The sequence below is a fragment of the Delftia tsuruhatensis NBRC 16741 genome (assembly GCF_001571325.1).
GTDB classification, from domain to species: Bacteria; Pseudomonadota; Gammaproteobacteria; order Burkholderiales; family Burkholderiaceae_C; genus Comamonas; species Comamonas tsuruhatensis.
Map to the genome: position 1 here is coordinate 1 of NZ_BCTO01000009.1, position 56,103 is coordinate 56,103.

Genomic DNA, 56,103 nt, shown 5'->3' on the forward strand with positions numbered 1-56,103 from the left:
GGAAGGCGCAAAGCGCCTCAGGGGGTGTTTTCACCCGCCACATGGCGGCGAAGATGCTCCAGGGCTTCCTCGACCTGATCCACCAGCACCAGGCACAGGTCGCCGGGCGTCAGCCGCGCCAGCGCGTGGTCGATGGCGTTGAACTCGCCCTGGATCTGGGTCACGTAGCCGGTGCGCGGTGCGCCTTGCAGGCCTTGCTGCAGCAGGGCCAGGACTTCACCGTCGGCGCGGCCGCGCTGGCAGGCATCCTGGTAGAGGATGACGTCGTCGAAGGCGCGGCCCAGAATCTGGGTCTGCTCGGTGATGTCCTGGTCGCGGCGGTCGCCCGCGCCGCTGATGACCACGCTGCGGCGCTGGGCCGGCATGGCATCCACGGCCTGCACCAGGGCGCGGATGGCGTCGGGGTTGTGGCCGTAGTCGGCGATCAGCGTGGCGCCACGGTAGTCCATGACGTTGAAGCGTCCGGGGGCGTTGTCGCTGTCGTTGACGAAGCCGGCCAGCCCGCGGCGGATGGTCTGCCACGGCAGGCCCACGCCCCAGGCGGCGGCGATGGCGGCCATGACGTTCTCCACCTGGAAGGTGATGGTGCCGTTGCGCGTGATGGGGATCTCGCGCAGGGCGATGGTCTCGCGCCACGAACTTTCGGCCGCAACGATGCTGTCGCCGTCCACGTAGACCACGCGGTTGCCCTGGGCGCGGTGCGTGGCCATCACGGGGTGGTGGCGGTCGGCCGCGAAATAGATGACCTTGCCCGGCGAGGTGGAGGCCATGGCGGCCACCAGCGGGTCGGCGGCGTTGAGCACGGCATAGCCGTCGGCGGCCACGTTCTGCACGATGACGCGCTTGAGCACGGCCACGTCTTCCACCGTGGTGATGTAGTTCAGGCCCAGGTGGTCGCCCGCGCCCACGTTGGTGACCACGGCCACCTGGCAGCGGTCGAAGCCCAGGCCTTCGCGCAGGATGCCGCCGCGCGCGCATTCGAGCACGGCCGCATCGGTCTCGGGGTGGGCCAGGGCGTTGCGCGCGCTGCGCGGGCCCGAGCAGTCGCCGCTGTCGATCTGGCGGCCGTTGACGTAGACGCCGTCGGTATTGGTCATGGCCGTGCGCCAGCCATGCGAGGTGAACAGGTGGGCGATCAGGCGCGTGGTCGTGGTCTTGCCATTGGTGCCGGTGACGGCCACCAGCGGGATGCGGCCATCCTGGCCGGGTGCGAACAGCTCATCGACCATGGGCACGCCCACGTTGCGGGGCTTGCCGAAGGACGGCGCCAGGTGCATGCGCAGGCCCGGTGCGGCGTTGACTTCGACGATGCCGCCGTTTTGCTCCTCCAGCGGGCGCAGCATGGTCTCGCAGACCACGTCCACGCCGCAGATGTGCAGGCCGATGGTCTGGGCGGCCTCGACGGCGCGCGCGGCGATGTCGGGGTGCACGTCGTCCGTCACATCGGTGGCGCTGCCGCCCGTGGACAGGTTGGCGTTGTTGCGCAGCACCACGCGCTGGCCCTGGGCCGGCACGGATTCGGGCGTGAGCCCTTCTGTGGCGATGCGCGCGATGGCGATGTCGTCCAGGCGGATCTTGGTCAGCGCCGTGCCGTGGCCCGAGCCGCGGCGCGGGTCCTGGTTGACCAGCTCGACCAGTTCGCGGATGGTGTGCTGGCCGTCGCCCAGCACCTGGGGCGGCTCGCGGCGCGCAGCGGCCACCAGCTGGCCGCCGACCACCAGCAGGCGGAAGTCGTGGCCCGGCAGGAAGCGTTCGACCATGATGTCGTCGCCGAATTCCGAGGCGGTGGCAAAGGCGGCCTTGAGCTGCTCGTGCGTGGTGATGTTGACCACCACGCCCTTGCCCTGGTTGCCGTCCTGGGGCTTGACCACCACGGGCAGTCCCACTTCCTGGGCCACGAGCCAGGCTTCTTCCACGTCCTTGACGGGGCGGCCCAGCGGCACGGGCACGCCGGCGGCGTGCAGCAGGCGCTTGGTCAGGTCCTTGTCCTGGGCGATGGACTCGGCCACGGCGCTGGTCTGGTCCAGCTCGGCGGCCTGGATGCGGCGCGCCTTGGAGCCCCAGCCCAGTTGCACCAGCGAGCCCGAGGTCAGGCGGCGGATGGGAATGCCGCGCGCCACGGCCGCATCGACGATGGAGCCTGTGGAGGGGCCGATGCGCTCGTCCTCGTCGAGTTCACGCAGCTCGGCCACCACCTTGTCGGCGTCGAAGGGCGTGTCGGCCAGTGCCGACTGCAGCAGCGCACCGGCCTGTTCCATGGCCAGGCGGCCCACAGATTCCTCGGTGTACTCCACCACCACCTGGTAGGTGCCGGCTTCCACGGTCTCGTGCGTGCGGCTGAAGGTCACGGGGCAGCCGGCCTGGGCCTGCAGCGACAGGGCCGCCACTTCCAGCACATGGGCCAGCGACAGGCGCTGGTCTGCACCGTGCGGCTGCAGCGTGCCGATCTTGGGAAAGCGCGCGCGCAGCCGGTCCTCGAACCCTGCCAGGGCCGAGTAGTCACAGTCGCCGGGCTCGCATTGCACGATGGCTTCGATGGCGGTGCTGCGGGTCCAGAGATTGGGGCCGCGCAGGGCTCGGATGCGGGTGATCTGCATAGTGTCTTCTTTCGGAGGGCAGGCCCGCGTCGCCGGGCCTGCCTGCATGTCATCGTGTGGTCGGGCTCAGGCGGCGGCGGTGGAAACCGCAGCGGCGGCCGGCGTGTAGTCGAAGGTCTTGATGCCGGCGACGATGAGGTCGGGGGCAATGTCCATGGACCACGCCGCGGCAATGGCAGCGAGCAGGGCCGGCGTGTCCGGGCGCAGGCCGCCGGGCAGGCTCAGCGCGTCCAGCGTGCCCAGCACGCGCTCGGCGGCGCCCGTGGCCAGGATCACCTGGTTGCCGCGCACGAAGACGGCACGGCCTTCGCTCTCGCAACGGTGGGCCGCTACCACGGGGCTGTCTGCCTGCATCGAATAGAACAGCACCTCGCCGTCGCACAGGCGGGCCAGGTCGGCCACCTGTTCGATGTCGGCATTGAGCACGCCCGCGCCTTCGTCCAGCACCACGTCGATCTGGGTGCGCATCACGCGCGTCATCTGCGACTGCTCGTGCACGTCATGGTCGGGCAACTGCTCGAAGCCGTCCATGTCGGTGACCACGCCGACCAGGCAACGGTCGTAGGCCAGGCCTTCCTCCAGGATGGAGCGGGCCGTGGTCTGGATGACGGCGGCCTGGGCCAGGCGGTTGGTCAGCAGGCGGTGGGCGCCGGCCCAGTTGGCGGTATTGGTCTTCTGGGTCTGGCGGTTGGACAGGAACATGCCTTCGCTGCTGGCCACGCCCGTGAGCTTGCCCGACAACTGCAGCAGCCAGCCCACCAGGCGGGCCGTGAAACCGTTGTTGCGCGTGCCGGCAATGCCGACCAGGGGGATGCGGCCGGCGCCCGTGCCCTCTTCGGTGCGCGGGAACAGGTGGTCGGCGATGGCCATGCCCACGGGGCGCGGCGCGCCGCTGGTGGGCTTCAGATGCATCAGCAGGCCGGGGCCGGCGTTGACTTCGAGGATGGCGCCGCCCTGCTCCTTCATGGGGCGCGAGACGTCCTGCAGGATCATGTCCATGCCCGCGATGTCCAGGCCCACGATCTTGGCGGCCAGCGTGGCCATGTAGGCCACTTCGGGATGGACTTCGTCGGTGCAGTCGATGGCCATGTTGCCGTTGCGCTGCAGCAGCACGCTGGTGCCCTGGGCAGGAATGGTGTCGGGCGTGACGTTCTGGCGCTTGAGTTCCAGCTTCACGGCCGGGGCTTCGAGGTTGATCCAGTCCAGCGGGTATTCCTGCTCGGGGCCGCGACGCGGGTCCTGGTTGACCACGGCGACCAGTTCGCGAACCGTGGACTTGCCATTGCCGGCCACGCTCACGGTCTCGCCACGGCAGGCGGCAACCACCTTGCCGCCCACCACCAGGATGCGGTGCTCGGTGCCGTCGATGAAGCGTTCGACGATGACGTCCGAGCCTTCGGGCTGGGCCAGCGCGAAGGCGGCCTTGATGTCGGCCTCGTCGCGCAGGTCCAGCGTCACGCCGCGTGCGTGGTTGCCGTCCGAGGGCTTGACGGTGACGGGAAAGCCGATGTCCTGCGCCACTTCCCAGGCTTCCTCGGGGCTGTGGACGATCTGGCCTTCGGGCACGGGCACGCCGCAGGCGGCCAGCAGGCGCTTGGTGAAGTCCTTGTCCTGGGCAATGCCCTCGGCGATGGCACTGGTCTGGTCGCTCTCGGCGGTCCAGATGCGGCGCTGCGCGGCGCCATAGCCCAGTTGCACGAGGTTGCCGTCATTGAGGCGGATGTGGGGGATGCGGCGCTCGCCGGCCGCATCGACGATGCAGCCCGTGCTCGGGCCCAGGTAGCGGTCGTTGATCTCGGTCTTGATGGCCTTGATGGCGGCCTTCAGGTCGAAGGGCTCGTCATTGATGGCGGCCATGATCAGCCTGTGGCCATGGGCCAGGGCCGTGCGCGCCACGGTTTCCTCGGGGCAGCGGAAGACCATGCGGTACACGCCGCGCTGCGAGATCTCGCGGGTCTGGCCGAACTCGGCAGGCATGCCCGCCAGGTTCAGCAGCTCGATGATGATGTGCTCCAGCACGTGGCCGCACCAGGTGCCGCCTTCCAGGCGCTGGATGAAGCCGCCGCGCTCGCCCACGCCGCAGTGGTGCTCGACCAGGTCGGGCAGCCAGGCCGTCAGGCGCTCGTTGAAACCGGGAAGCTTGTTCGAGGGATAGTCCTCCAGCTCGCCCAGATCCAGCCAGACCTCCAGCACGGGACGGTAGGTCCAGACGCTGGGTCCACGCAGGTAGGTGGTGCGCAAGAGTTGGATGTCTTTGAATTTCGCCATGTCGGTCAACGGGTAAGCGTGAACGACGACCCGGATTCGGATCGCCGGAGAATGGGAGAGGATTGTGCGCCCAGAAAACCCATGCGCAGTGTTGTCAGCCTAAACCAGGGTTGGCGCGTTGAGCAGGGTATGCCGTGCAACGCGCGGGATATCCACCGGGGAGCTGCGGTTGCCCGCATGACACCAGGAGCCGCCAGGGGCGGGAAAAACAACTCAACATGCAAGAACACCATTCTGTGGACGTTTCGGCCTTCCTTGCCAGCCCCCGCGGGGCTGAGCTGCGAGCCAGGCTCGCTTCCAATGAAAACGTGCTGGCCCTCGCCACGGTTGACCTGACCCTGGATATGCGCTTCGGCGAAGGCTGGGTTGTCCTGACCAACCAGCGCCTCATCGCCTGTGATCCTGCGGATCAGCGATGGAGTGAGTGGATACTCTCTGTCGATCAGAATTTGCGTACGCTGGACCACGGCGGCGTGGGCAACCTCGAATTGCATGGTCCTGCGGCTCGGCTGGCGCTGTGGCGCTTCACCTTGCGCCACCAGGCGGGCGTATTGCGCCTGCTGCAACAGTTCGATCACCAGCGTGAGCGCATGGCGCGTGGCGAGGACTTCGACGGGCCCGAGGACGATGTGCCCCGCTGCCCGGCCTGCCAGACCGAGCTGCCGCCCGAGGCCGACGAATGCCCGGCCTGCGCGCGCCAGCAGGGTCCGCAGACCTCCACCTGGGTGCTGCTGCGCCTGTGGCGCTTTGCCCATCCCTACCGGCACCAGCTGCTGCTGGGCTTTTTGCTGACCCTGGCCTCCACGGGCGCCACCCTGGTGGCGCCCTACCTGACGATTCCCATCGTGGACAAGATCCTGATCCCGTTCCAGAACGGGCAGCAGATCGACAGCAGCCTGGTGGTCTTCTACCTGAGCGGCCTGCTTGCGGCGGCGCTGGTGGCCTGGGGCCTGGGCTGGGCGCGCACCTTCGTGCTGGCCAAGGTCTCCGAGCGCATTGGCTCGGACCTGCGCACGACCACCTACAACCACCTGCTGACGCTGTCGCTGGACTACTACGGCAGCAAACGCACGGGCGACCTGATGGCGCGCATCGGGGCGGAAACAGATCGCATCAATTTGTTTCTATCCTTGAACGCGCTGGATTTCGCCACCGATGTGCTGATGATCGTGATGACCTCGGTCATCCTGTTCTCCATCAATCCATGGCTGGCCCTGGTCACCCTGGTGCCGCTGCCCTTCATCGCCTGGATGATCCACCTGGTGCGTGACCGCCTGCGCACGGGCTTCGAGAAGATCGACCGCGTCTGGTCCGAGGTGACCAATGTGCTGGCCGACACCATTCCCGGCATCCGTGTGGTCAAGGCCTTCGCCCAGGAAAAGCGCGAGGCCGACCGCTTCGCCCAGGCCAATCTGGTCAACCTGCAGGCCAACGACAAGGTCAACAAGACCTGGTCGCTGTTCACGCCCACGGTGACGCTGCTGACCGAGATCGGCCTGCTGGTGGTCTGGGGCTTCGGCATCTGGCTGGTGGCGGGCGGCCAGATCACGGTCGGTATCCTGACGGCCTTCATCGCCTACATCGGCCGCTTCTACAGCCGCCTGGATTCGATGAGCCGCATCGTCTCGGTCACACAGAAGGCGGCAGCCGGCGCCAAGCGCATCTTCGACATCCTGGACCACGTGAGCAACGTGCCCGACCCGGTCAACCCGGTCAAGCTGCCGCGCGTGCAGGGTGCCATCACGCTGGACAACCTGACCTTCCGCTACGGCAGCCGCGCCGTCATCAAGAACCTGGATCTGCAGATTCGCCCGGGTGAAATGATCGGCCTGGTCGGCCACAGCGGCTCGGGCAAGAGCACCCTGGTCAACCTGATCAGCCGCTTCTACGACGTGAGCGAAGGCTCCATCCAGCTCGACGGCGTGGATATCCGCCGGCTCAAGGTGTCGGACTTCCGCAGCAACATCGGCCTGGTGCTGCAGGAGCCCTTCCTGTTCTTCGGCACCATTGCCGAGAACATCGCCTACGGCAAGCCCGACGCCACGCGCGAGGAAATCGTGGCGGCCGCGCGTGCGGCCCATGCCCATGAATTCATCCTGCGCCTGCCGCACGGCTATGACTCCCTGGTCGGCGAACGCGGCCAGGGCCTGTCGGGCGGCGAGCGCCAGCGCATCTCCATCGCGCGCGCGCTGCTGATCGACCCGCGCATCCTGATCCTGGACGAGGCCACTTCTGCCGTGGACACCGAGACCGAGAAGGAAATCCAGAAGGCGCTGGACAACCTGGTGCAGGGCCGCACGACGATTGCCATTGCCCACCGCCTGTCCACGCTGCGCAAGGCAGACCGCCTGGTGGTCATGGACCGGGGCGAGATCGTGGAAGTGGGTCCGCACGACGAACTGATGGAAAAGCAGGGCGCCTACTGGCGCCTGTACCAGGCCCAGGCGCGGCGCGCCGAAGAGGATGCCCAGGCCGCAGGCCTGACCCTGGTCGCAACCACCATCGAGGAATAAGCCATGTCCACTGCCCAACATTGCGCCGCCGGCGCCGATCTGAGCCGCGTACGCGTGGAGCGCAACGCCCATGGCCGCCTGGTGCTGATCCTGGCCGACGGCACGCGCCATGAATCCGTGGTGCCCGTGCGCGCCTTTCCCATTGCCGCGCCGCTGCAAGGCCTGTCCCTGGTCTGTGCCGATGGCAAGGAGGCGCTGTGGGTGGACCACATGGACCACCTGCCCGCGCAGGCCCGCACGCTGATCGAGCAGGATCTGGCCGTGCGCGAGTTCGTGCCCGTCATCCAGCGCATCCGCAAGGTGTCCAGCTATTCCACGCCCAGCACCTGGGACCTGGAGACCGACCGCGGTCCCGCGCAGCTCGTGCTCAAGGCCGAGGAGGATATCCGCCGCCTGTCGGGCCGCACGCACCTGATGATCACCAGCCAGGACGGCGTGCAGTTCAGCGTGCCCGACAGCACGGCGCTGGACCGTGCCTCGCGCAAGATGCTGGAGCGTTTCCTCTAGCGCCTGGTCAGGGTGGTTTCGGGGTTTACCCTTGGTTTGAGGCAGGCCTGGGCGTCTTTCAAAAAAAAGCGCTTCAGTTCTTTCAGGTTCTGTCGATGATGAGGCGACGGCGGGAAATTCCCGCCCACAGCACACATCCAGCAAGAGGGTCGAGCCATGCCAATTCCACCTGTTGACCGATCGCCCATACCGTGGCGCCCGCAAAGCGCCGATCTGTACTCCACCGGCGCGTCGGGAGCGGTGCCCGTGCGTCCCGTGAACGCTGCCAATCCTGTCGAATCCACGGACCGCATCGGCGAAGGCCGTGTGATTCGCGATCCTGAAAAACCGTCCGTGGTGGACCAGGAAAACCGCGACTGGACGCTGGCCGAGGAGATCAAGCAGAAGGAAGAGGTCGAGGAGCCGCCCAAGGAGCCGATTTCCAAGCAGCTCATCGAGTTCATCCAGTCCATGTGGCGCGCCAGCGCCATGGCCGTGGAGCAGGCCCAAGAGGTCAGCAAGGCCGATGACGTGGCCCGCAACAAGCTGCAGGTGCGCGAGGAGCCGTTGACCTATTCGGAACCCAAGGTCAAGCGTACCGGCGGACTTTGAGTGTCAGTGGCTGAATGCGCAGGCTCAGTCCTTTGAGCCTTCGCCTTCCTTCGTGTCCCTGGCAGCGGACACGGCTGCGGCATGCTCGGCGGCCTTTGCCTCTTCGGCCTGCGCCTTGGCCTTCGCCTTGTCGCGCTCGGCGCGGTACTTGACGGCAAAGGCCTGCACCTCCGCATAGGAGACGTAGCCGTCCTTGTCGGTGTCGGCCTCGTCGAAGGCCGCCGCCAGGCGCGGGAACAGCGCCACTTCGGCACGGCTGAGCTTGCCGTCCTTGTTGAAGTCCAGCATCTTGAATTCGCGCTGGGCCTTGATTTCCCCCTTGGTCAATGGCGCCGGGCTGGCCGAGGCCTGTCCGGTGGACGCCTTGTCGGCCGTCTCGGCCGCCTGCGCGCGCGCGGCGGGCAGCATGAAGGCGCTGGTCAGCAGGACGGCAGCGGTGGCCTGCAGCACAGGCGGCCGGCGCAGCAGGGCGGAGCGGTTCATGAGGGGAAAATGCATGGCACCTATTTGGGCATGGAACCGGTGTCTGCAAGCCAGGGCTGTGCGCCCTTTGCAATTGTTTACTTCAGCGGATCGGCGTCCGGATTGGAGATGCCGCTGTTCACATGGCCTGCGGGCACATGGCGGGCCGCCGAGCTGACATGGCCCGATTGGTCGTCGAAGAAGAAATCCGGCTCGAACTCGCGCAGGAAGGGGCCTTTTTCCAGGCCGCCGAGGAACATGGCCTCGTCCACGGTGATTCCCCAATCGAGCAATGTGCGGATGGCGCGCTCGTGCGCCGGTGCGCTGCGCGCCGTCACCAGGGCCGTGCGAATGCGCATGGTCTGGGACGAGTCCGCCTGCTGCTGAAGCCGGTGAAGGGCTTGCAGCAGGGGTTTGAACGGCCCTTCTCCCAGGGGCGTGGCGGCATGGGAGACCTCATGGCGCAGAAAGGCCGGCAGCCCGCCTTGCTGGTAGATGCGCTCGGCCTCGTCGGAAAACAGCACGGCATCGCCGTCGAAGGCAATGCGCACTTCCTGCGGGTAGCGGTCGCCTGCGGGCGTGGAGTCGACCATCACGCGCGCCGCGGGAAAGCCGATGGACAGGGCCTTGCGCACATCGACCTCGTTGGCCGAGAGGAACAGGTGGGCGCCCAGCGGCCGCAGGTAGGAAAACGGATCGCGCCCGCGCGTGAACACGCCGCGCTCTATGTGCATGTCGGCCGCCTTGGCCGAGGCGAACACGCGCATGCCGCTGGCCGGGTCGTTGCGCGAGAGCATCATCACCTCCACGCGCTGCACTTCGGGCGTATTGAAGGCCAGCAGCTTGCGCACCAGCGGGAAGGCGATGCCCGGGCGTGCCGGCTGGTGCACCAGGTCCAGCTGGCGGCGCATGTAGGCCTGCTCGTCGCCCGCATCGAACAGCCGGTTCTCTTCCTCGAAGTCGAACAGTGCGCGCGATGAGATGGCAACGACCAGCTTGTCTTGCAGGGTCACGGGCATGGCTTGGCGCTTGTCGCTATTTGACGAACTGGTTGAGCTGGATGATGGGCATGAGCACGGCCAGCACGATCAGGGCCACGACCATGCCCATGGCCACGATCAGCAGCGGCTCCAGGATGGTGGCCAGGTGCATGGCGCGGCGCTGCACCTCGGTGGACAGCTGGTTGGCCGCGCGCTGCAGCATCACGGGCAGCTGGCCGGTCTGCTCGCCCAGGCGGGCAAACATGGAGATCAGGCCCGGGAAGCGCTTTTTCTGCGCCAGGGCCGAGGCCAGCGGCGCGCCCTCGCGCACCAGGGCCAGCGCGTCCATGGCGTCGGCACGCAGCGCGCGGTTGCCCAGCGTTTCGGCGGCGGCCTGCAACGCCTTGAGAATGGGCACGCCCGCGCCCGCCAGCATGGCCAGCGTGCCGGCAAAGCGTGCCGCGTTGTAGTTGCGCGCCAGCCGGCCGATCAGCGGCAGGCGCAGCCACCAGGCGTCGAAGCGCTCGCGCAGCACGGGATTCTTCATGGACAGCCGGAAGCCCACGGCGCCCAGCACCAGGGCGACCAGCGCGGCCCAGCCATAGCTGCGCACAAAGTCGCTGAGCGCCAGCATGGCCACGGTGAGCCAGGGCAGGGCGCGCTTGGTGCCCGCGAACACGCTGGCCACCTGGGGCACCACGTAGCTGACCAGGAACAGCACGATGACGATGGCCACCAGGGTCACGATGGCCGGGTACAGGGCTGCGCCAATAAGCTTGGACTGCAGGGCCTGGCGCGATTCCAGGTCGTCGGCCAGCCGCTCCAGCACCGGGCCCAGGCTGCCGCTGGCCTCGCCGGCGCCGATCACGGCGCAGTAGATGTCGGAGAATTCGCGCGGATGCTGGGCCAGTGCGCGGGCAAAGGTGGAGCCTGCGTTGACCTCGGCGCGCAGCGCGGCCACGAGGTGGTGCTGGCGCGGGTCGTCGGCTTCTTCGGACAGCGCGGCCAGGGCGCGCTCTATGGGCAGGCCTGACCCGACCAGCCCCGCCATCTGGCGCGTCCACACGGTGAGCCCTGTGGAGCCAAGGACGGGGCGGGTCAGCCAGCGCGAGGCGCCACCCTGCGGGCCGGACGCGGAACCCGAGGCCACGATCTCCACGGCCATGGGCACCAGGGCCTGGGCGCGCAGCTGGCTGCGCGCGGCGCGCGCGTTGTCGGCTTCGATCGTGCCCTTGCGGGTCTGACCTTGGGCATCCAGGGCTTCGAAGGAAAAGGCAGGCATGCGCGGCGGGAGTCGGGAGGGGCTGGGGAAGGATGGCGTTCAGGAAACGCCAGGCGGCGATCCAACCCCCGATGGTAGCCGCTGCCGGTGACGGCTGGATGGCGAGGCCGTCTCGGGCCTCGCCCCCAGGTCCCGGAGGTGCCTATGCCGGCTGGGCGGCCAGGTCCGCTTCGTTGAGCTGGATGGAGCGCAGCGAGGCCGGGCGTTCCATCAGCGGCTGGCCGTAGTCGCTGAACTCGGGCAGCGCGGGCAGCAGCTTCATCATCGTCCCCCAGCGCAGGTAGCTGGCCATGAGCACGTCGGCGGCGGTGAACTGGTCGCCGCACAGGTAGCGCCTGCCGGCCACGGCCTGGCGCAGCGTCTGCACCACGTCGTCATAGCGGCCATAGCCGGCGGACATGGCCTGGTCGGCCGTCTGCTGCTCCAGGTGGCCCTGGCTCTTGGCTGTCATCAAGGCGTCGACGGGGCCGGCCAGGAAGAACATCCAGCGGTGGTAGACGCCGCGCAGCGGGCTGTCCACGGCCGGCGCGAGCCTTCGTTCGGGGAAGATGTCGGCCAGATAGGCAAGGATGGCGGCCTGTTCGGTGATCACGGTCTCGCCGTGCACCAGCGCGGGGACCTTGCCCATGGGGTTGATGGCCAGGTAGTCGGCAGCCTTCATGGTGCTGCCGAATTCCAGCCGCACGGGCTCATAGCGGGCGCCGCATTCCTCCAGCATCCAGCGCGCGATGACGGCGCGCGAGCGGGGGTGGAAGTAAAAGCGCAGAGGCTTGATCGAGTCGTTCATGAAGGCTCCCAGTGGTTTGAATGCATGGCGAGAAGGCCATGGGAGCGACTGTAGGAGGCCATGCTGACAGTTTTTGTCAGCAGTGGTGTCAGCGGACCGTGTAGCCCAGTTGCCGCGACCAGCGTTCGATCAGGCCGCTGCGGTGGTCGGGATACCGTTCCTGCAGATCGGTGACGGAGCGCACGCGGTCGGCGCGGAAATGGCGGAAGTCCTGGCGCAGTTCGCACCAGGCCGCAAGAATGCGCCGCTGATCGAAGAAAGCCATGGCAAAAGGCCAGATCTGGCGCTCGGTCGGCTGGCCCTTCTCATCCGTGTAGTGCAGCAGCACCCGGTGCTGGCGCCGTATCGCCAGGCGCAGCGCGGTCTGCCAAGGCTCGGTCACGGATTCGTGGCAGATGGGCGGCACCAGCAGGCCGCTGGTGTCCACCTCGATGCGCAGCTCCAGCGGCAGCGCGCTGCGTATGCGGTCCAGCGCGGCGATGGCGGCCTGGGCGAGCTCGGGGTCGGCCTGGCGGCTGGCCCAGCGCGCGCCCAGCAGCAGGGCTTCCAGCTCATCGGGCGTGAACATCAGCGGCGGCAGCAGAAAGCCGGGCCGCATCTCGTAGCCCACGCCCGGGTCGCCCGCAATCGCGGCACCCTGTTCGCGCAGGGTGGCGATGTCGCGGTAGAGGGTGCGCAGGCTCACGTCCAGCTGCCGGGCCAGCACCGGCCCGGCCTGGGGCAGGCGCGCGCGGCGCAGCAGGTCGATCAGCTGCAGCAGCCGGGCGGAGCGGCTCATGCCTTCAGCGGCCCATGACGCCGGCCGTGATCTCCAGCGAGCGCAGGCGCAGGTCGCGGTCATACACGTCGCTGACCAGGATCAGCTCGTCGGCCTCGGTGTCGGCCTGCAGCTTCTGCAGGCGCGTGCGCACCTTGTCCGGGCCGCCGATGGAGGCCACGGCCAGGAAGTCGCCGATGGCGCGGCGCTCCTGCTCGCCGAGCTGGGCCGCATAGTTCTCGATGGGGCGCGGCAGCAGTCCGCGCCGGCCCGTGATGATGCCCAGCACGCGCTGGTAGGTGCTGCTGGCCAGGTACTCGGCCTCGTCATCGGTGGGCGCGGCGATCACGGGTGCGCCGACGATCACGTAGGGCTTGGCCAGTTGGGCCGACGGCTTGAACAGGCTGCGGTACAGCTGTACGGCCTGGTAGAGCATGCGCGGCGCGAAGTGCGAGGCAAAGGCGTAGGGCAGGCCCAGATGGGCTGCGAGCTGGGCCGAGAACAGGCTGGAGCCCAGCAGCCAGATCGGCACGTTGGTGCCCGCGCCGGGCGTGGCCACCAGCTTTTGATCCGGCGTGGCCGGGCCCAGCAGGCGCTGCAGCTCCATCACGTCGCGCGGGAAGTCTTCCTCGGTCTCGACGCGGTCGCGGCGCAGGGCGCGCATGGTGGCGCCATCGGTGCCGGGCGCACGGCCCAGGCCCAGGTCGATGCGGCCCGGATACAGCTCGGCCAGCGTGCCGAAGGCTTCGGCCACCACCAGCGGGGCATGGTTGGGCAGCATGATGCCGCCCGAGCCCACGCGGATCTTCGAGGTGCCGCCTGCAATGTGGCCGATCAGCACGGCCGTGGCCGAGCTGGCGATGCCGGGCATGTTGTGGTGCTCGGCCAGCCAGTAGCGCTCGAATCCCAGTGCCTCGGCCTTGCGGGCCGTGGCCAGCGCGATGTCCAGGGCCTCGGCGACGGTGCCGCCTTCGCGCACGGCCACGAGGTCGAGCATGGACAGACGGACTTCATTGAATGATGTCATGGCAGGTTCCAACTTCCAGTTCACGGTGGGTGGGGGCGGCGCGGGCCTTGCCGCGCCAGGGCATTCCTGGTGCGCGTTCGCGCACTCAGTTTCTTCTGGACATTTCCCGCGCGCAGGTGATGCCCAGCACCACGCACCAGACCAGGGGGAGGATGGCTGCCGCCAGATGGTTCTCGCCCTGCTGGATGGCCAGCCAGGACAGCGGCAGAGCCACCAGCGCCGACAGACGGATGACACGGCGCAGCTGGCTGGTGGACAGCCGGAACTTGAACCACCACAGGGCGATGTAGCTGATCAGGCTCAGCGTGGCGACCCACAGGAACAGGTCGCCGCCATAGGGAGCGCTCCAGGCGCGTAGGGATTCCAACATGCCGACCATTGTGGCAAACAGGGATGCCCCGTGCTGCGCAGGGTCGGGCGTGGTCGCCTGCGCCTAGTCGCGCGTGACGCGCAGCACTTCCTCGGGCGTGGTGATGCCCTCGCGCACCAGGCGCTCGCCATCGTCGCGCATCAGGCGCATGCCCGCGGCCAGCGCGGTGTCGCGGATCTCGGCCTCGCTGGCCTGGCGGTGGATCTGCGCGCGGATGGTGTCGTCCACCACCAGCATCTCGAAGATGCCGGTGCGCCCCCGGTAGCCGCTGGGCTCGGTGGTGTCGATCTTGCGCACCAGGCGCTGGGCCAGCACACCCAGCAGGGAGGACGACAGCAGGAAGGGTTCCACCCCCATGTCGATCAGGCGCGTGACGGCGCTGGAGGCATCGTTGGTGTGCAGCGTGGCCAGCACCAGGTGGCCGGTCAGCGAGGCCTGGATGGCGATCTGCGCGGTCTCGAAGTCGCGGATTTCGCCGATCATGATCACATCCGGGTCCTGGCGCAGGATGGCGCGCAGGGCCTTGGCGAAGGTCAGGTCGATCTTGGCGTTGACCTGGGTCTGCCCCACGCCGGCCAGCTCGTACTCGATGGGGTCCTCCACCGTCATGATGTTGCTGTGGCTGGCGTCCATGCGCGACAGTGCCGCATACAGCGTGGTGGTCTTGCCCGAGCCCGTGGGGCCGGTGACCAGCACGATGCCGTGCGGCTGGGCCGTCAGGTGGGTGAATCGCCTCAGCGTCTCGCCCTGCATGCCCACGGCCTCCAGGCTGAGCTTGCTCTCGCTCTTGTCCAGCAGGCGCAGCACGGCGCGCTCGCCGTGGGCGCTGGGCAGGGTGGAGACGCGCACGTCGATGGCGCGCGTGCCCAGGCGCAGGCTGATGCGGCCGTCCTGGGGCAGGCGCTTTTCGGCGATGTCCAGGTCGGCCATGATCTTCAGTCGCGAGATCAGCGCTGCATGCAGTGCGCGGTTGGGCTGCACGACTTCGCGCAGGTCGCCGTCCACGCGAAAGCGCACGCTGGAATGGCGCTCGTAGGGCTCGATGTGGATGTCGCTGGCGCCGTCGCGCGCGGCCTGCGTGAGCAGGGCGTTGAGCATGCGGATGATGGGCGCGTCGTCGGCCGTCTCCAGCAGGTCCTCGACCGCAGGCAGCTCCTGCATCATGCGCGAGAGGTCGGCGTCGGACTCGACCTCGCTGACCACCAGGGCAGCGCTGGACTCGCCCTGCGAGTAGGCGGCGCTGATGCGGTGGGCCAGCGTGCCCGCGTCCAGCATCTGCCAGCGCTGCACCGCATGCCTGCGCTGGACTTCGGACAGGGCCTGCCAGTCGGGCGAGGGGCCGTGCCAGAGCAGGGGCTCGTGGCCGTCGTCCTCGATCAGCAGCTGGCTGGTGCGCGCAAACGCATAGGGCAGGGGATAGCGCATGGGGCCTTCCTGCCTCAGAGCGCGCCGGGCGCGGCCGGCACGGGGGCGGGCGCGGCGGGCTGCGGCTGGGTGAAGTCGATCAGCTCGGGCCTGGCGCCCGGCACGTTGACGATGGCGGCCGGGTTGGTGAACGAGCCGGGGTCCGGCTGCGGCGTCAGCGTGGGCAGCACGGGCGCGGCATTGACCGAGCGCAGCAGGGCGCTGGGCTCGGGCTGCAGGCTCTGTTGCTGCGCGCGGATGGCTTCGTAGCGCTCGGAAGAGACCTGGTTGGTCGCAGTCGCATCGCGCATCACCACGGGGCGCAGGAAGACCATCAGGTTGGTCTTGTTGCGCTTGCGGTTGGTGTTGCGGAACAGGTTGCCCACGACGGGAATGTCGCCCAGCAGAGGCACCCGGTCCTCGGCCTGGGAGTAGTTGTCGTCGATCAGGCCGCCGAGCACGACGATGTTGCCGTCCTCGACCAGCACGTTGGACTCGATGGAGCGCTTGTTGGTGGTCAGGCCGTTGGTGTCCTTGCGCGTGGACTCGTCCACCGAGGAGACTTCCTGGAACACGGCCAGCTTCACCGTGCCGTTCTCGTTGATCTGCGGGCGCACGCGCAGCATCAGGCCCACGTCCTTGCGCTCCACGGTGGTGAAGGGGTTGACCGTGCCGCCCGTGGAGTTGCTGGCGTACGAGCCCGTGACCATGGGCACGTTCTGGCCCACGATGATGCGCGCCTCCTCGTTGTCCAGCGTCATCAGGTTGGGCGTGGACAGGATGTTGGCGTCACCGCTGTTTTGCAGGAAGTTGGCCAGAAAGCCCAGCGTGTCCTTGCCGTTGACGCGCTGCGTGAAGCCGAGGTTGGTGCCTCTCAGGCTGGACAACGTGTCTCCCGTGATGGCGCTGCCGTCGAGGCCTCCATCCTTGACCAGGCCGAGCAGGTTCAGGATGTTGGCGCCCGCCACATTGGAGTTCGTGCCCAGGGTGCCGATCACGCGGCCGTTGTTGCTGAGCATGGCCTGCCACTGGATGCCGAACTGGGCCAGCCGGTTGTCCTTGATTTCGACGATCAGGCTTTCGATCAGCACCTGGGCGCGGCGGCCGTCGAGCTTGTCGATCACGGCGCGCAGTTGGCGGTAGACGGGCGGCGGTGCCGTGATGATCAGCGAGTTGGTCGAAGGATCGGCCTGGATCATGCCGCCCGTGGAGGGCTGCTGGGCCACGCCCAGCGCGCCGCCCCCGCCGCCGCTGCCCAGGCCCGAGGACGAGCCCATGCCCATGGATGCCGTGCCGCTGGAGTCGCGCGAGACCACGGGCTGCGAGGTGGGGATGGAGGACATGCCGCCGCCCTGCGGCAGGGTGCCGCCCGCACCGGGCTGGCCGCTGGCCGTGCCGGCGGCCGTGGCCTGGGCGCCGATGGCGGCGCGCAAGGTGGCGGCCAGCGCCACGGCGTCGGCGTTCTTGAGATAGACCACGTGGATGTTGCCCTGGTCGCCGCCGCCGTTCATGGCGGGCTGGTCCAGCCGCGCGATCAGCGAGCGCACCTGGGCCAGGCGTGCCGGGTTGGCCGCGCGCAGCACGATGGAGTTGCTGCGCGGCTCGGCCATCAGCGAGGTCTTGAAGGCGTTGTCGCTCTGTCCCGGAATATTGGCGCCGCCTGCGGTCACCGTGAGGCCGCCGGGGCTGGCCGTGCCGCCTTCGATCAGGCGCGAGACCAGGGCCACCATGTCGGTGGCCACGGCATGGCGCAGCGGGATGATTTCGACATCGGTGGCGTTGGATACGTCCATGGTCGCCACGATGCGCGAGATGCGCTGCAGGTTGTCTGCGTAGTCGGTGATGACCAGCGAGTTGTTGCCCGGGTTGACGTTGATGGTGTTGTTGGGGCTGATCAGGGGGCGCAGCACGGGCACCAGGTTGGCCGCGTTCTCGTAGTTGAGCTTGAAGATCTGGGTGACGATCTGGCTGCCGGTGCTGCTGCGGCCCGCGCCCACGGCCACCTCGCTGGCCTGCAGCTTGGCGTCGGCTTCGGGGATGACCTTGTACAGGCCGGCCGATTCGACGATGGTGAAGCCCTGCAGGCGCAACGCGGCCAGGAACTGCTGGTAGGCGGTGGCGGGCGGCACGGGCTTGTCGGTCAGCAGCGTGATCTGGCCCTTGACGCGGGGGTCGACCACCACGTTGCGGTTGGTGATGGCGCCGATGGCACGCGAGACGGCCTCGATGTCGGCACCCGAGAAATTCAGCGTCACAGGCTCGCCCGGACGCAGGCTGGGCGTGGCGCCGGCCGGTGCATTGGTCTGCTGGGCCTGGGCGGTGCCAGCGGTGCAGGCCAGCATGGCGCTGACGGCCAGCGTGTGCAGGGTGTTGCGCCAGAACGGGGTCGTGTGCTGCTGAGTCATGGATCAACCAAAGGAAATGATGGACCGGGGCCCCTGGCGCCGTCCCAGAATGTTGAGCAAGTTGGACAGCGCGGTTTCGCGCTCGGGGCTGGCCGAGGCCTCGCCCTGGAAGTGCAGCCGCTGGCCTACCCATTGGCCCTGGCCGCTCAGGCGCAGGTCGCCGGTCAGGGTACTGAGCTGCAGCTGCGGACTGTCGCCCCCGAGGATGTCGAGCCGGTAGCTGCCCAGCGGGCGCAGAGGGGACAGCCGCGAGGATACGGCCAGCGCCTCCAGCCGCGTGCTGCCGTCGCTGCGCCAGCGCCCCGATTGCCACAGCAATTGCAGTTGCAGGGCCTGCGTGGCCAGCCGCAGCTGGCCTTGCAGGTCCACCGTGTTCCAGGGCGTGCCCAGGCCGGACAGCAGCGAGGCGGGCCAGCGCGTGTCGCTGTCGTGCACCACGGCGCTCAGGCCCTGCCAGCGCGGCAGCAGGTCCAGCACCACGGGCGTGGGTGTGCAGCATTCGCTGCGCAGCTGAATGCGGGCACCGTCCAGGCGCGGGCGCAGCGTCCATTCCAGCCGCGTGGGCAGGGCCGTGCGGTCGCGGCTGCCGGCGCCTCCGGTGAAGGCCAGGGAGGCCGAGCCGTTCCACAGCGTGCCGCGCGGTTGCAGCAGCAGTACCTGGCCCTGTGTGGCGGAATCCACGCCGCGTGCCAGCCAGGCGGCGGGTGCCCAGACGACGGTGGTGGCCACCAGGCCGCACAGGGCGCCTGCCAGCGCCCAGCCGCGCGGTGAGCGCAGGACAGGCTGGGAGCGGGGCTGGCGGCGCATGCTCAAGGTGCCCGCGACGGATCGACAGGCAGGTCCAGCACCAGGCTGCCATCCCAGCGCACGGCATCGGCAGCGCCTGCGGCGCTTGCAGATGCACTGCGGGCCAGCTTCATCTCGGCGGGAACGGCGTGCGTGTTGCTGCGGACCTGGGCCAGCCAGCGCGCCAGCGCGGCGGCGGGTGCGGCCTTGAGCGTGATCTGTGCGCGGTCGCCCATCCAGTTCAATTGGGCGGAGGCGCCCAGTTCGGCGGACAGCGAGCTTTGCAGCAGCGCCTTGGCATCGCCGACCACGGGGCGTGCGTTGCCGCGCAGCTGCTCGGCCTCGGCCTGCAGCAGCTGCATCTGGCGCAACTGGCGGTCGGCCTGGGCATGGCGTTCGGGCGCGGTGCGCAGGCTGTGCAGGGCGGGGGCCAGGGCCACCCACCACAGCAGGGCCAGTGCCACCACGCCACCGGCCAGCAGGGTCATGTTCTGTTCACGCGGCGCCAGAGCATTCCAGCGCGCGCGCAGGGGTGCCAGGCTTTGGCGGGATGCGCGCATGTTCATGGCCGGGCCTCCTGGGCAAGCAGCAGGTCGGCGCCGTCACGCTGCAGTCGCAGGCCGCTTGCGGCCAGATGTTGTTGTGCCTGCTCCAGTGCCTCGGCCTCCAGCGAGACGCCCTTGAGGCGCAGCTGCCGGTCCTGGTAGTCCATGGCCTGCGGCAACTGGCCGGCAGGCAGGGCCCGGGATGCGGCGGCCAGCAGGGGTTCCAGGTCGCCCTGCGTCAGCGCGCCGGCGCTCTGGCGCAGCGTGGCGACTTCGCGCTGCATTTGAACGGGCGCATCGACGATGACGGGAACGCGCGGAAAGCTGGTGGCCAGCGTGGAGCGCACCTGGACCTGCTTGGCCGCGATGGCGCGGTTTTCGGTCCAGGCCCAGGCATTGAGGCCCACCACCTGGGCCAGCAGTGCGAGCGCGGCACCCCAGCGCGCGGCCTTCCATTGCGGCGCGCGCAGAAAGCTCTGCCAGCCGTCGAGCATGCGTCGGCGGGTGCGGCTGCCGCCGCCCAGGTCGAGGTCGAACTGCGCCAGGTCCCAGTTTTGTGCGCGGGCCGCCAGGCCGCGCTGGGCGTCCGTCAGCAGGCTGACGGGGCGCTGCAGGGCCTCGGCGGCGCGGGCCAGCGCCGGGTCCGCCTGGATCGGGGTGTCGGGGGGCAGGGCCTGCAGCAGGGCGGCCAGCATGGCGGGGTCGGCACTGTCGGTGCGCAGCGGCAGGCAGGCCAGCGAGTCCATGCCTTGCGGGGCCGTGCTCAGGCCGGTGGCCAGCAGCCAGGCCGATTCAGGCGTGCCCACGGCCCACAGCTGGGGCGTGGACTGGGGCGGGCATTCGGGCACGATGCGGCCCACGGGCCGGCCTGCGGACTCCAGGGCCTGCAGATGGGCATGGAGCCAGGCCTTGTCGCAGGCGGCAACCCAGCAGGGCTCGCCCGCGCGTGCCTGAGGCTGCAGCGCCAGATGCAGTTGGGAGGGGTCGTCGAGCAGGCGCTCTTCCAGCAGCCCGTCGAGCACGGCACGCAGGCGCACATGTCCACGCCGGCTCCCCGTAGGCACGCCATGGGGGAGGCTGACCAGATGCCAGGACAAGGCCTGGTGCGGCACCACGGCAACCGTCTGGCCGGTGCGGCCAGGATCGGGCAGCAGGCCTGCTGCGGCGTGGCCATGCCGGTCGGCGCGCAGGCCGTCGCTGCTGAGTGCGTAGGCGTATTCGCCAGCGGGGCCCGCAGGCAGATGAAGAATCAAGGTGCTCATGGACGGAAGCGGGCATTGTAGGGGCCGAGTGTGACAGGCATCTGTCACGGCGCGGGAGCTTCGGGCAATCCCCAGTCCCCCCTCTCGCGCCAGATGGTAGTGACTGTCATGTTGTTGCGCCGCAACATGGAGCGTTCGCTGGCCACGATCTCGCCCAGGCGCATGCGGCCACGCGCCTCGAAGAAGCTGGTGGCGACCGACAGGTTCTGTCCCTCGAATTTCTGCGGCAGGCCCAGCGCGTTGGAGGCATCGGCCAGGCTGCGCAGCGGGCGCGATGCGCGCAGCTGCACCAGCTGGCTGGCCTGGGACCAGGTCAGGTCCTCCACGCTGGCCCAGATGACTTCGGCGCTGGCGGTGTTGAGGTTGACGGGCGTGTTCTCGGGCAGCAGGGTGATGTAGGGCTCCAGGCGCGAGACGACCTCGGGCGGCAATCCCAGCCAGCCGAACTGGCTCAGCGTGCGCGGCATCAGGAACTGCGCGCCCTCGCCGGCGGTGGCCGCTGCGCGCAGGGCCTGGACGATCTGGGCGGCATAGGCAGGGGGCAGGTTCAGGCGTTCCAGCAGGCGTGCCAGCGGGCGCAGGGTTTCGGGCTTGTCGGGCGCGCCCAGCAGGTTGCGCAGGTTCAGGCGCGACTGCAGGTCGATGATCTGGCCTGAGAGAAAGGCGTCCTGCATGTCGGCCATGCCGTCATCGACCTGGCTGACGTTGTTCTGCGCCGCCAGGAAGGTGGACAGGCGCGCCTCCTGCAGCGGCACGGCCCAGGGTTCGGCCAGGTGGTCCACCTGCAGGCTGGTGCGCGCATCCTCGGCCAGCACCACGCGCGACCAGTCCAGCGCACCCAGCAAAATCCAGGCGGCCTGCATGCGGTTGCGCTCGGCGGTCTCGACCTCCACGCTGCGCCACTGCTGCCACAGCGCGGTGGCGGCAAAGGTGGCGACCAGCGTGACCGTGAGCATGGCGGCCAGCAGGGCCACGCCGCGATGGCGGCGGCGGACGGGCAGGGTGCGGGGTGCGCGCATCATGATCGGCTGTTGGATCGCAGGGGGTTGACCCAGTCCATGGTGACGCGGCCGGGGACGGCGCTGTCGGGCGGCAGGGTCAGTTCGACGCGTATGCCGTCAGGAATCGTGGGCAGCTGTGCGCTGCTGTTGGTGCCGCCGGATGGTGGATTGGGCGTGCCCGTGCCGTTGTCCGAGCCGCTGGACTGCGGGTTGCTCCAGGCGTTGTCGCGGTAGTAGTACAGGCGCCACTGGTCCAGGGGCAGCAGCACGGTTTCGCGGCGGCGCTGGTCGTCCGAAGGATTGCGTCCCCATTGCGCCCCCTGGTTCCAGGCCTCGCGCCACTGGGCGCGCGTGCGCAGCGGTGGCGACTGCCAGCGCAGCCACTGGTCGCGTCCGGCTGTCTGGCGGCGGGCCCAGGCCACGACCACGGCGCCATCGTCCACGGCGGCACTGCTCTTGCGGGTCATGCGCAGCACCTGGCCATCCCAGTCGATGACCTGGGCGTGCTCCAGCGGCATCAGTGCTTCGAGGTCGGCATTCCACTGGGCGATCACGGTCTGCAGCACGATCTGCTGCTCGTTGCGCGCGCGAATGGTCTCCTGCGAGCGCACCATGCTGTCCAGTCCGCGCCAGCTCACCAGGGCCAGCAGGGCCATGACGGCGATGGCCACCATCAGCTCCACCAGGGTGAAGCCTTGCGTGCGGGAGAAAGGGCGCAAACGCATCTAGAAGCGGCCCACGATGGTCGATACCCGCAGCACCGGATGCTCGGCCGTGACGACCAGGGCATCCACGCGGCGGAAGCTGGGGTTGGGCGTGGGGCGCACGCTGAGCTGGACCTGCAGCTGCCGGCTGCCCTGCTCGCAAGTGAAGCTGTTGTCGCCCACGGGCGGCATCTGGCGCGACAGGCGCAGGCGCACCAGTTCGTTTTGCGCGCACAGCTGGGCCAGCAGCACCTCGGACTGGCGCTCGGCATTGCGAGTCAGGGCCGATGTGGCCTGCAGGCCTGCCATCAGGGCAATGCCCACGATGCCCAGGGCCACCAGGACCTCGATCAGCGTGAAGCCGTGCGGCAGGCGCCTTGGCGCGCCGTGCCTGCGGCGTGGTCCGTGGATGCCTGTCATGGCAGGGATTGCACGGCAAAGGGCCGCAGTCCATCCGTGGCCACGCGCAGCGGCGGGCTGTTGGAGTCGCGCAGCGTCAGCGTGACGGACTGGGGGGGAATCAGTGGCTCGGGGCCGAGGATCAGCGGCGTCGCCGGCTGTGCCTGCACCCCGGGCTGCAGCCATTGCGAAGGCAATTGCGCGCTGGCCGGCAGGCCCTCGAAGCGAAAGCCCTGCGGCATGGGCCGCCAGCGCACGGGCACGCCGTTGGCTCGTGCCTGTGCGCGGGCCGATTCCAGCAGTGCGGCCAAGCGCTCGGCCTCGCGTTCCAGCTGGGCCTGCCCGCTGTCGCGCAGAGACAGGCTTGCGCCGGCAGCGGCAATCGCCATGATGCTGATGACCACCAGCAGTTCCAGCAGGGTGAAGCCGCGCGAAGGAGTGGTCAGGGTGGGCGCAACCGTCTGGTGGGGCATGAGAGCAGGCAGGCCCGCCGGGAGTGCGGGCCTGTGGTGCGGTGCAGCGCGGCGCTTGCGGGCCATCGCCCGGGCCATCGACTTACTGCCAGCTGCCGATGTCGGCATCCTTGCCCTCTCCGCCGGCCTGGCCGTCGGCACCGAAGGACATGATGTCGATGGGGCCCTTGATGCCCGGATTCAGGTACTGGTACGGGCGGCCCCAGGGATCGTTGGGCAGCTTTTCCAGATAGGGCTTCCAGTTGTTGGGCAGCGGTCCGCTCGTGGGACGGATGATCAGCGCCTGCAGGCCCTGCTCGGCCGTGGGATAGCGCTGGTTGTCGAGGCGGTAGAGCTTGAGCGCCTGGGAGATGTTGGTGATGTCGGTGCGTGCAGCCGTGACGCGGGCATCGTCGGCGCGGTCCAGCACGTTGGGCACGATCAGGGCCGCCAGCACGCCGATGATGACCAGGACCACCATCAGCTCGATCAGCGTGAAGCCGCGCTGGACGGCGGTGCGCAGGGCAGGCAGCGGACGGCGGGGAAGGCTGGTCATGGAACGGTGCAGCAAATTGGACATATCGCTCCATCATAATCGCGCGATGGTGACACTTTCATTGAACCGGGGCCAGGCCCGGACCTGGCACGTCAAGGCGGCCACATTCGTGCTCTGGCTGCTGGCGGCCGGCATCGTGGCTTTCTGGGCCATGCGCCTGGGCAATGGCGGCGCGGGGGCGCCCGTGCCACCGGCTCCCCCCGAGGCACTGCAGGTCGATGCGCCCGCGCTGGCGCAGGCCCTGGGGGGCGTGGCCGCTGCTCAGGGTGTTGCTGTGCCCGTTGCGGCGCCTGTGGTCTCGCGCTATGCGCTGGTGGGTGTGCTGGCCGGTCGCGACAGCGGCGGCGGCGCGGCGGTCATCGCCGTGGGCAACCAGCCGGCCAAGCCGTTTCGCGTGGGGCGTGCCGTGGAAGAGGGCGTGGTGCTGCAGTCGGTTTCGGGCCGCGAGGCGCGCCTGGGCCCCAGCGTCGATGGCCCCGCCTCCATCACGCTGCAGCTGTCCCTGCCCGACAAGCGCTGAGTCCGGTCAGTGCGGCGGCTGCAGTTCCAATACCAGCCAGCCGCCAAAGTCAGGCGCCGGCAGCGTCCACTGGGCCGCCTGAGGCAGGGCGTTGCCTTCACGCATCAGCCATTGCACGCAGCGCGCCACGCCGGCATGGGTGATCCAGACGATGTCGCGCCCGGCGCCGTCGTCCTTCGAGTACATCCTTGCCTGCTGCAAGGCCTCGTCCACCCTGCGCAGCATGGCGGCCAGGGACTCTCCCCGGCCCGGCGCGTGCCCGGCAAGGTCTGCCGCCCAGGCATCGATGGCGCTGCGGTCCAGCGCATCCCATGGCTGGCCTTCCCACTCGCCGAAGTCCATCTCCAGCAGGCGGCTGTCCGCCGCCGATGCCAGGCCGGGCCGCAGTGCCTGCAGGGCCTGTGCCAATTGATGGCATCGGCGCAGTGGCGAATGCGCCAGCAGACAATCCGCAGGCAGGGCGAGGTGCAGGGCCTGCGCTGCATCGGCCGTGGCCTGGGCGTCGGCCTCCATGTCGAGCCGGCCATAGCAGGTGCCGGGCTCCACCAGGGGGCGGGCATGGCGTACCAGCCAAAGGCGCGGCGTTGGGAGAGCGTTCATTGCATGCGCATCAGCACAGCGGCGGCGCCCAGCAGCATGGCCAGTTCACAGACCTGCTGGGCGGCGCCCAGGCAATCGCCCGTCATGCCGCCCAGGCGACGGCGCAGCCAGCGCACCATGGCGGCCGTGACCATGGCGCCGGGCAGGACCAGGCCGATGACGAGCGGCAGGCCCGCCAGCCACGCCGGCAGCGCCAGGGCGGGCAGGCACCAGAGGATTGCCGCGACCAGGCCCCTGGCAGCCAATGGCCGACCCGCGGCGTACAAGGCCTTGGAGTGGGCGGCCTGGCCCACATAGGGAAGGCATTGCATGAGGGCCAGCGGCGCCATGCGCGACAGCACATGGATGCTGCACAGCAGCAAGGCCGCCCATTGCACGTGGATGTCGACCAGCAGCGCGACCAGGGATAGCTTGGCCAGCAGTGCCATCACCAGGGCCATGGCGCCGTAGGCTCCCAGGCGCGAATCCTTCATGATTTCCAGCGCGCGCTCGGGCGGGACAAAGCCGCCCAGGCCGTCGGCCACATCGGCCAATCCGTCTTCATGCAGTCCCCCGGTCAGCCACAGCGTGGCCACGGTGGAGAGAACGGCAGCCACCAGAGGCATCCAGGGGCTGGGTGCCAGCAGCCAGCCTGCGGCCAGCAGCCACGCCGCGCCCCAGGCGCCGACCAGCCAGCCCACGCCCGGCAGATGGGCCACGCTGGCGTGCTGCATTGCCGGACTCCAGCCGGCCCAGGCCGCAAGCCGCCCGGTGACCGGAATGCGGCTGAAGAACTGCAGGGCCAGCAGGAAATGGCGTATGGGCTGCATGTCTGGACAGCCGAGGCGGGGCCTACTTCAGGAAGAGCTGGTAGGCAGGGTTGCCGGTCTCCTCGACCCAGGGGTAGCCCAGATTGCTCAGGAAGGCGTCGAATTTCTTGCCATCCTTGGCAGGCACCTGCATGCCGACCAGGATGCGGCCGTAGTCGGCGCCCTGGTTGCGGTAGTGGAACAGCGAGATGTTCCAGGTCGGCGCCATCAGGCTGAGGAACTTGAACAGTGCGCCGGGGCGCTCGGGGAAGACGAAGCGCAGCAGGCGCTCCTCCTGGGCCAGCGGCGAATGGCCGCCGACCATGTGGCGCAGATGCTCCTTGGCCATGTCGTCGAAGGTCAGGTCCAGCGCCTCGAAGCCCTGCTTCTCGAAGTTCCTGGCGATCTTCTCGGACTCGCCGCGCGCTGCCGTGGTCAGGCCCACGAAGACATGGGCCTTGTTCTCGTGGCTGATGCGGTAGTTGAACTCGGTCACGTTGCGCGGGCCGCCAGGCAGCTTGCCCACGACTTCGCAAAAGCGCTTGAAGCTGCCGCGTTCCTCGGGGATGGTCACGGCAAAAAGCGCCTCGCGCTCCTCGCCCACCTCGGCACGCTCGGCCACGAAGCGCAGCCGGTCGAAGTTCATGTTGGCGCCGCACAGGATGGCGGCATAGGTCTCGCCCCTGGTCTTGTTCTTCGCGACGTACTGCTTGATCGCCGCCACGGCCAGGGCGCCGGACGGCTCGACGATGGAGCGCGTGTCCACGAAGATGTCCTTGATCGCGGCGCAGACGGCATCGGTATCGACCACCACGTAGTCGTCCACCAGGCCCTGGGCGATGCGGAAGGTCTCCTCGCCCACCAGCTTGACGGCCGTGCCGTCGGCGAACAGGCCCACATCGGCCAGCTCCACGCGGTGGCCGGCGCGCACGGACTGCAGCATGGCGTCCGAATCCTTGGTGTGCACGCCGATCACCTTCACGTCGGGGCGCACGGCCTTGATGTAGTTGGCCACGCCCGAGATCAGGCCGCCGCCGCCGATGGCGACAAATACGGCATCCAGGCGCGGGCTGCCCAGCTTTTGCAGCTGGCTCAGCATTTCCATGGCAATCGTGCCCTGGCCGGCGATCACATAGGGATCGTCGAAGGGGTGCACAAAGGTCAGGCCCTTTTCCTTTTGCAGCCTGACGGCGTGCTTGTAGGCGTCGGAATAGCTTTCCCCGGCCAGTTCCACCTCGCCGCCCAGCGCCTGTACCGCATCGATCTTGACCTGCGGCGTGGTGGTGGGCATCACGATCACGGCGCGGCAACCGAGCTTGCGTGCGCCCAGCGCCACGCCTTGCGCATGGTTGCCGGCCGAGGCGCAGATCACGCCCTTTTCCAGCTGCTCGGCGGACAGGTGTGCCATCTTGTTGTAGGCGCCTCGCAGCTTGAAACTGAACACTGGCTGCTGGTCCTCGCGCTTGAGCAGCACCTTGTTGTGCAGGCGGCGGCTCAGCGCCTTGGCGGGCTCCAGGTCCGACTCCACGGCCACGTCGTACACGCGCGCGGTAAGGATCTTGGTCAGGTAGTCGGCAGGGGTCAGGGGGTGGTTCATCGTCGGCGAAAGGCTGGAGAGCAGCAGGCCGGGAGGCGGCCCGTCGGTGTCAGGCGGCCATCATAGGCGCTTGTGACTCATGCTGCAGTGCAGCGTCCAGGCTGGGCCAGGGACGACAAAGGCAAAAAAAAGCCCCAGGCTGTAAAGCCGGGGGCTGAATCCACCAATAGAGGAGGTGGAGGAGACAACTGGTGCGATGCAGGGTGAAGTTGGTTCACAATCTGCAGTCCATCTGGAGGGGTGTCCGGGTTAACCCTTCAGATAACGCTTGGGTGCATTGTATGCACGGCAGGTGCTGCGTTGCAACAAAATCAGGGTTTTTGTGTAGTTGATGCAAAATAGCAACAGTTTTTTGAGGACGCAACAATGGAATGCACAGTGAGTTGGACAGGCGGCACGACCGGCATGCGCTCGGGCATGGGCTTCGTGGCGGAAACGGGCAGCGGCCATGTGGTCAATATGGACGGGGCGCCGGATGCGGCCAATCCTGCCAATGGAGGCCAGAACCAGGCACCCCGCCCCATGGAAATGCTGCTGGCAGGCGCAGGCGGCTGCACGGCCTACGACGTGGTGCTGATCCTCAAGCGCGGCAGGCACGCGGTCAAAGGCTGCAGCGTCAAGCTCACTTCGGAGCGCGCGGACACCGACCCCAAGGTGTTCACCAAGATCCACATGCAGTTCACCGTCAGCGGCACCGGCCTGCCAGCGGGCGCGGTGGAGCGGGCCATTGCCATGAGCCACGACAAATACTGCTCGGCCACCATCATGCTGGGCAAGACGGCCGAGATCACCACGGGGTTCGACATCGTCGAGGCCTGATGCGTCTGGGGGCTTGGGTCCGTGCCTCGGCAGGGACTCGCCAAGAATGAAGAAAGCGGGCCGGGCCCGCTTCTTTTTTGGCTGGATGCAGCTCCCGTCGTTTCAGAAGCTTCGGATCTCAGATGCGGTGAGCGGTCGTCGTCATGACCTTGGCGGCCAGGCGCATCAAGGCGCGGGCGGGGGGCGGCAATTCCAGGGCACCGGCTTCGCGCGCAGCGGCGGCATGGCGTTCCTCGTCATCCTTCATGCGGGCCACCACGGCCAGCGAAGGGCGGTCCTCCTCGGGCAGACGGGCCAGATGGGATTCCAGGTGGGCGGAAACCTGCTCCTCGGTCTCCACCACGAAGCCCAGGCTGGCGGCGTCACTGATCTTGGCGGCCACCACGCCGATGGCGAATGCCCCAGCAAACCACAGCGGGTTCAGCAGGCTGGGCCGGTCGCCCAGGGCGTTGAGCCGGTCGCGGGTCCATGCCAGGTGGTCGGTCTCCTCGCGCGCCGCCTCCAGCAGGTGCTCGCGCAGCACCATGTCGCGCGTCACCATGGCCTGGGCGTTGTACAGCGCCTGGGCGCAGACCTCTCCGACATGATTGACGCGCATCAAGGCGCCCGACAGTCGGCGCTGTGCCTCGGTCAGCTCACCCTCCGCGATGCCGGTGGCGGGCGAGCGCTCGGCCGCGGAAGGCTGTGCAAACAGGGTGCGAAGCGCCGCATCGGCGGCAGTCAGTATCTTGTCCATGGGCGGTCCCTAGAGCGGAAAATCTTGGCAAATTCAGGGTCTGAACGGTACACCAGGACGACATGCCCTCTCTTTGTGCAAGCGCAACAAGGCCGGCGCGATGTTCGGGTTGTGCCTGATTGTGTTGGTCTGCAGGTTTGTTGCGGCAGTGCAACGAAAAACGGGGGTTCAAGCCCGTTTGTGGGTGAATTTCTTTGCATGGGCAGCGGCGGTCTGGTGCAATAGGCCCTAACTTCCCCACCAGGAGGTTGGCGCGGGAAACCGGTGGAGCCTCAGGCCAAGCCTCTCTTCCTCACGACCGGCGCCCTTCTAAACCTTGGAGTAACTCGTAATGAAAAAATCTCTGATTGCCCTGGCAGTGCTGGCTGCTTCCGGCGCCGCAATGGCTCAATCCTCCGTGACCCTGTTCGGTATCGTGGACACCAACGTTGCCTACGTGAACAAGGACGCAGCTGGCGACAGCCGTTATGGTCTGGGCACCAGCGGCGCTTCCACGAGCCGTCTGGGCCTGCGCGGCACGGAAGACCTGGGTGGTGGTCTGAAGGCTGGCTTCTGGCTGGAAGGCGAAATCTTCGGTGACGATGGCAACGCCAGCGGCTTCAACTTCAAGCGTCGTTCCACCGTGAGCCTGTCGGGCAACTTCGGTGAAGTGCGCCTGGGCCGTGACCAAGTTCCGACCTTCCAAAAGCTGACCTCCTACGACCTGTTCAGCGCCACCGGTATCGGCCAGTTCATGGGCTTCCGTAACTGGGCTGCTGGCCAAGGCGCCGACGACAACGGCATCCGCGCTAACAACCTGATCTCGTACTACACCCCCAACTTCGGCGGTTTCAACGCCGGCTTTGGCTACGCTTTCGACGAAAAGCAAACCATCGGTACTGCTGACAGCGTCGGCCGTTACATCGGCGGTTACGTTGCATACGACAACGGCCCCCTGAGCGCCAGCCTGGGCGTTGCCCAGCAAAAGACTGCCGTTGGCGGCCTGGCTACCGACCGTGACGAAATCACCCTGGGTGCTTCGTACAACTTCGGCGTTGCCAAGCTGAGCGGCCTGCTGCAACAGACCAAGTTCAAGCGCGACATCGGCGGCGACATCAAGACCAACTCCTACATGCTGGGCGCTTCGGCTCCCGTGGGCGGCGTGGGCGAAGTCAAGCTGCAGTACGCTCTGTACGACCAGAAGGCCATCGACTCCAAGGCTCACCAGATCACTCTGGGCTACGTGCACAACCTGTCCAAGCGCACCTCTCTGTACGGCAACCTGGCATTCCTGAAGAACAAGGATGCTTCGACCCTGGGCCTGCAAGCCAAGGGCGTGTACGCTGGTGGCGTGCAAGCTGGCGAAAGCCAGACTGGCGTGCAAGTCGGTATCCGCCACGCTTTCTAATGAACGGCTGGCGTAAGCCAGTTGCCATTTGAAGCAAAAAAGAGCCAGTCTTCGGACTGGCTCTTTTGTTTTGTGCTAGGGAAAGACCTGTGTTGTGCTTGTGCCAACGGTGACGAGGCGGGAAAAGCGTTTCTAGAATGAAATTTCCACCAACCAATCGTTAACAAGAGAGAGACAACACAATGAATTCTTCATTCGTGAAAAAGAGCGTGGCACTGGCGGTGTTGGCAGCAACGGCACCCTTGGCAGCATTCGCCCAGCAAAGCAGCGTACAGCTGTACGGCATCGTCGATGCCGGCGTGCGCCACACCACCAATGAAGGCCCGACCAAGAGCGGCAAGACCCAGATGATCGGCGGCGGCATGTCGCAAAGCCGCTGGGGCATCAACATCACCGAGGACCTGGGCGGCGGTCTGGCAGCCATTGCCAACCTGGAAGCCCGTTTCCTCACCGACACCGGCGAGCAGGCTGCGGCAAGCTACTTCCAGCAATCCTGGGTGGGCCTGCGCAGCAAGAGCTTCGGCCAGATCACCCTGGGTCGCCAGTACAACATGCTGTTCGATCTGGTGACGTCCACCTATGCCTCCTTCCCGTATTCGCCGTACATGGAGGCCTACAAGCCTGAAATCGGCATGTCCATGGGCGCGCGCGCCAGCAACATGGTCAAGTACCTGGCCGAGTTCGGCCCCGTGCGCGGCGCATTGCAGTATTCGTTCGACGAGAACAACACCTTCGACAAGGTCGGCACTGGCGTGGTGCCCGGTGGCGCCATCAAGACGGCTGGCGGCTATCTGCGCTACTCGCAAAGCGGCATTTCCGCAGGCGCCGGCTACCTGGGCACGACGCTGCCGGCCGGCACCAAGGTCGATGCCTATACCCTGGGCGGCTCCTACCGCGTGGGTCCCTGGTACGTCAACCTGGGCTACGGCCTGAACAAGCGCAAGGACGCATTCCCGGCGGCAACCGCAGGCGGTGGATTCGACCAGGCCATCCTCAACTCCTTCTGGACGGGTTCGTCCAACGGCGGCTTCGTGGCCGGCGACGCCAACAAGCGCCAGATGTACAAGATGGGCTTCGGCTACCAGATCACGCCCCAGATCAATGTGGGCGCGCATTACTACCATGCCAAGCAGTCGGGCTCGGGCACGGGCAATTTCAATGGCAAGGCAGACTTCCTGGTGGCGGTGCTCGACTACGCCTTCTCCAAGCGTACGGATGCCTATGTGGCCCTGGACCACACCAAGACCAGTGGCGGCTCGGGCGTGATGCTCGACGCCAATGGCGCCACCAAGCGCACGGGCTTCACCGTCGGCCTGCGCCATCGCTTCTGAGCGCGCGGCGTTTGCGCAACGGATGGCCTCCTTCGGGAGGCCTTTTTGTTTCCTGTCGAAGGGCTGACGGTGGGCGGGCGCGATTTCCTGCGTTAAGGTAATGCGCAGGCCAATGAAGCGAAAGAACCAAGGCGATGGAAGCCACTCGATACAAGGCAGGCGGTCGGGTCTTTGCCCAGATCGCCCAGTACCACCCCGAGCTGACGGCGCTGCGCCGCGAGCTGCATGCGCATCCTGAGCTGGGGTTCGAGGAGCGCTTCACGGCTGCGCGCGTCAAGGAGGCCTTGCGGCAATGCGGCGTGGACGAGATCCACGAAGGCCTGGGCACCACGGGCCTGGTGGCCGTGATCCGTGGCCAGGGGCATAGCTCGGGAGCGATGGTGGGCCTGCGTGCCGACATGGATGCACTGCCCATGGTCGAGCACAACGAATTTCCCTGGAAATCGGGCAAGCAGGGGCTGATGCACGGCTGCGGGCATGATGGCCATACGGCCATGCTGGTGGGCGCCGCCCGCTACCTGGCTGCGACACGGCGTTTCGACGGCTCGGCCGTGCTGGTCTTTCAGCCTGCCGAGGAAGGGCGCGGCGGCGCGCGGGCCATGATTGCCGATGGTCTTTTCGACCGCTTTCCCATGCAGTCCGTGTACGCCATGCACAACTGGCCCGCCATGCGCGCCGGCACCGTCGGTATCAACATGGGCGCGATGATGGCGGCGGCCGACCGCATCACCATCGAGATCACGGGGCGCGGCGGCCACGGCGCCCATCCCTACCAGACGGTGGACGTGGTGCTGGCGGCCGCGCACATCACCACGGCGGTGCAGAGCATCGTCTCGCGCAATGTGCGCGCCATCGACAGCGCCGTCATCAGCCTGTGCGCCGTGCAGGCCGGGGACCTGGGCGCCTTCAGCGTGATGCCGGGCACGGCAACGCTGGTGGGAACCGTGCGGACCTTCGATCCCGCCGTGCAAGACCGTGTCGAGCAGCGCCTGCAGGAGTTGTGCAGCGCGGTGGCGCTGGGGCTGGGTGCCACGGCCAAGGTCAACTACGAGCGCATCTATCCCGCCACCATCAACTCCCCCACGGAGGCCGCCTTTGCGGCCGACGTGGCCCAGGCGCTGGTGGGCGTGGAGAACCTGGACCGGCAGCTGGAGCCCAGCATGGGCGCGGAGGATTTTTCCTTCATGCTGCAGCACAAACCCGGCGCCTACCTGCGCCTGGGGCAATCCACGGGCGCCCAGCCCGGGGTGCCGCTGCACAGCAGCCGGTATGACTTCAACGACGAGGTGCTGCCGCTGGGCGCTGCCCTGCACGCCAGCTTGATCGAGCAGGCCATGCCGCTGCCTTCGCAGGACGTATAGCGCAGGCGGAGCCGGTCAGCGGGGCTGTCCCTCGGTCGCAAGAAGGTGGGCCTTTACCGTTTCCAGGATCTCGTCGGACAAGGCTGGATTGGCGGCGACCGTGGCACGTGCCAGGACCAGGGCGCCCACCATGCTGCTGAGCATGGCCATGGCCTGGGCGCGCTGTGCGGCATCGGGTGCCTGATCGTCGCCAAGTGTGCCGATCACGCGCGCAAACCTGCCGATGTTGCGTTCCACCCCTTCGGCGAACACCGCTGAAAGATCACCACCTGCCCGAGCCACGTCCACGGCCAGCGCCGCAGCGGGGCAGCCCTCGCCGGGGCTGTCGCGGTGCTGCGGCGACAGATAGGACTGCACGCGCGCGGCAAGGCTGCCGGCCTGTTCACCCTGCAGGCCGTCCAGCGGCGCGATGGACCAGTCGAAGGCGCGTGCGCAGGCTTCGCGCACCAGCGCGTCCTTGGATTCGAAGTGGCGATAGAGCCCGCCGTGGGTGAGTCCCGCGCCGCGCGTCACCTCGGCCACGCCGACGCCGTCCAGCCCGTGCTCGCGGTACAGCCGCGCAGCGGCTTCGAGGATGTCCTGCCGGTTCTGCGCGGCCTGGGCTTTCGTGACTTTCATGTGCACTGTCCAATGATTATGGTTGTCATCAAAATGCGTTTATGATGACGGCCATCATCATAAGTCCGTGCCTGCAGGCAATGCTCACCATCTGCGGCAGGGGCTGTGCACTCTACAGGGAAGAACCGATGAACGCCTCTTCAATCCCGAGCAGCCTGTGCCCCGTGCGCGCTGCAGTCTCTGCATGGTCCATCAGGGAGCGTTCATGAGCACGGGTCCTCTCGCACGCCGCGTGGTCATCACGGGCATGGGCATGGTTTCGCCGCTGGGGCGGGGCACTGAACTGGCCTGGCGCCGGCTGCTGTCCGGCGCATCGGGCCTGAGCCGGCTGCCCGAGGATCTGGCGCCCGATGTGCCGGGCCAGGTGGCAGGCCAGGTGCCCGACCTGGCCCGCGACCCGGAAGGCGGCTGGGACATCGATGCCGTGGTCTCGCCCAAGGACCAGCGCAAGATGGACCGCTTCATCCCGCTGGCGCTGGACGCTTCGGACCAGGCGCTGGCCCAGGCCGGCTGGCAGCCGGCCAGCGAGGACGAGCGCACGCGCACGGCCTGCATCATTGGCTCGGGCATCGGCGGCTTTGGCGCCATTGCCCAGGCCGTGCGCACCACGGACAGCCGGGGGGTGTCGCGCCTGTCGCCATTCACCGTGCCGTCTTTCCTGGTCAATCTCGCGGCCGGGCATGTGTCGATACGCCATGGGCTCAAGGGCCCGCTGGGTGCGCCGGTCACTGCCTGCGCAGCCAGCGTGCAGGCCCTGGGCGACGGCCTGCGCATGATCCGTTCGGGCGAGGCCGACGTGGCGCTGTGCGGCGGCACCGAGGCAGCCATCGACCGCGTGAGCCTGGGCGCATTCGCGGCGGCCAAGGCCCTTTCCACGGGATACAACGACAGGCCCGAGGAGGCCTCGCGCCCCTTCGACACAGGCCGCGACGGCTTTGTCATGGGCGAGGGCGCGGGCGCCCTGGTGCTGGAGGGGCTGGACCACGCCCTGGCGCGCGGCGCCGTGCCGCTGGCCGAAGTGGTGGGCTACGGCACCAGTGCCGATGCCTATCACATCACCTCGGGCCCGGAAGATGGCGACGGCGCGCGCCGCAGCATGGCGCAGGCGCTGGCCATGGCCGGGCTGTCGCCGGATCAGCTGCAGTACCTCAATGCCCACGCCACCTCCACGCCCGTGGGCGACCGCGGCGAGCTGGCGGCCATGCGCTCCCTGTTTGGCGAGGGCAGCGGCGTGGCGATCAGCTCCACCAAGTCGGCCACGGGCCATCTGCTGGGCGCGGCGGGCGCGGTGGCGGCCATCTTCACGGTGCTGGCGCTGCGCGACCAGATGGCGCCGGCCACGCGCAATCTCCTGGAGCCTGATCCCCTGGCCCAGGGGCTGGACCTGATCGCCGGCGCGGCAAGGCCCTGGGCCATGGAGCATGCCCTGGTCAACGGTTTCGGCTTTGGTGGCGTCAACGCCTCGCTGGTGCTCAGGCGCTGGCAGGGCTGAACGAGGCGGGTGGGCCTGGGGGCCGGTGCTACGTGTAGCGCTTGGCCCGCAGGTTGTTCTTCATCTGCTCCAGCGCAGGCTGCAGGGCCGGGCCGATGCGCAGCGCCACGCAGGTGGCCAGCACGTCAATGACCAGCAGGTGCAGCAGGCGCGACACCATGGGGCTGTAGCGGTCGTAGCCCTCGGGATGGTCGGCGGCCAGATGGATGTGGCAGGCCGAGGCCAGGGGCGAGCCGCTGGCGGTGATGGCAATCGTGGTGGCGCCGTTCTTGCGCGCGATGTCGGCCGCGTCCATCAGGTCGCGCGTGCGGCCCGAGTTGGAGATGATCACCGCGCAGTCGCCGGGCCCCAGCAGGGTGGCGCTCATCACCTGCATGTGGCCGTCGCTGGTGGCCAGGCTGGTCACGCCCAGGCGAAAGAACTTGTGCTGTGCATCCTGCGCCACGATGCCCGAATTGCCTGCGCCGTAGAACTCGATGCGCCGCCCCGTCTGCCAGGTCGAGGCGATGGCCTGCGCCGCCTGCTCTATGGCCGTGGTGCTGGCGGCATTGCGGTATTGCAGGAAGGCGGCCACGGCGTTGTCCACCACCTTGACCATCACGTCGCTGGTCTTGTCGTCGGTGTCCACGCTGCGGTGGATGAAGGGCACGCCCTCGCTGACGCTGCCGGCCAGCTTGAGCTTGAAGTCGGCCAGGCCGTCGTAGCCCATGCTGCGGCAAAAGCGCACCACCGTCGGCTTGCTGACGTGGGCACGCTCGGCCAGTTCGCGCACCGGCTGCCGTGCGAAGGCCCGTGGATCGGCCAGCACCAGGCGGGCCACGCGTTGTTCGGCGGGAGCAAGCGAGGGCAGCGAGGCGGTGATGCGGTCCAGCATTAGGCGGTGGGCGTTGTTCTATGGGTAAAGGGAAGCGGTTGCCGCAAGGCAGGTCCAGCGCGCATTTTGCATGAGCGGCAGCCTTCGCTTACTTTCCTGACGCCAATGCAAACCATGCGCGCGCATACACTCGGAGGATTTGCCGGTACAACCGCACCGCCCTGGTGCGATGCCGCCCCTCGCCAGGCTCCCGCCCAAAGGATGTTCCATGAACCAGCTTGATGCGCTTCGACAGTACACGACCGTGGTGGCCGATACCGGCGACTTCCACCAACTGGCCCAGTTCCAGCCGCGGGATGCGACCACCAATCCCTCGCTCATCCTCAAGGCGGTGCAAAAGCCCGAGTACGCACCGCTGATGCGTGCCACCGTGGCCCAGTACAAGGGCCGCAGCCTCGACGAGGTCATGGACCGCATGCTGGTGCGCTTTGGCTGCGAGATCCTGAACACCATTCCGGGCCGTGTCTCCACCGAAGTCGATGCGCGCCTGTCCTTCAATACCTCGGCCACCGTGGCACGTGCCGAGCGCCTGATCGAGCTGTACCAGGCCGAAGGCGTGCACATCGACCGCGTGCTCATCAAGATCGCCTCCACCTGGGAAGGCATCGAGGCGGCGCGCCAGCTGGAGCTGCGCGGCATCCACACCAACCTCACCCTGCTGTTCTCGTTCTCCCAGGCCGTGGCCTGCGGCCAGGCCAAGGTGCAGCTGATCTCGCCCTTCGTGGGCCGCATCTACGACTGGTACAAGAAGCAGGCCGGCGCCCAGTGGGACGAGGCCGCCATGGCCGGCGCCAACGATCCCGGCGTGCGCTCCGTGCGCGCCATCTACGAGCACTACAAGCACTTCGGCATCGCCACCGAGGTCATGGGCGCGAGCTTTCGCAACACGGGCCAGATCGTGGCGCTGGCGGGCTGCGACCTGCTGACCATCGCCCCCGAACTGCTGGCCCAGCTGGGCGCCAGCGATGCGCCACTGGCGCGCGCCCTGGACCCCGAGGCCGCGCGGACCCTGGCCCTCGATCCCGTGCACTACGACGAAGCCGGTTTCCGCCTGGCCCTCAACGAGGACGCCATGGCCACCGAGAAGCTGGCCGAAGGCATACGCGCCTTCGCTGCCGACACCCGCAAGCTCGAAGCATTGATGCAGCAGGCCGCAGACTGATTGGATGAAGATCTTGCCCGTTTTGTGCAACACCTTGCCGGCCTGGTCGGCACTTGAACGCCATTTCAACGAAGACATCCGGTCCCTGGATCTGCGCCAGGCCTTTGCCGCGGACGCGGGCCGGCTGGACGCGCTGAGCCAGCAGGCCCCGCATGTCTTCGCCGACCTGTCCAAGAACCTCTGGACCGAAGCCACCGAGACGCTGCTGCGCGAGCTGGCGCAGCAGGCCGGCGTGCTGGCCCAGCGCAACGCCATGCTGGCCGGCGAGCCCGTCAACTGCACCGAGGGCCGCGCCGTCATGCACTGGCTGCTGCGCATGCCGCGCGACGGCGGCCAGCTGCGTCACTGCGCCACCGTGCAGCAGTGGCAGCCGGCCATGCACGAGGCGCTGGCCCAGGTGCACGAGACGCTGGACGCCATGCTGGCCCTGGCCGAGCAGGTGCGTGGCGACAAGGGCATCACCGACATCGTGAACATCGGCATCGGCGGCTCGCACCTGGGCCCCGAAGTGGTGGTCAATGCGCTGGAGGACTGGGTCGATGCGGGCAAGAATTTCCATTTCGTCTCCAACGTCGATGGCCATGAGCTCGGCCATGTGCTGCGCCGCGTGCGCCCGCACAGCACGCTGTTCCTGATCGCCTCCAAATCCTTCACCACGGCCGAGACCATGCTCAACGCGCACTCGGCGCGCCGGTGGTTCCTGGAGCAAGGCGGCAGCGAGGACCCGCAGGCCGCGTGCTCCATCGACCGGCACTTCGTGGCGCTCACCACCAATGTGCAGGCCGCAGCCGACTTCGGCATCCGCCGCACGCTGGGATTCTGGGACTGGGTGGGCGGGCGTTTTTCGCTGTGGTCGGCCATCGGCCTGCCGGTGGCCATCGCCATCGGCGCGGCGCAGTTCCGTGCGCTGCTGGGTGGCGCCCATGCCATGGACGCGCATTTCTTTTCCTCCGGCGTGGAGGGCAACCTGCCGCTGCGCCTGGGCCTGCTGGACGTCTGGTACCGCGATTTCTGCGGCTTCTCCAGCCGCTGCATTGCCCCCTACAGCCATGGCCTGCGGCGGCTGACCGCCTATCTGCAGCAGCTGGAGATGGAGAGCAACGGCAAGGGCGTGACGCGCGACGGGCAGACACTGCCCGTGCGCACGGCGCCCGTGATATGGGGCGAGCCCGGCACCAATGGCCAGCATGCCTTCTTCCAGATGCTGCACCAGGGCCAGGACGTGATTCCCGTGGAATTCATCGCGCTGCGCGACGGCGGCAAATACCTGGGCGCCCATCACCAGAGCCTGGTCGTCAACGCCATTGCCCAGGCCCAGGCCCTGATGGAGGGGCGCCACGGCGAGGGTGCGGAGCGCCATTGCGCGGGCAACCGGCCCAGCAGCTTCCTGCTGCTGCAGCAGCTCGATCCGGCATCGCTGGGCGCCCTGATCGCACTGTACGAGCACCGTGTCTTCTCGGCCGGTGCGGTCTGGGGCATCAACAGCTTCGACCAATGGGGCGTGGAGCTGGGCAAGCACCTGGCGCGCCAGCTGCATGCGCGCCAGGACAGCGGCGACTGGCAGGGCGTCGATGCCTCGACGCAGGGCCTCATGCACCGGCTTGCGGCAGGGTCGGCCGGCTGACCGGGCGCTGCGGGCCTGTGGCCCCCGCGGCGCACCAGCAGGGTGCCGGGTCATGTGGGTGGAGCATGACCTTCTTCCATTTCATCGTTATGCACAGGCGCCTGATTGCTCGATAGTTGATGCAATCGCCTTGACGGCGGCCCTGCTTGCATGCAGCCAGTGACGGCGGCTCGGCAGGGTGGAGGCGCAGCGCGCCTTCGGACCTGCAACAACTATCCAAGGAGACCCTCGATGCGATTCGTACTGGCCCATGTGGCGATGGCATGTGTGGTGGCGGCAACTGGCGCTGCCCATGCACAGGAAGCGGCCGGCACGCTGGACAAGATCCAGAGCACAGGCAAGGTGGTGATGGGCGTGCGCGAAAGCTCGGCGCCCATGGCCTATGCCTTCGGCACCACGCAGAAGTACGTGGGCTACCACGTGGAGCTGTGCGAGAAGGTGCTGGCCCAGATCGTGCCCAAGGCCAAGATCGAGTACATGGCCCTGACCTCGCAGAACACCATGCCCCTGGTGCAGAACGGCACCGTGGACATCGGCTGCGGCCCGACCACGAACAACCTCGCGCGCCAAAAGCAGGTGGCCTTTGCCGTGACCACCTACGTGAGCCAGGTGCGCATGGCCGTGCGCGCCGACTCGGGCATTACCTCCTTCAAGCAGCTCGACGGCAAGCCCGTGGCGGCCTCGGCCGGCACGACCGCCGTGCAGCTGCTGCGCAAGTACGGGCGCGACAATGGCGTGAACCTGCCCACCTCGCTGGGCAAGGACCATTTCGAGAGCTTTCTGATGCTCGAATCGGGCCGTGCCGATGCCTTCGTGCTGGACGACAACCTGCTGGCCGGCGTCATCGCCAACTCCAAGAGCCCTGCAGGCTTCAAGATCGTGGGCGAGGTGCTGGGCTCCGAACCCATCGCCATCCTGTTTCGCCGCGACGATCCCGCCTTCAAGAAGGCCGTGGACGATGTGCTGGTCGGCATGATGGCCTCGGGCGAAGTGGCGAAGATCTACGACAAGTGGTTCGTGCAGCCCATTCCGCCCAAGAATGCCCCGCTGAACCTGCCCATGAGCGACATGCTCAAACAGCTGCTGCAAAAGCCCAACGACAAGCCGCTGGAGTCCTACGCGCAGCAGTGACCACGGGCCCGGACCCGGTCATCGCGACCGGGACAGTTCGGCCACCGCCTGTGCCAGTGCCGCAATGCCTGCATCGATCTGATCGGTGGCAATGGAGGACAGGCGCAGCCGGAAAAAGGGGCAGGGCTGGCGCGGCGTCGCAAAGAACGCGCTGCCTGCCTCGATCAGCACGCCGTGGCGGCGCGCCACGGCGGCCAGCGCATCGGCATCCAGCCACGCCGGCGCCTGCACCCACAGCGATGCGCCGCCCTGGGGCTGGCGGAAGATGAAATCCGGCAGGTGTGCGCGCAGCGAGCGGTCCACCTGCGCCACGCGTTCCAGCATGGCCTGGTTCACGCGGCGCGCATGGGCTTCATGGTGGCCCAGCGACAGGAACAGCGCATAGGCGTGCTGCAGAAAGGCGCTGGGGTGGCGCACCATGGCATGGCGCAGCACGCGCAACTCGTCGATCAGCGCGCGCGGCGCGACGATGTAGCCCAGCCGCAGCGCGGGCGACAGGCTCTTGGACAGCGACCCCACATAGATCACGCGCCCGCCCTTGTCCAGGCTCTTGAGCGCGGGCATGGGCCTGCCCTGGTAGAGGTTCTCGGCCTCGTAGTCGTCCTCGATGATCACGAAATCGCCCTGCTCGGCGCGGCGCAGCAGTTGCTCGCGCCGCTGCAGGCTCAGCGTCACGGTGGTGGGGCTCTGGTGCGAGGGCGTGACGAACAGGTAGTCCAGCGGCGGCAGGCCATCGACCACCACGCCTTCCTCGTCCACGGCCACGGGTACCCAGTGCGGGCGGCGCAGCGAAAAGGTGTTGCGCGCATGCGGGTGGCCTGGCTCCTCGAAGCCCAGGCGCTGCGAGGGGTCCAGCAGCGCGTCGGCCAGCAGGTAGAAGGCCTGCTGCGCGCCCACGGTGACCAGGATCTCTTCCTTGAGCGCGAACACGCCGCGCCGGGGCAGCAGGCGCAGGCGGATCTGCTCGATCAGGTCGGGCACGTCGTCGGTCTCGAAGTCCGGCGTCCAGTGCGGCAACTGGGCGCGCGCCAGGCTGCGCGTGCAGCATTCCCGGAAGCCTTCGGTGGGAAACAGCGCGGGATCGTGCATGCCGTATACGAAGGGGTAGGGGTACTCGCGCCACTGCAGCGGCTTGGACAGCGTATGCCTGTCCGTCAGCGAGCGCAGCACGCGTGCAGACCAGTCCGGTGCGGGCTCCCCGGGACTTGTCGCAGGCAGGGCCAGGGCGCCGTCCACACCAGCCAGGCGCGAATCCCGGGCCACGAACACGCCGCTGCGCGGGCGGGCTTCCAGAAAGCCTTCATCCACGAGCTGCTCGTAGACCGTGGTCACGGTATTGCGCGACACCTCCAGCAGGCGCGACAGCTCGCGCGAGGGCGGCATGGCCGCGCCGGGCGGCAGGCGGCCTTCGAGGATGGGCTGGACCAGGGCCAGGCGCAGGCGGTCCTTCAGGGGAAGGCCGGGCTGCTCGGGCAGCGCGAACAGGCGGGCCCACTGGTGGCGTGGGTCTGTGGCGGAAGGGGTGCTCATGGCGCAACGGAGGCAATCGGGGGGCGTTCTTGGCGCGGCCGGGCAGAGGGCGCGCGGTCGGCGCCATGTTGCGGTGCGGGTGCGGGCAAGTAAAGGTTTGGGCCGGCCGACGCGGGTAAACACCGGGCCTCTGGCTCCTACGTTTGGACGGCTGTGGCCCCCGCGGCCCGCGCCCTTGTTGCGTATTCTGGATTGAAGGCAGCGAGCCGCGCGGCCTGGCGATCCAACGAGGGAGACAGTCCATGCACACCATCACTTTCCGACGCCGCGCCCTGGCGGCCCTGGCCCTGGCCGGCGCGCTGGCGGGCCTGGCGGCCACGCCGCTGCAGGCCCAGGCCCAGGAGCCGCAGCGCGGCGGCACCCTGATCGTGGGCAGCACCCAGGTGCCACGGCACCTGAACGGTGCCGTGCAATCGGGCATTGCCACGGCCATGCCCTCCACCCAGCTGTTCGCCAGCCCGCTGCGCTTCGATGACCAGTGGAAGCCCCAGCCCTACCTGGCCGAATCCTGGAAGCTGGCCGAGGACGGCAAGTCGCTGACCCTGAACCTGCGCAGGAATGCCGTGTTCCACGACGGCAAGCCCATCACCTCGGCCGACGTGGCCTTCTCCATCATGGCCATCAAGGCCAACCACCCGTTCCAGACCATGCTGGGGCCCGTGGAGAAGGTGGACACGCCCGACCCCTACACGGCCATCATCCGCATGAACGCGCCGCATCCGGCCATCCTGCTGGCCATGAGCCCGGCGCTGGCGCCCATACTGCCCAAGCACATCTATGGCGACGGTGCCGACCTCAAGACCCATGCGCGCAACAGCGCCGACGTGGTGGGCTCGGGGCCGTTCAAGCTGACCGAGTTCCGCGCGGGCCAGCGCATCGTGATGGAGCGCTTCGACAAGTTCTTCCTGCCCGGCCGGCCCTACCTGGACAAGCTGGTCTTCAACATCGTGCCCGACTCCTCCAGCCTGCTGCTGAGCCTGGAGCGCGGCGACGTGCAGATGGTGCCCTACCTGCAGGCCTCCATCGACCTGAAGCGCCTGTCCACCAATCCCCAGATCACGTTGACCGGCAAGGGCTTCGAGGGCATAGGCTCGATCAACTGGCTGGCCATCAACACCGACAGGAAGCCGCTGGACGATGTGCGCGTGCGCAAGGCCATTGCGCATGCCATCGACAAGAACTTCATCACCAAGGCGCTGATGGGCGGCTTCGCCACCGTGGCCGACGGCCCCATCGTGGCGGCCAGCCCCTTTGCCTCGGCCGACCTGGTGCGCTATCCGCTGGACCTCAAGAAGTCGGCGGCCCTGCTGGACGAGGCCGGCCTCAAGCCCGGCGCCAACGGCGAGCGCTTCAAGATCACCATCGACTACCTGCCGGGCACGGACGAGCAGCAAAAGAACGTGGCCGAGTACGTGCGCGCCCAGCTCAAGAAGGTGGGCATCGCCGTCGATGTAAGGGCCTCGGCCGATTTCCCGGCCTGGTCCCGGCGGCTGGCCACGCATGACTTCGACCTGTCCATGGACATCGTCTTCAACTGGGGCGACCCGGTCATCGGCGTGCACCGCAGCTACCTGTCCACCAACATCAAGCCCGTGGTCTGGACCAACACCCAGTCCTACCGCAATCCCAAGGTGGACGAGCTGCTGAACACGGCCAGCAGCACGCTGGACACGGCCGAGCGCAAGAAGCTCTATGCGGCCTTCCAGAAGACCGTGACCGACGAGCTGCCGGTGATCTTCATCAACAACTCGCCCTACCACACGGCTGCGCGCAAGAACGTGGGCAACCTGCCGACCACGGTCTGGGGGCCGGCCTCGCCCTACGACGAGATCTTTCTGAAGTAGTCGGGGAGGTGCAGTCCATGGCTTTTCTTCGCACACTCCTCAAGCGGCTGCTGCAGGGCCTGGCGCTGGTGCTGGCCGTGGTGGTGCTGAACTTCATGCTGGTGCATGCGGCGCCCGGCGACCCCGTGGAGACCATTGCCGGCGCCAGCGGCGGCATGGAGCCCGAGCTCATGGCCGAGCTGCGCACACGCTACGGGCTGGACCGGCCGCTGCCCGTGCAGCTGGGCATCTACCTGGCGCGCGTGGCCAGTGGTGATCTGGGCTACTCCTACTTCTTCAACCTGCCAGTGGCGCAGATGATTGCCGAGCGCGTGCCCGCCACCTTGCTGCTGGTGCTGGCCGCCGTGCTCACGGCCTTCGTGGTGGGCACGCTGCTGGGCGTGCTGTCCTCGCGCCGGCCCAACGGCCTGCTGTCGCAGTGCATCACCGTGCTGTCCCTGGTGGGCTTTGCGGCGCCCGTGTTCTGGACCGGCATGCTGCTGGTGCTGGCGTTTGCCTCCTGGTGGCCCGTGCTGCCGGTGTCGGGCATGCGCTCGGCCGATGCCGCAGGCGGCGCGGGCCTTGCCGACCTGCTGGACGTGGCCCGGCACCTGGTGCTGCCTGCGCTGACACTGGCCCTGGTCTACCTGGCTCAGTACAGCCGGCTGTCGCGCTCGTCCATGCTGGACGTGCTGGGCGCCGACTACATCCGCACGGCGCGCGCCAAGGGGCTGGCCGAGCATGTGGTGCTCTACCGCCATGCGCTGCGCAACGCGCTGCTGCCCGTGGTGACCATGCTGGGCCTGCAGTTCGGCAACGTCATGGCCGGCGCCATCATCGTGGAGACGGTCTTCAACTGGCCGGGCCTGGGCCGGCTGGCCTTCGACTCGGTGCTGCGGCGCGACTACCCGACCATCCTGGGCGTGCTGCTGTTCTCCTCCATCGTCGTGGTCGTGATGAACCTCGTCACCGACCTGTGCTACCGGCTGATCGATCCCCGAATCAAGGCGGCCTGAGACCATGAATGCCATCACACCACCTTCCGTGTCCGTGGCGAGCGTCGCCGCGCCGCAGGCCGCAGCCCATGCCGAGCACCCGGCGCGCGAAGCGCTGCGCATGTTCCTGCGCAACCCCTCGGCCATTGCCGGCATGGCCATGCTGCTCATTGTGCTGCTGGTGGCCATCGCCGGCCCCTGGATCTGGCCTGCGGACCCGTTCGAGATCCGCACCATGCCGCTGAGCCCGCCGTTCAGCGAGGAGGCCTGGCTGGGCAGCGACCAGCTGGGGCGCGACGTGCTCACGGGCATCATCCACGGCGGCCGCGCCACGCTGCTGGTGGGCGCCTTCGCGGCTTTGCTGTCGGTGTGCATCGGCGTGACGCTGGGAGCGATGGCCGGCTACTACGGCGGCCGCGTTGATGCGCTGCTGATGCGCGTGACCGAGTTCTTCCAGGTGCTGCCTGCGCTGCTGTTCGCCATGGTGGTGGTCACGCTGTTCTCGCCCTCGCTGGTGACGGTCACGCTGGCCATCGGCAGCGTGAGCTGGCCGGCCACTGCGCGGTTGACGCGGGCCGAGTTCATGCGCATCCGCCAGCTTGAATTCGTGCGCGCGGAGAGCGCCATCGGCGCGCGCCACGGCCGCATCATCTGGAAGGTGATCCTGCCCAATGCGCTGCCGCCGCTGGTGGTGTCGGCCACGCTGGCCGTGGGCGCCGCCATCCTGTTCGAGGCCGGCCTGTCCTTCCTGGGCCTGGGGGACCCCAACCAGATGAGCTGGGGCCTGATGATCGGGTCGGCCCGCCAGTACCTGCTGTCGTGCTGGTGGGCCGTGGCCTTTCCCGGTGCCGCCATCTTCGTCACCGTGCTGGCCGTCAGCCTGATCGGCGATGGCCTCAACGATGCACTCAACCCCAAGCTGAGGGAGCGCTGATGGACACCGACACCCCCCTGCTGCAAGTCAGCGGCCTGCGCGTGGCCTTCCAGGGCCGGCGCGGCCAGGCGACGGTGCTCAACGGCGTGGATTTCGATCTGCGCGCGGGCGAGACCCTGTGCGTGGTCGGCGAATCCGGCTGCGGCAAGAGCATGACGGCGCTGGCGCTGCTGCGCCTCATTCCCTCGCCTCCGGGCCGCATCACGGGCGGGCAGGTGCGCTTCCAGGGCGAGGACCTGGTGGCCGCCGGCGAGGCCCATATGCGCCAGGTGCGCGGCAACCGCATCTCCATGATCTTCCAGGAGCCGATGACCTCGCTGAACCCGGTGCTCACCGTGGGCGAGCAGATCGCCGAGCCGCTGCGCCTGCACGCCGGCATGGACGCGGGCGCCGCGCGCCAGCGCGCCGTGGAGATGCTCCGGCAGGTCGGCATCCCCGCGCCCGAGCGGCGCGTGCACGAGTACCCGCACCAGCTGTCGGGCGGCATGCGCCAGCGCGTGATGATCGCCATGGCCCTGGCCTGCCGGCCCGACATCCTGATCGCCGACGAGCCCACCACGGCGCTGGACGTGACCGTGCAGGCCCAGATCTTCGAACTGCTGCGCGAGCTGCAGCGCGACAAGGGCACGGCCATCGTGCTGATCACGCATGACATGGGGGCCGTGGCCGAGATGGCCGACCGCGTCATGGTCATGTATGCGGGCCGCGTGATCGAGCAGGGCCGCTGCGAGCAGGTGCTGTCGGCGCCCGCCCATCCGTACACGCGCGGCCTGATCGCCTGCCTGCCCGAGCTGGGCAGCAGCCAGGCAGGCGGGCGCACCGAGCTGCCCGAGATCCCCGGCGTCGTGCCCTCGATCTGGGAGTTGGGCAGCGGCTGCGCCTTTCGTGCGCGCTGCCGCGAGGCCCAGCCGCGCTGCGCCAGCGAGGCGCCGCCGCTGGTCGCGCTGGATGATCCATCCCACGGCGTGGCCTGCTGGCTGCACGCTCCCGCTTCCCGCATCTGCGTCCACACGGAGGCCCTGGCATGAACGCACGCATGGACGATACCCTCTTGCAGGTGGACGATCTCCAGGTCCACTTTCCGCGCCCGGGCAAGGGCCTGTTCGGCAGGCCCGAGGTGGTCAAGGCCGTGGACGGCGTGTCCTTCAGCCTGCGGCGCGGCAGCACGCTGGCTGTGGTGGGCGAGTCGGGCTCGGGCAAGACGACCACGGCGCTGGCCGTGATGCGCCTGGCGCCCGTGACGGCGGGCCGCATGCAGCTGGGCGATACCGACCTGGGCGGCCTGTCGGGTGAGGCCCTGCGCCAGGCGAGGCGGCGCATGCAGATCGTGTTCCAGGACCCGTTCTCCTCGCTGAATCCGCGACAGCGCGCGGGCGATGCGGTGCGCGCTCCGCTGGACCTGATGGACGTGGGCACGCCGGCCGAGCGCGAGGCGCGCGTGGCCGAGCTGTTCACCCAGGTGGGCCTGCGGCCCGAGCAGCGCCAGCTGTTCCCGCACCAGTTCTCGGGCGGCCAGCGCCAGCGCATCAACATCGCGCGCGCCCTGGCCACGCGGCCCGAACTGGTGGTCTGCGACGAACCCGTGTCGGCGCTGGACATCGCCATCCGCGCCCAGATCCTCAATCTGCTGGCGCGGCTGCAGCGCGAGCTGGGCCTGAGCTACCTGTTCATCTCGCACGACATGGCCGTGGTCGAGCACATCTGCGACGACATCGCCGTCATGTACCTGGGCCAGATCGTGGAGCGCGCACCGCGCCAGGCCTTCTTCGCGCGGCCGCTGCATCCCTACAGCGTGGCCCTGATGTCGGCCGTGCCCACGGTGCGCGGCGGGCGCGAGCGCGCGGCGCGGCGCATCCGGCTGGCCGGCGATCCGCCCAGTCCCATCGACCCGCCCGCGGGCTGCCGCTTCGCCGGGCGCTGCCCCGTGGCCGTGCCTGCGTGCTCGGCCGAGGCGCCACCGCTGCGCGAAGCCGCCCCCGGCCATTGGGTGCGCTGCATCCGCGTGGACCACATCGATGGCGTGCCGCGCGCGCCGCTGGCCCTTTGAACCCGAAGCAACCGCCACCATGAGCATCACCGTCTACGCCGCCCGCAAGATCATCACCATGAACCCCATGCAGCCCGAGGCCACGCACGTGGCCGTGCGCGACGGGCGCATCCTCGCGGTCGGGGACCTTGCGCGCTGCACGGCCTGGGGCGAATGCCGCATCGACGAGCGCTTCGCCGACCAGGTGCTGCTGCCCGGCCTGGTGGAGGGCCACTGCCACCTCAAGGAAGGCAGCATGTGGGACTGGACATACACGGGCTGGTTCGACCGGCGCGACCCCGATGGCAAGACCTGGCCCGGCCTGCGCTCCATGGATGCCGTGGTGGACCGCCTGGCCGAGGTGGCGTCGCGCATGGATGCGCAGGGCCTGCCGCCCGGGCAGCCGCTGATCGCCTGGGGGTTCGATCCCATCTACTTTGGCGGCGAGCGCATGACGGTGGAGCACCTGGACCGGGCCGCCGCAGGCCGTCCCGTCGTGATCTCGCACGCCAACGGCCATTTGATGAACGTCAACAGCGCCATGCTGCGCCTGGCCGAGATCACGCGTGACAACGAGGTCGAGGGCGTGGTGCGCTTTGCGCCCGGCCACGCCCTGGCCGGCGAGCCCACGGGCGAGCTGCAGGAACCGGCCGCCATGTTCCTGGTGCTGCGCAAGATCGGCAACGCCGGGCTGCTGGCGCCCATGACCGAGGCGGGCGTGCGCTCCTTCGCCCGCCTGGCCTGCCGCCAGGGCGTGACCACGGCCACCGACCTGGTCAACAGGCTGGGCGAGCAGGACTGCCGCGTGCTGGAGGCCGCGCTGGGCGACGACCAGGTGCCCATCCGCATCCTGCCCGCCTTCCAGGCCTTCCACGGCACGCATGGCGCCGAGGCCGGTGCCGAGCATGTGCGCACGCTCATGGCGCGCAACACCGACCGGCTGCGCTACGGCCTGGTCAAGATGATGCTGGACGGCTCCATCCAGGGCTTTTCGGCACGCCTGCGCTGGCCCGGTCACTACAACGGCGCGCCCAATGGCATCTGGGTCACCGCGCCCGCGCAGTACGAGGCCGATTTCGAGACCTACCACCGCGCAGGCCTGCTCATCCATACGCACACCAATGGCGACGAGGCCAGCGAGGCCGCCATCGACGCCATAGGCCGCGTGCTGGCCCGCGCCCCCCGGCCCGACCATCGCCACACGCTGCAGCATGGCCAGATGATCGATGCGCCGCTGTTTCGCCGCATGGCGGCGCTGGGCCTGTGCGCCAACCTGTTCGCCAACCACCTCTGGTACTGGGGCGACCAGCACTACGAGATGACCATGGGGCCGGACCGCGCCATGCGGCTCGATGCCTGCGCCAGCGCGCTGTCTGCCGGCGTGCCGCTGGCCATTCACTCGGATGCGCCCGTCACGCCGCTGGGGCCGCTGTTCACCGCTTGGTGCGCGGTCCACCGGATCACGCCCAAAGGCCGCGTGCTGGGCGCGGCCGAGCGCCTGACCGTGGCCCAGGCCCTGCATGCCGTCACGCTGGGCGCGGCCTGGACACTGAAGCTGGACCACGAGATCGGCAGCATCGAATGCGGCAAGCGCGCCGACTTCTGCGTGCTGGAGGACGATCCGCTGTCCCTGGACCCCATGGTGCTCAAGGACCTCAGGGTCTGGGGCACGGTGCTGTCGGGGCGCGTCTTCAAGGCGGCATGACATGGGACAGCGGTTGCCGTTCACGGTCATCGGCGGCTTCCTGGGCGCCGGCAAGACCACGCTGCTCAACCACTGGCTGCGCCATGCGGATGGCCAGCGGCTGGCCGTGCTGGTCAACGACTTCGGCGCGCTCAACATCGATGCAGGCCTGATCAAGGACCACAGCGGCGACACCATCGCGCTGACCAATGGCTGCGTGTGCTGCCAGATCGGCGATGACCTGTCCATGGCCCTGATCGGCGTGCTGCAGCAGCGCGAGCGCTTCGACGCCGTGGTGGTCGAGGCCAGCGGCGTCTCCGACCCCTGGCGCATTGCACAGCTGGGCCTGGCCGACCCCGCACTGGCGCTGGACGGCGTCATCGTGGTCGTCGATGCCGCTGCCCTGACCGGGCAGGCGGCCGACCCGCTGCTGGCCGACACGCTGCAGCGCCAGGTGGCCCGGGCTGATCTGGTCATCGTCAACAAGACCGATCTGGCCGAAGCCCGGACCCTGGAGCGCGTGCACGGCTGGATAGCCCGCCACGCGCCAGCCGCGCAACGCTGCGATGTGCACGAAGCCCGGGTGCCCGTGGAGCTGCTCAGTGGCGCAGCCCTGCTGCGTGGCGTGCGGGAGGTCTCATGGGGTGCCAGCACTGCGCGCCCCATGCATGGCCGGCAGTTCGAGACCTGGTCCTGCCAGCCGCCCGGGGGGCTGTGCGAGACGGCCCTGCAGGCGTGGCTGCAGGCCATGCCGGCTGGCGTGCTGCGGCTCAAGGGCGTGGTGCAGACCGGGGCGGGCCAGTGGAGCGAGCTTCAATTTGCCGGGCGCAGCGGCCGGCTGCGCGCCGCATCAGCGCCCGCGCAGCAGCAGGTGCCCGCCATCGTGGCCATCGGCCTGGCCGGGCAGTTGCCGGTGGCGGCGCTGCAGGCGCTGGTGGCAGGCGCTGCGGGCGTCAGGGCTGCGGGCCGTCCCGCATGAAATCCTGGGCTGCCTGCTGCAGCCACTCGCGCAGGCTTTGCAGCGGCGGGTAGTTGCCGCGGCTCGTGGGCCAGGCCAGGTAGTAGCGCTCGGCGCTTTCCATCTCGGGCAGATGGGGCAGGGCACGCACCAGATCGCCCTGGGCCAGTTCCCGCTCGATCAGAAAGCGTGGCAGCAAGGCCACGCCCACGCCGGCGATGGCGGCCTGGGCGGCGGTGGCGAACTGGTCGAACAGCATGCCCTGGCCCTCGGCCATGGGCGCATGGTGCACGGACAGCCAGCGCTGCCAGGCATCGGGGCGCGAGGCCAGGTGCAGCAGCGGCGCCTGCAGCAGGTCCTGGGGCTGGGCAAAGCCATGCTGGGCCAGCAGGGCGGGGCTGCAGGCAGGCACCACGGTCTCGCTCATCAGAAAGGCCAGCTCGGCGCCCGGCCAGTGCGGCAGGCCGAAATGGATGGCGGCGTCCACGGCTTCGAGCTGGAAGTCGAACTGGGACAGCCGCGTCGTCAGGTTGATGGTGATGCCCGGGTGGGCGCTGAAGAACTGCGGCAGGCGCGGCGCCAGCCAGCGCGTGCCGAAGGTGGGCAGGATGGCCAGGTTCAGGCTGCCGCCGCGCGGGTTGGCCCGAAAGCCCAGCGTGGCCGTGGAGATGCGCATCAGCGCGCCCCGGATTTCCTGCGCATAGGCCTGGCCGGCCGGGCTCAGGCGCACGGTCTGGCGCTCGCGCACAAAGAGCTCCGCCTCCAGCCGCTCCTCCAGCGCTCGGATCTGGCGGCTGACGGCGCTTTGCGTCAGGTGCAGCTCGGCCGCAGCTGCCGTGAAGCTCTGGTGCCGGGCCGCCGCCTCGAAGGCGCACAGCAGGGACATGGGGGGCAGGAAACGGCGGGACAGCAGCATGGCAGGGAGCGGTGGGGCAATCGTGGGAGGGGCATTCTGTTTGGGAATGACCTATGGGCCCGATTATCGTTTGACCAGGCTCAAGGCGCAGACCTAGCATGCGGGCCAGGAATTCACCATGCCGCAGGCTGATCTGCGGCCCCACCATCAGTCCCCACAAGCACCATGTCTTCTACGTCCGCCAACGCCTTCGTGCCTTCCGACGAGATCCGCGCGCGCTTTTCCAGCGCCATGTCCGAGATGTACCGCGATGAAGTGCCCCAGTACGGCACGCTGATCGAACTCGTGGCCGACATCAACCAGCGCACGCTGCAGGCCGAGCCTGAGCTGCTGGCCCGGATGCAGCGCAGTGGCGAGCTGGCCCGCCTGGGCGTGGAGCGCCACGGCGCCATCCGCGTGGGCACGGCTGCCGAGCTGTCCATGCTGCGCCGCCTGTTCGCCATCATGGGCATGGAGCCCGTGGGCTACTACGACCTGTCGGTGGCCGGCGTGCCTGTGCACTCCACGGCCTTCCGTCCCGTCAGCGATGCCGCGCTGCTGGCCAACCCTTTCCGCGTCTTCACCTCGCTGCTGCGCCTGGACCTGATCGCCGACGAGGCGCTGCGCGCCCAGGCTGCCGCCATCCTGGCGCGCCGCAACATCTTCACCGAGCGCGCGCTGGCGCTGATCGCCCAGTCCGAGGCCAACGGCGGCCTCACCGATGCCGAGGCCGATGAATTCGTCGGCGAGGCGCTGGAGACCTTCCGCTGGCACAGCGAATCCACCGTGGACGGCGCCACCTATGACGCGCTGCACAAGGCCCACCGCCTGATCGCCGACGTGGTCTGCTTCAAGGGCCCGCACATCAACCACCTGACGCCGCGCACCCTGGACATCGACGCGGCCCAGGCCGCCATGCCCGCACGCGGCATGGATGCCAAGGACGTGGTCGAAGGCCCGCCGCGCCGCGCCTGCCCCATCCTGCTGCGCCAGACCAGCTTCAAGGCGCTCAAGGAGACCGTGCGTTTTGCCGGCGATGCCACGGGCGCAGGCTCGCACACGGCGCGCTTCGGCGAGATCGAGCAGCGCGGCGTGGCGCTCACGCGCAAGGGCCGCGCGCTTTACGACCAGCTGCTGGCCCAGGTGCGCGACATGGGCAGCGCGGGCAGTGCCGCACCCGACTACGGCAGCCGCCTGGCCCAGGTCTTCGAGGCTTTCCCCGACACGCATGAGCAGCTGCGCCGCCAGGACCTGGCCTTCTACCGCTTCACGCTGAGCGACGAGGGAGCCGCCCTGGCCGCAGGCGAGGCCGCCGCGGCCGCCGCCTCGGACCTGGACGCCCTGATCGCCCGTGGCTTGGCCCAGGCCGAGCCCATCGTCTACGAAGACTTCCTGCCCGTGAGCGCGGCCGGCATCTTCCAGTCCAACCTGGGCGGCGAAGAGCAAAAGCAGTACGCGGCCCATGCGGCCCAGCAGGCCTTCGAGGCCGACCTGGGTGCGCGCGTACATGACGAGATCGCGCTGTACGAGCAGGCGCAGCAGCGCTCCATCGACCAGCTGCGCAGCGCGCTGCGCACCCAGGCCGCCCAGGCTGTGGCCTGACCGGCTGCCTGGATGCCGGCTTTGGCCGGCATCCACCCTGTATCCCCTTTCCCGGGGCGCATGCGCAGGCGCCAGGCCTGTGCACGCGCCCCTTTGTTTTTTGCAAAGCCGCAAGAGGCCTTCATGAGCACTGCAGACCTGGGCATTCAGTCGCCCACCGCCCATCTGTTCAACCCGCTGTTCGCACATCCCGAAGGCTCGCCCATACGCGAGCTGTTTCCCTATCTGAGCCGCCCCGGCATGCTCTCGCTGGCGGGCGGCTATCCCTCGCCCAGCCTGTTCGATGCCGAAGGCCTGCAACAGGCCGCGATGGCCGCTTTGCAGCAGGACGCTGCCGCCAGCCTGCAGTACGGCGCCAGCGAAGGCCAGCTGCCGCTGCGCGAAGCCCTGGCCGCGCTGTGCGCCACGCGCGGCATTGCCTGCACGCCGGCCGACATGATCGTGACCACGGGCTCGCAACAGGCCTTCGACCTGCTGGTCAAGGTGCTGGTGGAGCCTGGCGATCCGGTGCTGGTCGAGGTGCCCGCCTACCCGGCCACGCTGCAGACGCTCAAGCTGGCCCAGGCACAGATCGTGGCCGTGCCCACGGATGAACACGGCCTGGACACCGGTGCCCTGGCCAGCCTGCTGGCGCAGTGGCCCCATGCGCGCCGCCCCAAGCTGCTCTACACCGTGCCCAACTTCTCCAACCCGGGCGGCACGCTGCTGCCCGCGGCGCGGCGCGAGGCCCTGGTGGCGCTGGCGCGCCAGCACGGCTTTGCCATCGTCGAGGACGATCCCTATGGCGAGCTGCGCTTTACCGGCCAGCGCGAGCCGTCGATCTACGAAACAGGCCTGGCGCAGTGCGGTGCCCAGTCCAACCCCGTGGTCTACCTGTCCAGCCTGTCCAAGACCGTGGCGCCTGCGCTGCGCATCGGCTGGATGCTGGCCGACGCCCAATTGCTGCGCCGCTGCACCATCGCCAAGCAGACGGCCGACCTGTGCACCTCGCCGCTGGCGCAGATGATCGCCGCGCAATATCTGCGCTCGGGCCGCTATGCACCCCAACTGGCCCAGGCCTGCGCCGAGTACGCGGCGCGCATGGATGCGCTGTGCTCCGGCATGCAGTCGGCCCTGGGCGAGCAGATCCGCTTCGTGCGGCCTGCGGGCGGCATGTTCGTCTGGGCGCAGCTGCTGCCGCCACAACGGCATGCGGGCGAGCCCGAGGCCCTGGCCCGGGCGCTGTTCACGGCTGCTGTGGAGCAGGGCGTGCTCTATGTGCCAGGCAGGGCCTTCTTCCCGGCCGAGGCGGCGCAGCAGGCCGGCCTGTGCATGCGCCTGTCGTATGCGGCGCCCACCGTGCCCCAGATCACCGAGGCCGTGGCGCGCCTGGGCCGGGCCTGGGGCCAGGCCGTGTCCTGAAGACATCGGCAACAGCGTTCATGCAATGAAAAAGGCCGCCCGAGGGCGGCCTTTTTCTTGCGGGGCAAACCGGGTATGGCGCAAGGCCTGCCCGGTTGCGGCGGGCAATTACATGCCCATGCCGCCCATGCCACCCATGCCGCCCATGTCGGGCATGGCGGGGGCGCCTTCAGCCTTGGGGGACTCGGCGATCATGGCTTCGGTCGTCAGCAGCAGCGATGCCACGGAAGCGGCGTTCTGCAGGGCCGTACGCGTCACCTTGGTCGGGTCCAGGATACCCATTTCCAGCATGTCGCCGTAGGTGTCGTTGGCGGCGTTGAAGCCGTAGTTGCCCGAGCCGTTCAGCACGGCGTTGACCACCACCGAGGGCTCGCCACCGGCGTTGGCCACGATTTCGCGCAGGGGCGCTTCGATGGCCTTCATGATCAGCTTGATGCCGGCGTCCTGCTCGGCGTCGCCGGTCTTCAGTTCGCCCACGGCTTGCTTGGCACGCAGCAGAGCCACGCCGCCGCCGGCCACGATGCCTTCTTCCACAGCAGCGCGGGTAGCGTGCAGGGCGTCTTCAACGCGGGCCTTCTTTTCCTTCATCTCGACTTCGGTGGCAGCGCCGACCTTGATCACGGCCACGCCGCCGGCCAGCTTGGCCACGCGCTCTTGCAGCTTTTCGCGGTCGTAGTCGCTGGTGGCTTCTTCGATCTGGATGCGGATCTGCTTGACGCGGGCTTCGATTTCAGCAGCTTGGCCAGCACCGTCGATGATGGTGGTGTTTTCCTTGCCGATTTCGATGCGCACTGCCTGGCCCAGGTCTTCCAGGGTCACCTTGTCCAGCGCCAGGCCCACTTCTTCAGCGATGACCTTGCCGCCCGTCAGGATGGCGATGTCTTCCAGCATGGCCTTGCGGCGGTCGCCGAAGCCAGGAGCCTTGACAGCCACAACCTTCAGGATGCCGCGGATGGTGTTGACCACCAGCGTTGCCAGGGCTTCGCCTTCGACGTCTTCTGCAATGATCAGCAGGGGACGGCCGGCCTTTGCCACGGCTTCCAGCGTGGGCAGCAGGTCGCGGATGTTGCTGATCTTCTTGTCGAACAGCAGCACGAAGGGGTTGTCCAGCAGGGCAACCTGCTTTTCGGGGTTGTTGATGAAGTAGGGCGACAGGTAGCCGCGGTCGAACTGCATGCCCTCGACGACGTCGAGTTCGTTGGCCAGCGACTTGCCTTCTTCAACGGTGATCACGCCTTCCTTGCCGACCTTGTCCATGGCTTCGGCAATGATGCTGCCCACGGATTCGTCGGAGTTGGCGGAGATCGAGCCGACCTGGGCGATTTCCTTGGAGGTGGTGGTGGCCTTGGATTGCTTCTTCAGCTCTTCCACCAGGGCGGCGACAGCCTTGTCGATGCCGCGCTTGAGGTCCATGGGGTTCAGGCCGGCGGCCACGTACTTGATGCCTTCGCGGACGATGGCCTGTGCCAGCACGGTGGCGGTGGTCGTGCCGTCACCGGCGATGTCGTTGGTCTTGGAGGCCACTTCCTTCACGAGCTGGGCGCCCATGTTCTGCAGCTTGTCCTTGAGTTCCACTTCCTTGGCGACCGACACGCCGTCCTTGGTCACGGTGGGGGCGCCGAAGGAGCGCTCCAGCACCACGTTGCGGCCCTTGGGGCCCAGCGTGACCTTGACCGCGTTGGCCAGGATGTTCACGCCTTCAACCATGCGGGCGCGTGCTTCGCCGCCGAAAACTACGTCTTTTGCTGCCATTTCAATTCTCCGGATTCAGTTGGAAAGTGCGGTTTCGAAGCGCGTGGATTACTTTTCGACGACCGCGAACAGGTCGTCTTCCTTCATCACCAGCAGTTCGTCGCCATGGACCTTGACGGTCTGGCCGCTGTACTTGCCGAACAGAACGCGGTCGCCGACCTTCACGTTCAGGGCGATCACTTCACCCTTGTCGTTCTTCTTGCCGGGACCCACTGCCAGCACTTCGCCCTGGTCGGGCTTCTCGGCGGCGTTGTCGGGGATCACGATGCCCGAAGCCGTCTTGGTTTCGTTTTCGAGGCGCTTGACGATCACGCGATCGTGCAGGGGACGCAGGTTCATACCAACTCCTAAATCATCAACAAAGTTGAAACAAAGACTTGCCGGCCCGGCGGGCCGGCATTCGAAGCAATGTGGGACAGAGGATTGTTAGCACTCATACCCAACGAGTGCTAATAATAAGGCAATTCGGCCAGGTTTCAAGGGGTAGGGCCGGATGTGCCGCAAGACGGCACATCCGGCGCGGAGTGCGGAACGCCACTACCCATTAGCTTTTCCGCCACTGATCTTTAGTTTTTTCGGGGCGCGCCCGCGCTGGCCAGCGGCGAAGCGCAGCCTGCAGGAGCACACAGAACTTCCGGCGAAAGGCTGTCGCTGAATCACCATGCAGCCTTGCGGGCTGTGACCTGACGTCGCATCGAAGGCGCCCTGGCCGTGGTGCTGAGCGCACCCAAGATCAGCCAGCCGTGCAGACTGACTGTCCTTGATCAGGCGCGAACGAGACCGAAGCCTCGTCTGGTGACCTCTGTGG

At 68.2% G+C, this 56,103-nt stretch carries 50 protein-coding genes; 21 read left to right on the forward strand and 29 right to left on the reverse strand.

The genetic code is table 11. From position 1 onward, the window contains the following. Positions 1-17: 17 nt before the first annotated feature. Positions 18-2,597, reverse strand: coding sequence for a cyanophycin synthetase (cphA, locus tag DTS01S_RS02695; protein ID WP_017407310.1), 2,580 nt, complete (start codon positions 2,595-2,597; stop codon positions 18-20). Between the two features lie 66 nt (positions 2,598-2,663). Then, on the reverse strand, positions 2,664-4,865 hold the full coding sequence (locus DTS01S_RS02700; RefSeq protein WP_016450863.1) for a cyanophycin synthetase: 2,202 nt from the start codon (positions 4,863-4,865) through the stop codon (positions 2,664-2,666). 218 nt (positions 4,866-5,083) lie between these two features. Here DTS01S_RS02700 and DTS01S_RS02705 point away from each other — a divergent pair, with 218 nt between their 5' ends. The 3 genes from DTS01S_RS02705 to DTS01S_RS02715 all read left to right on the forward strand — a co-directional run bounded on the left by DTS01S_RS02705 (position 5,084) and on the right by DTS01S_RS02715 (position 8,476). Then, complete coding sequence (locus tag DTS01S_RS02705; RefSeq protein WP_061287308.1) at positions 5,084-7,378, forward strand: cyanophycin metabolism-associated ABC transporter; 2,295 nt, start codon at positions 5,084-5,086, stop codon at positions 7,376-7,378. A gap of 3 nt (positions 7,379-7,381) precedes the next feature. After that, positions 7,382-7,885: a cyanophycin metabolism-associated DUF1854 family protein gene (locus DTS01S_RS02710; protein WP_016448746.1), complete on the forward strand. Its 504-nt coding sequence runs from the start codon at positions 7,382-7,384 to the stop codon at positions 7,883-7,885. Positions 7,886-8,041: 156 nt separating this feature from the next. Beyond that, positions 8,042-8,476: a hypothetical protein gene (locus DTS01S_RS02715; protein ID WP_016450864.1), complete on the forward strand. Its 435-nt coding sequence runs from the start codon at positions 8,042-8,044 to the stop codon at positions 8,474-8,476. A gap of 24 nt (positions 8,477-8,500) precedes the next feature. Here DTS01S_RS02715 and DTS01S_RS02720 read toward each other — a convergent pair whose 3' ends face one another. From DTS01S_RS02720 to gspG, 17 genes are all read right to left on the reverse strand, one after another. Then, entirely contained in the window at positions 8,501-8,974 is a 474-nt protein-coding gene (locus tag DTS01S_RS02720) for an EF-hand domain-containing protein (RefSeq protein ID WP_017404594.1), read from the reverse strand. Between the two features lie 62 nt (positions 8,975-9,036). Continuing rightward, complete coding sequence (locus DTS01S_RS02725) at positions 9,037-9,957, reverse strand: 5'-nucleotidase (RefSeq protein WP_016450866.1); 921 nt, start codon at positions 9,955-9,957, stop codon at positions 9,037-9,039. A 16-nt stretch (positions 9,958-9,973) separates the two neighbouring features. Next, on the reverse strand, positions 9,974-11,200 hold the full coding sequence (gspF, locus tag DTS01S_RS02730; protein WP_013800646.1) for a type II secretion system inner membrane protein GspF: 1,227 nt from the start codon (positions 11,198-11,200) through the stop codon (positions 9,974-9,976). Positions 11,201-11,342: 142 nt separating this feature from the next. Beyond that, positions 11,343-11,987 (reverse strand): glutathione S-transferase family protein, encoded by a 645-nt coding sequence (locus DTS01S_RS02735; protein ID WP_016448741.1) that lies wholly within the window; start codon positions 11,985-11,987, stop codon positions 11,343-11,345. An 88-nt stretch (positions 11,988-12,075) separates the two neighbouring features. Further along, positions 12,076-12,765, reverse strand: coding sequence for a helix-turn-helix transcriptional regulator (locus DTS01S_RS02740; protein WP_061287309.1), 690 nt, complete (start codon positions 12,763-12,765; stop codon positions 12,076-12,078). Positions 12,766-12,769: 4 nt separating this feature from the next. Beyond that, positions 12,770-13,771, reverse strand: coding sequence for an LLM class flavin-dependent oxidoreductase (locus DTS01S_RS02745; RefSeq protein WP_061287310.1), 1,002 nt, complete (start codon positions 13,769-13,771; stop codon positions 12,770-12,772). 85 nt (positions 13,772-13,856) lie between these two features. Further along, complete coding sequence (locus tag DTS01S_RS02750; RefSeq protein WP_254787878.1) at positions 13,857-14,141, reverse strand: hypothetical protein; 285 nt, start codon at positions 14,139-14,141, stop codon at positions 13,857-13,859. Positions 14,142-14,204: 63 nt separating this feature from the next. After that, positions 14,205-15,566 carry a GspE/PulE family protein gene (locus tag DTS01S_RS02755; protein ID WP_016448738.1) on the reverse strand — a complete coding sequence of 454 codons (1,362 nt, stop codon included), beginning with the start codon at positions 15,564-15,566 and terminating at the stop codon, positions 14,205-14,207. Between the two features lie 14 nt (positions 15,567-15,580). After that, a complete protein-coding gene (gspD, locus tag DTS01S_RS02760; RefSeq protein WP_017404591.1) occupies positions 15,581-17,950 on the reverse strand; it encodes a type II secretion system secretin GspD in 2,370 nt (789 codons plus the stop codon). Positions 17,951-17,953: 3 nt separating this feature from the next. Further along, on the reverse strand, positions 17,954-18,757 hold the full coding sequence (gspN, locus tag DTS01S_RS02765) for a type II secretion system protein N (protein ID WP_016450868.1): 804 nt from the start codon (positions 18,755-18,757) through the stop codon (positions 17,954-17,956). Between the two features lie 2 nt (positions 18,758-18,759). Next, positions 18,760-19,302: a type II secretion system protein GspM gene (gene gspM / locus DTS01S_RS02770; protein WP_017404590.1), complete on the reverse strand. Its 543-nt coding sequence runs from the start codon at positions 19,300-19,302 to the stop codon at positions 18,760-18,762. Further along, positions 19,299-20,543, reverse strand: a complete 1,245-nt coding sequence (gene gspL, locus DTS01S_RS02775; protein WP_016448734.1) for a type II secretion system protein GspL — start codon at positions 20,541-20,543, stop codon at positions 19,299-19,301. Before gspL ends, gspM begins: the two co-directional genes overlap by 4 nt. Positions 20,544-20,587: 44 nt before the next feature. Continuing rightward, entirely contained in the window at positions 20,588-21,565 is a 978-nt protein-coding gene (gene gspK / locus DTS01S_RS02780; protein WP_016450870.1) for a type II secretion system minor pseudopilin GspK, read from the reverse strand. Then, the gene (locus DTS01S_RS02785) at positions 21,562-22,269 is read right to left on the reverse strand and encodes a prepilin-type N-terminal cleavage/methylation domain-containing protein (RefSeq protein ID WP_017404589.1); all 708 of its coding nucleotides are present in this window, start codon (positions 22,267-22,269) and stop codon (positions 21,562-21,564) included. Before DTS01S_RS02785 ends, gspK begins: the two co-directional genes overlap by 4 nt. Then, positions 22,270-22,668, reverse strand: coding sequence for a type II secretion system minor pseudopilin GspI (gspI, locus tag DTS01S_RS02790; protein ID WP_016448731.1), 399 nt, complete (start codon positions 22,666-22,668; stop codon positions 22,270-22,272). After that, positions 22,665-23,120 (reverse strand): GspH/FimT family pseudopilin, encoded by a 456-nt coding sequence (locus tag DTS01S_RS02795; protein ID WP_016450872.1) that lies wholly within the window; start codon positions 23,118-23,120, stop codon positions 22,665-22,667. The genes gspI and DTS01S_RS02795 overlap by 4 nt, the downstream gene beginning before the upstream one ends. An 82-nt stretch (positions 23,121-23,202) precedes the next feature. Next, a complete protein-coding gene (gene gspG / locus DTS01S_RS02800; RefSeq protein WP_016448729.1) occupies positions 23,203-23,679 on the reverse strand; it encodes a type II secretion system major pseudopilin GspG in 477 nt (158 codons plus the stop codon). A gap of 22 nt (positions 23,680-23,701) precedes the next feature. On the opposite strand from gspG, the gene DTS01S_RS02805 reads away from it, so the two are divergent. Further along, positions 23,702-24,175: a type II secretion system protein N gene (locus tag DTS01S_RS02805; RefSeq protein ID WP_016448728.1), complete on the forward strand. Its 474-nt coding sequence runs from the start codon at positions 23,702-23,704 to the stop codon at positions 24,173-24,175. A gap of 6 nt (positions 24,176-24,181) precedes the next feature. On the opposite strand, the gene DTS01S_RS02810 is transcribed toward DTS01S_RS02805, so the two are convergent. From DTS01S_RS02810 to ilvA, 3 genes are read right to left on the reverse strand one after another with little or no spacing between them, the layout of a single operon-like run. Next, the gene (locus DTS01S_RS02810; RefSeq protein ID WP_026062177.1) at positions 24,182-24,775 is read right to left on the reverse strand and encodes a histidine phosphatase family protein; all 594 of its coding nucleotides are present in this window, start codon (positions 24,773-24,775) and stop codon (positions 24,182-24,184) included. After that, on the reverse strand, positions 24,772-25,584 hold the full coding sequence (locus tag DTS01S_RS02815; RefSeq protein ID WP_017404586.1) for an adenosylcobinamide-GDP ribazoletransferase: 813 nt from the start codon (positions 25,582-25,584) through the stop codon (positions 24,772-24,774). The genes DTS01S_RS02810 and DTS01S_RS02815 overlap by 4 nt, the downstream gene beginning before the upstream one ends. Before the next feature lie 22 nt (positions 25,585-25,606). Continuing rightward, positions 25,607-27,160, reverse strand: a complete 1,554-nt coding sequence (gene ilvA, locus DTS01S_RS02820) for a threonine ammonia-lyase, biosynthetic (RefSeq protein ID WP_017404585.1) — start codon at positions 27,158-27,160, stop codon at positions 25,607-25,609. A gap of 366 nt (positions 27,161-27,526) precedes the next feature. On the opposite strand from ilvA, the gene DTS01S_RS02825 reads away from it, so the two are divergent. Then, a complete protein-coding gene (locus tag DTS01S_RS02825) occupies positions 27,527-27,979 on the forward strand; it encodes an OsmC family protein (RefSeq protein ID WP_016448724.1) in 453 nt (150 codons plus the stop codon). A gap of 118 nt (positions 27,980-28,097) precedes the next feature. Here the strand turns inward: DTS01S_RS02825 and coq7 are convergent, their stop codons facing one another. Then, positions 28,098-28,715: a 2-polyprenyl-3-methyl-6-methoxy-1,4-benzoquinone monooxygenase gene (gene coq7 / locus DTS01S_RS02830; protein WP_017404583.1), complete on the reverse strand. Its 618-nt coding sequence runs from the start codon at positions 28,713-28,715 to the stop codon at positions 28,098-28,100. 331 nt (positions 28,716-29,046) lie between these two features. Between coq7 and DTS01S_RS02835 the strand changes: the two genes are divergently transcribed. The 3 genes from DTS01S_RS02835 (at position 29,047) to DTS01S_RS02845 (ending at position 32,794) form a co-directional block, all read left to right on the forward strand. Further along, positions 29,047-30,102, forward strand: a complete 1,056-nt coding sequence (locus DTS01S_RS02835; protein ID WP_016448722.1) for a porin — start codon at positions 29,047-29,049, stop codon at positions 30,100-30,102. A gap of 182 nt (positions 30,103-30,284) precedes the next feature. Next, positions 30,285-31,433 (forward strand): porin, encoded by a 1,149-nt coding sequence (locus tag DTS01S_RS02840; protein ID WP_016448721.1) that lies wholly within the window; start codon positions 30,285-30,287, stop codon positions 31,431-31,433. Between the two features lie 134 nt (positions 31,434-31,567). Further along, positions 31,568-32,794 (forward strand): M20 aminoacylase family protein, encoded by a 1,227-nt coding sequence (locus tag DTS01S_RS02845; RefSeq protein WP_017404582.1) that lies wholly within the window; start codon positions 31,568-31,570, stop codon positions 32,792-32,794. A 15-nt stretch (positions 32,795-32,809) separates the two neighbouring features. Here the strand turns inward: DTS01S_RS02845 and DTS01S_RS02850 are convergent, their stop codons facing one another. Beyond that, positions 32,810-33,412, reverse strand: coding sequence for a TetR/AcrR family transcriptional regulator (locus DTS01S_RS02850; RefSeq protein WP_046240742.1), 603 nt, complete (start codon positions 33,410-33,412; stop codon positions 32,810-32,812). Between the two features lie 205 nt (positions 33,413-33,617). Here DTS01S_RS02850 and fabF point away from each other — a divergent pair, with 205 nt between their 5' ends. Continuing rightward, positions 33,618-34,904: a beta-ketoacyl-ACP synthase II gene (gene fabF / locus DTS01S_RS02855; protein ID WP_061287311.1), complete on the forward strand. Its 1,287-nt coding sequence runs from the start codon at positions 33,618-33,620 to the stop codon at positions 34,902-34,904. Positions 34,905-34,932: 28 nt separating this feature from the next. On the opposite strand, the gene DTS01S_RS02860 is transcribed toward fabF, so the two are convergent. Further along, positions 34,933-35,778, reverse strand: a complete 846-nt coding sequence (locus tag DTS01S_RS02860) for a MurR/RpiR family transcriptional regulator (RefSeq protein WP_016448717.1) — start codon at positions 35,776-35,778, stop codon at positions 34,933-34,935. Positions 35,779-35,986: 208 nt separating this feature from the next. On the opposite strand from DTS01S_RS02860, the gene tal reads away from it, so the two are divergent. The 3 genes from tal (at position 35,987) to DTS01S_RS02875 (ending at position 39,695) form a co-directional block, all read left to right on the forward strand. Then, positions 35,987-36,940 (forward strand): transaldolase, encoded by a 954-nt coding sequence (tal, locus tag DTS01S_RS02865; protein WP_017406088.1) that lies wholly within the window; start codon positions 35,987-35,989, stop codon positions 36,938-36,940. Positions 36,941-36,944: 4 nt separating this feature from the next. Continuing rightward, positions 36,945-38,564, forward strand: a complete 1,620-nt coding sequence (gene pgi, locus DTS01S_RS02870; protein WP_017406087.1) for a glucose-6-phosphate isomerase — start codon at positions 36,945-36,947, stop codon at positions 38,562-38,564. A 231-nt stretch (positions 38,565-38,795) separates the two neighbouring features. Then, on the forward strand, positions 38,796-39,695 hold the full coding sequence (locus DTS01S_RS02875; RefSeq protein WP_061287312.1) for a transporter substrate-binding domain-containing protein: 900 nt from the start codon (positions 38,796-38,798) through the stop codon (positions 39,693-39,695). 18 nt (positions 39,696-39,713) lie between these two features. On the opposite strand, the gene pdxR is transcribed toward DTS01S_RS02875, so the two are convergent. Beyond that, positions 39,714-41,225 (reverse strand): MocR-like pyridoxine biosynthesis transcription factor PdxR, encoded by a 1,512-nt coding sequence (pdxR, locus tag DTS01S_RS02880; protein ID WP_061287313.1) that lies wholly within the window; start codon positions 41,223-41,225, stop codon positions 39,714-39,716. A gap of 242 nt (positions 41,226-41,467) precedes the next feature. On the opposite strand from pdxR, the gene DTS01S_RS02885 reads away from it, so the two are divergent. Genes DTS01S_RS02885 through DTS01S_RS02915 form a run of 7 tightly spaced genes read left to right on the forward strand, consistent with a single transcriptional unit; the run spans position 41,468 to position 49,666 of the window. After that, positions 41,468-43,069 (forward strand): ABC transporter substrate-binding protein, encoded by a 1,602-nt coding sequence (locus tag DTS01S_RS02885; RefSeq protein ID WP_061287314.1) that lies wholly within the window; start codon positions 41,468-41,470, stop codon positions 43,067-43,069. Positions 43,070-43,086: 17 nt separating this feature from the next. Beyond that, positions 43,087-44,064 (forward strand): ABC transporter permease, encoded by a 978-nt coding sequence (locus DTS01S_RS02890; protein ID WP_012207467.1) that lies wholly within the window; start codon positions 43,087-43,089, stop codon positions 44,062-44,064. 4 nt (positions 44,065-44,068) lie between these two features. Further along, positions 44,069-44,977: an ABC transporter permease gene (locus DTS01S_RS02895; RefSeq protein ID WP_061287315.1), complete on the forward strand. Its 909-nt coding sequence runs from the start codon at positions 44,069-44,071 to the stop codon at positions 44,975-44,977. After that, on the forward strand, positions 44,977-46,005 hold the full coding sequence (locus DTS01S_RS02900) for an ABC transporter ATP-binding protein (protein WP_061287316.1): 1,029 nt from the start codon (positions 44,977-44,979) through the stop codon (positions 46,003-46,005). The genes DTS01S_RS02895 and DTS01S_RS02900 overlap by 1 nt, the downstream gene beginning before the upstream one ends. Next, positions 46,002-47,024 (forward strand): ABC transporter ATP-binding protein, encoded by a 1,023-nt coding sequence (locus DTS01S_RS02905; protein ID WP_016450885.1) that lies wholly within the window; start codon positions 46,002-46,004, stop codon positions 47,022-47,024. The genes DTS01S_RS02900 and DTS01S_RS02905 overlap by 4 nt, the downstream gene beginning before the upstream one ends. A 19-nt stretch (positions 47,025-47,043) precedes the next feature. After that, positions 47,044-48,708 (forward strand): amidohydrolase, encoded by a 1,665-nt coding sequence (locus DTS01S_RS02910; RefSeq protein ID WP_061287325.1) that lies wholly within the window; start codon positions 47,044-47,046, stop codon positions 48,706-48,708. A 1-nt stretch (position 48,709) separates the two neighbouring features. After that, the gene (locus DTS01S_RS02915) at positions 48,710-49,666 is read left to right on the forward strand and encodes a CobW family GTP-binding protein (protein WP_061287317.1); all 957 of its coding nucleotides are present in this window, start codon (positions 48,710-48,712) and stop codon (positions 49,664-49,666) included. Here DTS01S_RS02915 and DTS01S_RS02920 read toward each other — a convergent pair. Further along, positions 49,641-50,561, reverse strand: coding sequence for a LysR family transcriptional regulator (locus DTS01S_RS02920; protein WP_012207461.1), 921 nt, complete (start codon positions 50,559-50,561; stop codon positions 49,641-49,643). The two genes, DTS01S_RS02915 and DTS01S_RS02920, sit on opposite strands and share 26 nt — an antisense overlap. Before the next feature lie 165 nt (positions 50,562-50,726). Between DTS01S_RS02920 and hglS the strand changes: the two genes are divergently transcribed. Both hglS and DTS01S_RS02930 read left to right on the forward strand, forming a co-directional pair. Next, positions 50,727-52,142: a 2-oxoadipate dioxygenase/decarboxylase HglS gene (gene hglS, locus DTS01S_RS02925; RefSeq protein WP_017406079.1), complete on the forward strand. Its 1,416-nt coding sequence runs from the start codon at positions 50,727-50,729 to the stop codon at positions 52,140-52,142. Between the two features lie 123 nt (positions 52,143-52,265). Then, positions 52,266-53,543 (forward strand): aminotransferase-like domain-containing protein, encoded by a 1,278-nt coding sequence (locus DTS01S_RS02930; protein ID WP_061287326.1) that lies wholly within the window; start codon positions 52,266-52,268, stop codon positions 53,541-53,543. Between the two features lie 108 nt (positions 53,544-53,651). Here the strand turns inward: DTS01S_RS02930 and groL are convergent, their stop codons facing one another. Together groL and groES are read right to left on the reverse strand one after the other, a co-directional pair. Continuing rightward, positions 53,652-55,295: a chaperonin GroEL gene (gene groL / locus DTS01S_RS02935; RefSeq protein ID WP_016445455.1), complete on the reverse strand. Its 1,644-nt coding sequence runs from the start codon at positions 55,293-55,295 to the stop codon at positions 53,652-53,654. 48 nt (positions 55,296-55,343) lie between these two features. Then, positions 55,344-55,634 (reverse strand): co-chaperone GroES, encoded by a 291-nt coding sequence (gene groES, locus DTS01S_RS02940; RefSeq protein ID WP_016445456.1) that lies wholly within the window; start codon positions 55,632-55,634, stop codon positions 55,344-55,346. Positions 55,635-56,103 lie beyond the last annotated feature (469 nt).

Coding starts and splice junctions, on each gene's coding strand:
- DTS01S_RS02905 (WP_016450885.1), top strand. CDS start 46,002: ATGAACGCACGCATGGACGATACCCTCTTGCAGGTGGACGATCTCCAG.
- DTS01S_RS02840 (WP_016448721.1), top strand. CDS start 30,285: ATGAATTCTTCATTCGTGAAAAAGAGCGTGGCACTGGCGGTGTTGGCA.
- DTS01S_RS02920 (WP_012207461.1), bottom strand. CDS start 50,561: ATGCTGCTGTCCCGCCGTTTCCTGCCCCCCATGTCCCTGCTGTGCGCC.
- DTS01S_RS02845 (WP_017404582.1), top strand. CDS start 31,568: ATGGAAGCCACTCGATACAAGGCAGGCGGTCGGGTCTTTGCCCAGATC.
- DTS01S_RS02735 (WP_016448741.1), bottom strand. CDS start 11,987: ATGAACGACTCGATCAAGCCTCTGCGCTTTTACTTCCACCCCCGCTCG.
- DTS01S_RS02900 (WP_061287316.1), top strand. CDS start 44,977: ATGGACACCGACACCCCCCTGCTGCAAGTCAGCGGCCTGCGCGTGGCC.
- DTS01S_RS02720 (WP_017404594.1), bottom strand. CDS start 8,974: ATGCATTTTCCCCTCATGAACCGCTCCGCCCTGCTGCGCCGGCCGCCT.
- gspK (WP_016450870.1), bottom strand. CDS start 21,565: ATGATGCGCGCACCCCGCACCCTGCCCGTCCGCCGCCGCCATCGCGGC.
- DTS01S_RS02825 (WP_016448724.1), top strand. CDS start 27,527: ATGGAATGCACAGTGAGTTGGACAGGCGGCACGACCGGCATGCGCTCG.
- DTS01S_RS02795 (WP_016450872.1), bottom strand. CDS start 23,120: ATGCCCCACCAGACGGTTGCGCCCACCCTGACCACTCCTTCGCGCGGC.
- DTS01S_RS02890 (WP_012207467.1), top strand. CDS start 43,087: ATGGCTTTTCTTCGCACACTCCTCAAGCGGCTGCTGCAGGGCCTGGCG.
- DTS01S_RS02700 (WP_016450863.1), bottom strand. CDS start 4,865: ATGGCGAAATTCAAAGACATCCAACTCTTGCGCACCACCTACCTGCGT.
- DTS01S_RS02915 (WP_061287317.1), top strand. CDS start 48,710: ATGGGACAGCGGTTGCCGTTCACGGTCATCGGCGGCTTCCTGGGCGCC.
- groES (WP_016445456.1), bottom strand. CDS start 55,634: ATGAACCTGCGTCCCCTGCACGATCGCGTGATCGTCAAGCGCCTCGAA.
- groL (WP_016445455.1), bottom strand. CDS start 55,295: ATGGCAGCAAAAGACGTAGTTTTCGGCGGCGAAGCACGCGCCCGCATG.
- gspF (WP_013800646.1), bottom strand. CDS start 11,200: ATGCCTGCCTTTTCCTTCGAAGCCCTGGATGCCCAAGGTCAGACCCGC.
- DTS01S_RS02785 (WP_017404589.1), bottom strand. CDS start 22,269: ATGCGTTTGCGCCCTTTCTCCCGCACGCAAGGCTTCACCCTGGTGGAG.
- tal (WP_017406088.1), top strand. CDS start 35,987: ATGAACCAGCTTGATGCGCTTCGACAGTACACGACCGTGGTGGCCGAT.
- gspM (WP_017404590.1), bottom strand. CDS start 19,302: ATGAACATGCGCGCATCCCGCCAAAGCCTGGCACCCCTGCGCGCGCGC.
- DTS01S_RS02850 (WP_046240742.1), bottom strand. CDS start 33,412: ATGAAAGTCACGAAAGCCCAGGCCGCGCAGAACCGGCAGGACATCCTC.
- DTS01S_RS02895 (WP_061287315.1), top strand. CDS start 44,069: ATGAATGCCATCACACCACCTTCCGTGTCCGTGGCGAGCGTCGCCGCG.
- DTS01S_RS02835 (WP_016448722.1), top strand. CDS start 29,047: ATGAAAAAATCTCTGATTGCCCTGGCAGTGCTGGCTGCTTCCGGCGCC.
- DTS01S_RS02810 (WP_026062177.1), bottom strand. CDS start 24,775: ATGAACGCTCTCCCAACGCCGCGCCTTTGGCTGGTACGCCATGCCCGC.
- cphA (WP_017407310.1), bottom strand. CDS start 2,597: ATGCAGATCACCCGCATCCGAGCCCTGCGCGGCCCCAATCTCTGGACC.
- ilvA (WP_017404585.1), bottom strand. CDS start 27,160: ATGAACCACCCCCTGACCCCTGCCGACTACCTGACCAAGATCCTTACC.
- DTS01S_RS02910 (WP_061287325.1), top strand. CDS start 47,044: ATGAGCATCACCGTCTACGCCGCCCGCAAGATCATCACCATGAACCCC.
- DTS01S_RS02815 (WP_017404586.1), bottom strand. CDS start 25,584: ATGCAGCCCATACGCCATTTCCTGCTGGCCCTGCAGTTCTTCAGCCGC.
- DTS01S_RS02875 (WP_061287312.1), top strand. CDS start 38,796: ATGCGATTCGTACTGGCCCATGTGGCGATGGCATGTGTGGTGGCGGCA.
- DTS01S_RS02885 (WP_061287314.1), top strand. CDS start 41,468: ATGCACACCATCACTTTCCGACGCCGCGCCCTGGCGGCCCTGGCCCTG.
- DTS01S_RS02705 (WP_061287308.1), top strand. CDS start 5,084: ATGCAAGAACACCATTCTGTGGACGTTTCGGCCTTCCTTGCCAGCCCC.
- DTS01S_RS02745 (WP_061287310.1), bottom strand. CDS start 13,771: ATGACATCATTCAATGAAGTCCGTCTGTCCATGCTCGACCTCGTGGCC.
- DTS01S_RS02750 (WP_254787878.1), bottom strand. CDS start 14,141: ATGTTGGAATCCCTACGCGCCTGGAGCGCTCCCTATGGCGGCGACCTG.
- DTS01S_RS02710 (WP_016448746.1), top strand. CDS start 7,382: ATGTCCACTGCCCAACATTGCGCCGCCGGCGCCGATCTGAGCCGCGTA.
- coq7 (WP_017404583.1), bottom strand. CDS start 28,715: ATGGACAAGATACTGACTGCCGCCGATGCGGCGCTTCGCACCCTGTTT.
- DTS01S_RS02860 (WP_016448717.1), bottom strand. CDS start 35,778: ATGCTGGACCGCATCACCGCCTCGCTGCCCTCGCTTGCTCCCGCCGAA.
- DTS01S_RS02805 (WP_016448728.1), top strand. CDS start 23,702: ATGGTGACACTTTCATTGAACCGGGGCCAGGCCCGGACCTGGCACGTC.
- gspD (WP_017404591.1), bottom strand. CDS start 17,950: ATGACTCAGCAGCACACGACCCCGTTCTGGCGCAACACCCTGCACACG.
- DTS01S_RS02740 (WP_061287309.1), bottom strand. CDS start 12,765: ATGAGCCGCTCCGCCCGGCTGCTGCAGCTGATCGACCTGCTGCGCCGC.
- gspI (WP_016448731.1), bottom strand. CDS start 22,668: ATGACAGGCATCCACGGACCACGCCGCAGGCACGGCGCGCCAAGGCGC.
- pgi (WP_017406087.1), top strand. CDS start 36,945: ATGAAGATCTTGCCCGTTTTGTGCAACACCTTGCCGGCCTGGTCGGCA.
- DTS01S_RS02715 (WP_016450864.1), top strand. CDS start 8,042: ATGCCAATTCCACCTGTTGACCGATCGCCCATACCGTGGCGCCCGCAA.
- gspN (WP_016450868.1), bottom strand. CDS start 18,757: ATGCGCCGCCAGCCCCGCTCCCAGCCTGTCCTGCGCTCACCGCGCGGC.
- DTS01S_RS02930 (WP_061287326.1), top strand. CDS start 52,266: ATGAGCACTGCAGACCTGGGCATTCAGTCGCCCACCGCCCATCTGTTC.
- DTS01S_RS02755 (WP_016448738.1), bottom strand. CDS start 15,566: ATGCGCTATCCCCTGCCCTATGCGTTTGCGCGCACCAGCCAGCTGCTG.
- gspL (WP_016448734.1), bottom strand. CDS start 20,543: ATGAGCACCTTGATTCTTCATCTGCCTGCGGGCCCCGCTGGCGAATAC.
- gspG (WP_016448729.1), bottom strand. CDS start 23,679: ATGTCCAATTTGCTGCACCGTTCCATGACCAGCCTTCCCCGCCGTCCG.
- DTS01S_RS02725 (WP_016450866.1), bottom strand. CDS start 9,957: ATGCCCGTGACCCTGCAAGACAAGCTGGTCGTTGCCATCTCATCGCGC.
- hglS (WP_017406079.1), top strand. CDS start 50,727: ATGTCTTCTACGTCCGCCAACGCCTTCGTGCCTTCCGACGAGATCCGC.
- fabF (WP_061287311.1), top strand. CDS start 33,618: ATGAGCACGGGTCCTCTCGCACGCCGCGTGGTCATCACGGGCATGGGC.
- pdxR (WP_061287313.1), bottom strand. CDS start 41,225: ATGAGCACCCCTTCCGCCACAGACCCACGCCACCAGTGGGCCCGCCTG.